39 protein-coding genes, 2 tRNA genes and 2 pseudogenes are annotated in these 41,639 nt (G+C 55.1%); 22 read left to right on the forward strand and 21 right to left on the reverse strand.

What is annotated here, in order from left to right; genetic code table 11:
• Positions 1–87: 87 nt before the first annotated feature.
• The 8 genes from J7395_RS20565 to J7395_RS20600 all read right to left on the reverse strand — a co-directional run bounded on the left by J7395_RS20565 (position 88) and on the right by J7395_RS20600 (position 5,906).
• Positions 88–333 carry a RebB family R body protein gene (locus tag J7395_RS20565; protein ID WP_062952010.1) on the reverse strand — a complete coding sequence of 82 codons (246 nt, stop codon included), beginning with the start codon at positions 331–333 and terminating at the stop codon, positions 88–90.
• A gap of 11 nt (positions 334–344) precedes the next feature.
• Positions 345–644, reverse strand: a complete 300-nt coding sequence (locus tag J7395_RS20570) for a RebB family R body protein (RefSeq protein WP_062952011.1) — start codon at positions 642–644, stop codon at positions 345–347.
• Between the two features lie 126 nt (positions 645–770).
• On the reverse strand, positions 771–1,106 hold the full coding sequence (locus J7395_RS20575) for a RebB family R body protein (RefSeq protein ID WP_062952012.1): 336 nt from the start codon (positions 1,104–1,106) through the stop codon (positions 771–773).
• Between the two features lie 202 nt (positions 1,107–1,308).
• Positions 1,309–1,632, reverse strand: a complete 324-nt coding sequence (locus J7395_RS20580; RefSeq protein ID WP_062952013.1) for a RebB family R body protein — start codon at positions 1,630–1,632, stop codon at positions 1,309–1,311.
• 229 nt (positions 1,633–1,861) lie between these two features.
• A complete protein-coding gene (locus tag J7395_RS21125; protein WP_062952014.1) occupies positions 1,862–3,010 on the reverse strand; it encodes an RNA polymerase sigma factor in 1,149 nt (382 codons plus the stop codon).
• Between the two features lie 260 nt (positions 3,011–3,270).
• Positions 3,271–3,837 carry a hypothetical protein gene (locus tag J7395_RS20590; RefSeq protein WP_062952015.1) on the reverse strand — a complete coding sequence of 189 codons (567 nt, stop codon included), beginning with the start codon at positions 3,835–3,837 and terminating at the stop codon, positions 3,271–3,273.
• Positions 3,837–5,633: a hypothetical protein gene (locus J7395_RS20595; RefSeq protein ID WP_209223567.1), complete on the reverse strand. Its 1,797-nt coding sequence runs from the start codon at positions 5,631–5,633 to the stop codon at positions 3,837–3,839. The genes J7395_RS20590 and J7395_RS20595 overlap by 1 nt, the downstream gene beginning before the upstream one ends.
• Before the next feature lie 197 nt (positions 5,634–5,830).
• Positions 5,831–5,906, reverse strand: a tRNA-Thr gene (locus tag J7395_RS20600).
• Positions 5,907–6,126: 220 nt separating this feature from the next.
• Here J7395_RS20600 and J7395_RS20605 point away from each other — a divergent pair.
• Entirely contained in the window at positions 6,127–6,921 is a 795-nt protein-coding gene (locus tag J7395_RS20605; RefSeq protein ID WP_062952017.1) for a class II glutamine amidotransferase, read from the forward strand.
• 2 nt (positions 6,922–6,923) lie between these two features.
• Here the strand turns inward: J7395_RS20605 and J7395_RS20610 are convergent, their stop codons facing one another.
• A complete protein-coding gene (locus J7395_RS20610) occupies positions 6,924–7,697 on the reverse strand; it encodes a DeoR/GlpR family DNA-binding transcription regulator (protein ID WP_062959553.1) in 774 nt (257 codons plus the stop codon).
• Between the two features lie 229 nt (positions 7,698–7,926).
• Between J7395_RS20610 and J7395_RS20615 the strand changes: the two genes are divergently transcribed.
• Genes J7395_RS20615 through J7395_RS20640 form a run of 6 tightly spaced genes read left to right on the forward strand, consistent with a single transcriptional unit; the run spans position 7,927 to position 13,903 of the window.
• On the forward strand, positions 7,927–8,910 hold the full coding sequence (locus J7395_RS20615; RefSeq protein WP_247742333.1) for an ABC transporter substrate-binding protein: 984 nt from the start codon (positions 7,927–7,929) through the stop codon (positions 8,908–8,910).
• The gene (locus tag J7395_RS20620; protein ID WP_209223569.1) at positions 8,910–10,646 is read left to right on the forward strand and encodes an iron ABC transporter permease; all 1,737 of its coding nucleotides are present in this window, start codon (positions 8,910–8,912) and stop codon (positions 10,644–10,646) included. The genes J7395_RS20615 and J7395_RS20620 overlap by 1 nt, the downstream gene beginning before the upstream one ends.
• Positions 10,634–11,716 carry an ABC transporter ATP-binding protein gene (locus tag J7395_RS20625; protein ID WP_209223571.1) on the forward strand — a complete coding sequence of 361 codons (1,083 nt, stop codon included), beginning with the start codon at positions 10,634–10,636 and terminating at the stop codon, positions 11,714–11,716. The genes J7395_RS20620 and J7395_RS20625 overlap by 13 nt, the downstream gene beginning before the upstream one ends.
• Entirely contained in the window at positions 11,716–12,804 is a 1,089-nt protein-coding gene (locus J7395_RS20630; RefSeq protein ID WP_209223573.1) for an MBL fold metallo-hydrolase, read from the forward strand. The genes J7395_RS20625 and J7395_RS20630 overlap by 1 nt, the downstream gene beginning before the upstream one ends.
• Before the next feature lie 17 nt (positions 12,805–12,821).
• A complete protein-coding gene (locus J7395_RS20635) occupies positions 12,822–13,412 on the forward strand; it encodes a histidine phosphatase family protein (protein WP_209223575.1) in 591 nt (196 codons plus the stop codon).
• The gene (locus tag J7395_RS20640) at positions 13,409–13,903 is read left to right on the forward strand and encodes an HAD family acid phosphatase (protein ID WP_209223577.1); all 495 of its coding nucleotides are present in this window, start codon (positions 13,409–13,411) and stop codon (positions 13,901–13,903) included. Before J7395_RS20635 ends, J7395_RS20640 begins: the two co-directional genes overlap by 4 nt.
• A 43-nt stretch (positions 13,904–13,946) precedes the next feature.
• Here the strand turns inward: J7395_RS20640 and msrB are convergent, their stop codons facing one another.
• The 5 genes from msrB to J7395_RS20665 form a co-directional block, all read right to left on the reverse strand.
• Positions 13,947–14,387 (reverse strand): peptide-methionine (R)-S-oxide reductase MsrB, encoded by a 441-nt coding sequence (msrB, locus tag J7395_RS20645; protein ID WP_062959547.1) that lies wholly within the window; start codon positions 14,385–14,387, stop codon positions 13,947–13,949.
• A gap of 102 nt (positions 14,388–14,489) precedes the next feature.
• Positions 14,490–14,954 (reverse strand): thermonuclease family protein, encoded by a 465-nt coding sequence (locus J7395_RS20650; protein ID WP_209223578.1) that lies wholly within the window; start codon positions 14,952–14,954, stop codon positions 14,490–14,492.
• A gap of 31 nt (positions 14,955–14,985) precedes the next feature.
• Positions 14,986–15,540, reverse strand: a complete 555-nt coding sequence (locus tag J7395_RS20655; RefSeq protein WP_062952025.1) for an AAA family ATPase — start codon at positions 15,538–15,540, stop codon at positions 14,986–14,988.
• Positions 15,541–15,698: 158 nt separating this feature from the next.
• The gene (locus J7395_RS20660; protein WP_209223580.1) at positions 15,699–16,745 is read right to left on the reverse strand and encodes a hypothetical protein; all 1,047 of its coding nucleotides are present in this window, start codon (positions 16,743–16,745) and stop codon (positions 15,699–15,701) included.
• 102 nt (positions 16,746–16,847) lie between these two features.
• Positions 16,848–17,834: a LysR family transcriptional regulator gene (locus J7395_RS20665; RefSeq protein ID WP_062952027.1), complete on the reverse strand. Its 987-nt coding sequence runs from the start codon at positions 17,832–17,834 to the stop codon at positions 16,848–16,850.
• 224 nt (positions 17,835–18,058) lie between these two features.
• On the opposite strand from J7395_RS20665, the gene chvE reads away from it, so the two are divergent.
• The 4 genes from chvE to araD all read left to right on the forward strand — a co-directional run bounded on the left by chvE (position 18,059) and on the right by araD (position 23,912).
• Positions 18,059–19,138 carry a multiple monosaccharide ABC transporter substrate-binding protein gene (gene chvE, locus J7395_RS20670; protein ID WP_062952028.1) on the forward strand — a complete coding sequence of 360 codons (1,080 nt, stop codon included), beginning with the start codon at positions 18,059–18,061 and terminating at the stop codon, positions 19,136–19,138.
• A 149-nt stretch (positions 19,139–19,287) separates the two neighbouring features.
• Positions 19,288–20,811: a multiple monosaccharide ABC transporter ATP-binding protein gene (gene mmsA, locus J7395_RS20675; protein WP_062952029.1), complete on the forward strand. Its 1,524-nt coding sequence runs from the start codon at positions 19,288–19,290 to the stop codon at positions 20,809–20,811.
• Between the two features lie 11 nt (positions 20,812–20,822).
• On the forward strand, positions 20,823–22,010 hold the full coding sequence (gene mmsB, locus J7395_RS20680) for a multiple monosaccharide ABC transporter permease (RefSeq protein ID WP_114110729.1): 1,188 nt from the start codon (positions 20,823–20,825) through the stop codon (positions 22,008–22,010).
• A gap of 153 nt (positions 22,011–22,163) precedes the next feature.
• Positions 22,164–23,912, forward strand: coding sequence for an L-arabinonate dehydratase (gene araD / locus J7395_RS20685; protein WP_097052415.1), 1,749 nt, complete (start codon positions 22,164–22,166; stop codon positions 23,910–23,912).
• A gap of 161 nt (positions 23,913–24,073) precedes the next feature.
• On the opposite strand, the gene J7395_RS20690 is transcribed toward araD, so the two are convergent.
• Together J7395_RS20690 and J7395_RS20695 are read right to left on the reverse strand one after the other, a co-directional pair.
• Positions 24,074–24,150 (reverse strand) — tRNA-Val (locus J7395_RS20690).
• 79 nt (positions 24,151–24,229) lie between these two features.
• Positions 24,230–24,913, reverse strand: a complete 684-nt coding sequence (locus J7395_RS20695) for an HAD hydrolase-like protein (RefSeq protein ID WP_209223582.1) — start codon at positions 24,911–24,913, stop codon at positions 24,230–24,232.
• A 245-nt stretch (positions 24,914–25,158) separates the two neighbouring features.
• On the opposite strand from J7395_RS20695, the gene glmU reads away from it, so the two are divergent.
• Positions 25,159–26,502, forward strand: coding sequence for a bifunctional UDP-N-acetylglucosamine diphosphorylase/glucosamine-1-phosphate N-acetyltransferase GlmU (gene glmU / locus J7395_RS20700; protein ID WP_209223584.1), 1,344 nt, complete (start codon positions 25,159–25,161; stop codon positions 26,500–26,502).
• Between the two features lie 61 nt (positions 26,503–26,563).
• On the forward strand, positions 26,564–28,387 hold the full coding sequence (gene glmS, locus J7395_RS20705; RefSeq protein WP_209223586.1) for a glutamine--fructose-6-phosphate transaminase (isomerizing): 1,824 nt from the start codon (positions 26,564–26,566) through the stop codon (positions 28,385–28,387).
• A 124-nt stretch (positions 28,388–28,511) separates the two neighbouring features.
• On the opposite strand, the gene J7395_RS20710 is transcribed toward glmS, so the two are convergent.
• Positions 28,512–29,426, reverse strand: a complete 915-nt coding sequence (locus J7395_RS20710; protein ID WP_348541254.1) for a bile acid:sodium symporter family protein — start codon at positions 29,424–29,426, stop codon at positions 28,512–28,514.
• Positions 29,427–29,798: 372 nt separating this feature from the next.
• On the opposite strand from J7395_RS20710, the gene J7395_RS20715 reads away from it, so the two are divergent.
• From J7395_RS20715 to groL, 3 genes are all read left to right on the forward strand, one after another.
• The gene (locus J7395_RS20715) at positions 29,799–30,914 is read left to right on the forward strand and encodes a PQQ-dependent sugar dehydrogenase (protein WP_209223588.1); all 1,116 of its coding nucleotides are present in this window, start codon (positions 29,799–29,801) and stop codon (positions 30,912–30,914) included.
• Positions 30,915–31,211: 297 nt separating this feature from the next.
• Positions 31,212–31,499, forward strand: coding sequence for a co-chaperone GroES (gene groES / locus J7395_RS20720; RefSeq protein ID WP_007090384.1), 288 nt, complete (start codon positions 31,212–31,214; stop codon positions 31,497–31,499).
• Between the two features lie 59 nt (positions 31,500–31,558).
• Positions 31,559–33,214, forward strand: coding sequence for a chaperonin GroEL (gene groL / locus J7395_RS20725; RefSeq protein WP_062952040.1), 1,656 nt, complete (start codon positions 31,559–31,561; stop codon positions 33,212–33,214).
• A 121-nt stretch (positions 33,215–33,335) separates the two neighbouring features.
• Here the strand turns inward: groL and J7395_RS20730 are convergent, their stop codons facing one another.
• Positions 33,336–34,430: an NADH:flavin oxidoreductase/NADH oxidase gene (locus J7395_RS20730; RefSeq protein ID WP_209223590.1), complete on the reverse strand. Its 1,095-nt coding sequence runs from the start codon at positions 34,428–34,430 to the stop codon at positions 33,336–33,338.
• A 311-nt stretch (positions 34,431–34,741) separates the two neighbouring features.
• Between J7395_RS20730 and J7395_RS20735 the strand changes: the two genes are divergently transcribed.
• Positions 34,742–35,245 (forward strand): Hsp20/alpha crystallin family protein, encoded by a 504-nt coding sequence (locus tag J7395_RS20735; RefSeq protein WP_209223592.1) that lies wholly within the window; start codon positions 34,742–34,744, stop codon positions 35,243–35,245.
• An 81-nt stretch (positions 35,246–35,326) separates the two neighbouring features.
• Here J7395_RS20735 and J7395_RS20740 read toward each other — a convergent pair whose 3' ends face one another.
• Positions 35,327–36,430, reverse strand: a complete 1,104-nt coding sequence (locus J7395_RS20740; RefSeq protein WP_209223594.1) for a PLP-dependent cysteine synthase family protein — start codon at positions 36,428–36,430, stop codon at positions 35,327–35,329.
• Between the two features lie 184 nt (positions 36,431–36,614).
• On the opposite strand from J7395_RS20740, the gene fliN reads away from it, so the two are divergent.
• Positions 36,615–36,917 (forward strand): flagellar motor switch protein FliN, encoded by a 303-nt coding sequence (gene fliN / locus J7395_RS20745; RefSeq protein ID WP_062952044.1) that lies wholly within the window; start codon positions 36,615–36,617, stop codon positions 36,915–36,917.
• A gap of 205 nt (positions 36,918–37,122) precedes the next feature.
• The gene (locus tag J7395_RS20750) at positions 37,123–38,550 is read left to right on the forward strand and encodes a PQQ-binding-like beta-propeller repeat protein (protein WP_247742334.1); all 1,428 of its coding nucleotides are present in this window, start codon (positions 37,123–37,125) and stop codon (positions 38,548–38,550) included.
• Positions 38,551–38,861: 311 nt separating this feature from the next.
• Here J7395_RS20750 and cadR read toward each other — a convergent pair whose 3' ends face one another.
• Positions 38,862–39,269: a Cd(II)/Pb(II)-responsive transcriptional regulator gene (gene cadR, locus J7395_RS20755; protein WP_004364961.1), complete on the reverse strand. Its 408-nt coding sequence runs from the start codon at positions 39,267–39,269 to the stop codon at positions 38,862–38,864.
• 95 nt (positions 39,270–39,364) lie between these two features.
• Between cadR and J7395_RS20760 the strand changes: the two genes are divergently transcribed.
• From J7395_RS20760 to J7395_RS20770, 3 genes and pseudogenes are all read left to right on the forward strand, one after another.
• Positions 39,365–40,261 (forward strand): cation transporter, encoded by an 897-nt coding sequence (locus J7395_RS20760; protein WP_004574643.1) that lies wholly within the window; start codon positions 39,365–39,367, stop codon positions 40,259–40,261.
• Positions 40,262–40,264: 3 nt separating this feature from the next.
• Entirely contained in the window at positions 40,265–40,777 is a 513-nt protein-coding gene (gene lspA, locus J7395_RS20765; protein ID WP_004863699.1) for a signal peptidase II, read from the forward strand.
• Between the two features lie 21 nt (positions 40,778–40,798).
• Positions 40,799–41,518: pseudogene (locus J7395_RS20770) on the forward strand (ISL3-like element ISPpu12 family transposase); the annotation flags it as partial.
• Here the strand turns inward: J7395_RS20770 and J7395_RS20775 are convergent.
• A pseudogene (locus tag J7395_RS20775) lies at positions 41,513–41,639 on the reverse strand (IS481 family transposase); the annotation flags it as partial. The pseudogenes J7395_RS20770 and J7395_RS20775 overlap by 6 nt on opposite strands.

Raw genomic sequence — 41,639 nt, forward strand, 5'->3', positions numbered from 1 at the left:
TTTCTGCCTGTCTCGTGGGCTCGGAGATGTGTATAAGAGACAGCTTGAGGGTGGGGGGGCGCTTTGCTGTCCCGCTGTCATCCCCCCTTAGGACTTTGGGCCCTTGTCTCCGATGGCCAGCGTATTGCGGGCGCATTCCATGGTGGTTGCCAGGCTGGCCACAGCAAGCTGTTGCTGTTCGTTGACCATGTTGGCAAACAGTACGCCCTGCGCCTGTGCCTGCGACAGGTAGGTCTGCATGGTTCCCATGGCCGGCGCGGTGCCAATGACGGTAGTGTTGGTCTGGGTCACGCCGTCGGTGATCTGTTCGTCGACTTCGCGCGGAGAGCTCATCGTTTTGATCCTTATCGGTTAGGACGCGACATCATCTGTTCGATGCTTTTGGTCAGGGTCGCCATGCCGGTCATCGAGAGCTGCCGTTGACCGGAAACCATATTGGCCATCAGAACACCCTGCGCCTGTGACTGGGCCAGCATGGCCTGCAGGGTGGCGTAAGCCGGGCCGATGCCGATGGTGCCAACATTGACCAGACTGACAGCATCACTAATCTGGTGGGATACCTCATCCTGAAGGTTGATCATCGCGTCGGCGATTTTGGTTGCGTCGGGATTGGTGTCGGACGGGTCGGTTTTTGCCGGTGCCATCACGGTCTCCTTGGCTGGCGCGTGGATTACACCGCAATGACGGTGAAGGACGAAATTTGTGACGCAAAAAAAGCCCGGCAAGCTTTTGCATGCCGGGCCGGTTCGGGCGGCGAAACCAATGAAGGATTACGACACTGCGGTGCCGGTGGTTGCCTTCAGGGCGGACAGCAATGCAAGCATGTTGTCCGGAACATCGCTGGTGGCGATTTTCTGCGTTGCGACGGCACCAGCCATGGTGTCGACGGAATAGACCTGAATGACGCCCTGGTTGGTTGCAGCCTGCGACGAGATGCCGACCTGCTGCTGGGTGCTGACGGCATTTTCATAGAGAATGCCGTGGGAATGTGCCAGCGACTGAAACAGCGAGCCCATGGCCATGGCCGGTGCATCGCCCAGTACTTTGACATTGGCCTGGGTCACTGCATCGGTAATCATGCCATTGACCGGGGTATTATCAGCCATAATCTGTCTCCTGGTTGCCTGGAAAAATATGCCGGAAACCGGCCCGTTCCGCGTGGTGCGCGGCGATCAGTCATTTGACGGGGACGATCGGCCTTTGTGACGCCAAACCGCCAAAAACTGCGGGCAAAATTACCGGGAAACGATATTGGGCGGCCGGTCGGAAAACGGGCCGCCCAATCGGGGAGGTCTTCGAGGAAGCGGCTTAGCTTTTGACGGCCTGAAGCGTGGTCAGAAGCGAAAGCATGTTGTCGGGGACATCGCTTTGCGCGATTTTCGAGGTCGCGACGGCATCGGCCATGGTGTCGACCGAATAGATCTGGATGACGCCCTGGTTGGTGGCGGCCTGGGATGCAATACCAAGCTGCTGTTGGGCGCTGACGGCATTTTCATAGAGAATGCCCGTGGAATGTGCCAGAGACTGGAAGATAGAGCCCATGGCCATAGCAGGGGCATCACCGAGCACCTTGACGTTTGCCTGGGTGACGGCATCGGTGATTTGACCGTTTACCGGGGTCGGAATCGCCATTTCAAAACTCCTTCGTATGCTGCTTGCGGTGGAAATCCTGACGGGGTTTCTCCGTCCCGAATTCATCCTATCGACGCTGGCAATTCGGGCTTGTGACGGGACGGATGAATTTTTTTGCCAGCAAAAGGCTTTGATAAGTTTTTTGGAGGCCTGACATTATTTTCAGGCCGGTCTTAAAACGGGCAGAACGGCATTTGCCCTTCTGCCCGGGCTGCGGATCAGGGCGCGGTTACTGAATACCGGCACCGCGCAGATGATCGCGGGCAAGCTGGACGCGTTTACGAACGGCGCAGTTGCTTAGTCCGAGATTGTCCGCGATATCGTCATAGCTGCGGTCTTCGACACATCGCATCAGAAGTGGCTTGCGCAATTTTTCGGGAAGGGCGCGCAAGGCGCGTTCAAGGTGGTCGAACATTTCGGTCGCGAGGAAGGATTCCTCGGGGCTGGGTTCGTTGCGACCGGAAATCGGCGGGAGGGCGGCATCCGCGGTGCCGTGGTTTTCTTCCTTGTATTCCGCCTTGCGTCGGTTCTGGCGGTGCAGATCGATGCAGGCATTATGTACGATCCGGGAAAGCCAGGCGCGGTGATTGCGGATTTCGTCCATGGAATCTTCGAACTTGACCGATGCCTTGAGCATGGCTTCAGACAACGCATCCTGCGCGTCGTCCATATTGCCCGACATCAGTTTCAGACATTGTTTCAGAAGGCTGTCCTGCTGATCCATCCAGAGCGGCCAGAAATTCGGGGCAGCCGGTTCTATGCCGGAGGCGTCTGCGTTTTCGAATGGATCGGATTGCCATGATCTTGCATGGGCGGGGGAAGATTGCGGTGTGCCAAGTGGTTGGCAGGGGGCGGGTTGTTCGAAACCGAGATCGCCCAGCAGCGACATTGCATCCTGCAAGGATCGCTGCATCTGGTTCATCGGGTTTCCGGGGGCAGCCAGACCGTTTAATCCGGCAAATCCATTCATGCCGGGCATGCCGCCAAAGTTGCCGAGACTGCCTGCAATGATATCGGTCGGGCTCGGTCCGTTGGATGATGGCTCCAGCCCTGGTAATCCGGCCAAAGGATTGAAATTTGCCGGATATCCGCGGGGAATGGCGGGGAGCTCTGTGGCGGCCTGCGGTTCCTGCGGGGTAGGATCTGGTTGGGTCGTATTCTCGAAATTGCAACTTTTACGTGAGTTATTGTCAAGGGCGGCCAGGTAGTCCGCAGCCAGTCTGGCGCGTTGCTCGTCTTTGAGATGCGACCAGATGGATGTTACATTGTCTCCTGTCCCTAATGCCCTTTCCAAGGCATCGTCTAGTGATTTGGCGAACGTGATTTCGTTCTCCGATAATTCCGATCGTCCCGGTTCGCTATTTTTTTCGTACTGCACTTCGGACCCCTCCTCAGAAAGATTACAACCAAAGGCTGTTTAGGTCTCTCGCGACTATTATGACGGTGTGCAGTTTGAATTGTGAATAAAAAGAAAAATGCAATTTAAAGTTGTCATATTCTCGAGGCGGAAAACCGCATTATTTTTCTTTCAAGTTATTGTTTTTTATTCGTTTTATCTGCATTCCCGTTGGGGTAGTGTGCCCCTTCTTCTGATGGCGTGTCGGAGAGGTGTTTTGCAACTTCTGGCAAAATGTCGAATCATTCCTTTTCCGGTGGTTGGGGATCCGGGGAGCTTTCGGGCAATGCTGGTTCCGTTTGAGCCGGGGGTGTGGCTGAGGTATCAGGCTTCGCCGAGGTGTCTGCGGCGGTGCCGGTCGGGGCCTGATCATCGGTTTTGATCGGCGACGATGTCGCATCCTCTGGCGCGGCGGAAAGCGAGCTTGCAATTGCCTCTTCGACCTGTTTGGCGAGATGGTTCATGCGCATGTCGATTTCCGCGACGATGATTCGACGCAGTTCATTGGCGATTTCGATCATAACCATCGCGCCGGGATCGGACGGGGGCATGCTGCCTGTTGCGCCGCCTGATTGGGCGGGGCTTTGACCGGATGATGGTGATTGCGCGACTGCAGCCTTGGCATCCTGTGTTGACCTGGAATGGCTGGCCGCGGCAAGCTTCTGATCAAGAATTTGGGTGCGGGCGCGATCAGCGGCATTTGCCATTGCCTTCATGGTAGCCTGATATTCCTGATTGAAGGCCTTTTTCACCGCATCCTTTTTGCTGCTTGCCGTTTCGACGCCGGGAAAGTTCGGGCCGCTTGTCATCAGGAGGCTCCCTTGTCCGGTTTTCCAGTGTTGTTGTCGGTGGTGCCGCTGGTGTCACTGGAACCTGCAGCATCGTCAGCATTCTTGGCACCGTCTGTGTCGTCTGTGGCGTTGGTGGTGTCTGGGGACGCGGCCTTGCTCTTGCCTTTTGCCGGGGGTGTTTTGGCCGGGGATGTTGGCGCCGGATCATCCGTCTTGGCCGGTTTTGCCGTCTGGGTGGTGTTGTTGGTGTCGTCTTCACCCGACGGTGTGGGCAGAACGAAGCCATAGGCGGCGAGCTCGTCATCATCGGGGGCATCGGTGATGCTGATCAGGCTGGTTTGCAGGCTGGAGGTCGCATTGGCGATCATGCTTTCGGCACGGCATTCGGTATCCTGCCCCGGATCAACGCAACCGAGCATCGCGGTCGGGGTTGAGATTTTCTGATCACCGCGCAATTGTGCCGTGACTGAAAAGCCCGACGCAGCCCCGCGCAGGATCAGTGCAACAAGGGTTGCACCCGATTTGCCATCGGTCGGTGCGATGACCTGCATACGAAGCGACAGGCTGGTTTCCGTCGTGAGGGGCACATCGCCCTGCAGGATCGGGCTTGGCAGGGTGCCGGTATATTGCAGTTGGACCGGGATCGACGCCGGGGTGCTGGTGATCGCTGATGTGATGCGCAGGGTGGCGATGTAGGGTTCCTGCGTGCTGTCAGGGCTGCCAAGCTGCTGATCCATGCCAAGGCTTGCCGGGGCGACGGGTTCGGTGCTTTCTTGGATCGGGGTGCCGGTGTCCGTGCTTTCAGCGCCAGCGGCAAGTGTTGCAGCGACCATGTGCCATTCGCTGGACGGTAATCCGCCAATGATGCTGGCACGCGTCAGTGACGGCAGGGTGGCGGGGATATCGAGTGCCAGCCGCGCGGTATTGATATTTTGTGGCCCGACCGACAAAGACCATTGCCGGATGTCGGCCGGAATTTCGGCGGCATCAAGCCGGGCTGTGACAATGGCATCCGTGTCGCTGCCGCTGGGGCCGGGATTGGGTAATTGATCAAGCGTGATCGACCAGTCGGATATGTCGGCATTCTGTGTATTGCCGGAAAGTTCGGGCAAAAGCGGACGATACAGATCCCCATAAGTTACAATGCCTTCAAGCCGCGTTGTGCGGCCGTCTTCGCGGATCAGATCGACGCGATAGGATTGCGGGCCGGAGGTGCTCGACATGCCGCGGGTCGGGGAGGCAGGTGAGACAGTCGTATCTTCGGGGGCCACAAAACCACGTGGTAATTCTTCATTCGCCAGATCATTGATGCTGCCATCTGTGTCCGTTGGAGCTTCGTCCGTTGGTGTGGCAGTTGATGTGTTCGGTGCCGTGTTTTCTGTCGCGGGGGGCGTCGTAGGCGCAGATGCCGGTGAAGCCGACCCCACAGTCGTGGTCAGGTTGCCATATTCGTCATAGCCATAGGATGAGAGAGGCGGGACTGCCTGCATCGGCTGCCCCAAGGCCTGTTCAATTTTCTGCATGGCGTACTCAATCAGGTTCTGCCCCGCCAATGGCGTATGGCCTGACAGCCCGTCAAGTGGACCGGGATTGTCGCCGCCAGCCGCAATGTTGGATGGATCAGGGGTTGGGGATGCCGGAGACGGGCGGGGAATAACGGCATCAAGCCCCCATTCCTTTGCCGTGTCGAAAGCCAGCACATGCGCCCACGGCCAGTTATCGACGGCGGGGCTTTTTGGGGGGGTACTATTGCCGGTATCGGTGCTGGTGGTGCCATTTGCAGTGCTGTTGGGCTGTTGGTCTTTGTCGGTCATGCTGACAATCCCCTGGTTGCACTTGCGAAACGCTGCGGAAGGTGCATGCCTGCGCCGAACCGGATTTCACAAGGATTGCGACGGTTCACATGCCAGAAGGACGGGGAGCACCGGAGGTTGTGACAAAAAACGTCAAATCGCGTGCAGGGAAAGACAACAAAAAACCCCGCAGGGCTGTTCGCCCGACGGGGTTATAGTGGTGCTGATGATAGGATTTGAACCTACGACCTACGCATTACGAATGCGCCGCTCTACCAGCTGAGCTACATCAGCACGATTCATTTTGTGGCGCGGAAAATACGGATAATCCCCCCGGTTGGCAAGTGCTTTATTGTTCTTTTTATCATCCATCCCCAACTGTATCCGGAAGATTGTGCAGGGTGTCAGGAAGATCGACCAAAACCGTAAATATCACATTGACCGTAATGTAGTTCCCCGGCATAGATAACGCGTCGCGCTGCTTCATGCCGTAACGTCAATCAAGGGAAGTCACATGTGCCGCTGGCTAAGCTATATCGGAGATCCGGTTTATCTAGAAAAACTGGTGTTCGAGCCACGCCATTCCCTTGTTGAGCAAAGCCTGCATGCCGAACAGGCCAAGACGCCGACCAATGGCGATGGGTTTGGCATCGGCTGGTATGACGAACGCAAAACCCCCGGCCTTTATCGTGAAATCCTGCCAGCCTGGAACGATCCGAACCTCCGGTCGCTTGCGCATCATATCCGATCGGGCATGTTTTTCGCCCATGTCCGGGCATCGACGGGAACTGAAACCAGCCGCACGAACTGCCACCCGTTTGCGCATGAAAATTACCTTTTCATGCATAACGGCCAGATCGGCGATTATCCGATGGTGCGGCGTGTGCTCGAAGCGATGATTGATGACGAATTTTACGCAACCCGCCATGGAACGACCGATAGCGAGCTTATTTTCTGTCTGATGCTGACATTCGGTTTGCGCACTGATCCGCATCGCGCGATCCGCAAAACCATTGAGGTTGTCGAACGTGAAATGAAAGACCGCGGGGCAACCGCCCCCTTCCGCTTTACCGCTTGCCTGTCAAATGGTGAAAGCGTTTGTGCCATCCGTCATGCCAGCGATGACAAGCCGCCATCGCTTTACTGGCGCAAGCGCGGGGATCATGTGATTGTCGTGTCCGAGCCGCTTGATACCGAAAGTGATAGCTGGATCGCGGTGGCACCGAACCATACCCTGCATGTTTGCCGCGATCTGAATGTCTGCGAAGAGCCGACATTGTCGGCGACGGGGTGTTTGGGCGCTGCGTAACCCTAGTTCGCGACGATCACCTGTGATCGACCTCGAACCAGTTGCTGTTGCAAGATATCGCCCGGGGCAGTGTTGAGCAGCACGGTTTTGAAATCCGATGCATGGCCATCCCGGCAAAGGGCCTTGCGACCGACTTTTTTTTCATCGACCAGAAGGATCGGGTGATCGCAGCAGGCGACAAGGGCGCGCCGCGCGCGGACTTCGTCCATGTTGAAGTCCATAAGGTCGCCGGTTTCCGACATTCCCCCGACACTGACAATCCCGAAATCTGCGCGGTAAGAGCCAAAGAATTCCGCGCTGTCGGCCCCGATAATATCAAGATCGCGGGTGCGAATGGTCCCGCCTGCCAGGCGCAGCGTGACGTTGGGTGCGTTCTGCAATGTCAGCACGACATGGATATTATTGGTCAGCACCGTCAGATTGCGGTGTGAAGCCAGGCTTTGGGCCGCCAGTTCGGCGGTGGTGCCGGTGCCAATGGCGATTGTGCATCCCTCGGGGATGATGTCGGCGATTTTTGTGGCAAGGGCGCGTTTGCCGCTGCGGTTCCAGACTTCACGCTTTTCATAGGCCGAGTTATCTGGATCGGGGGCGGGCCCAGCGAGCCCGTGACGGCGGAAAATCCGGCCCTGTTCCTGCAAGTCGCGCAGATCGGTCCGGATTGTCTGGACCGAGACGTTAAAGCGACGTGCCAGTTCCTCGACCGCCATGAAGCCGCAGGATTTGACAAGGGCGACAATCCGGTCGCGACGGCGGTCAAGAGGCACGGGATCAGACATTGGCTTCCTTTGATATTCTTTCGTTCGAAAGTATGTGTTTCGCGATATCAGGAAGTATAAACAGGGTTATCTATGCCTGAAAAGCCCGGCAAGCTTGTTGAAACATTTAATTCTTTGCTTTGTCACACAACTGAAATCGAAATCCATATAGCGTCCCCGTCGGATTGTTTTCGAACGAAACCTTCGGGGTGGCCGCAAACGGTACGCCCCACGCAATCAAGGGATGTGGATGATGCGTAACGTTCTTCTTGCTGCCGTGGCAACTGCTGCGATGATGCTGCCGGTTGTTGGTCAGGCTGCCGAGAAACTGGTTCTTTATACCAGCCAGCCAAATCAGGATGCCCAGACAACCGTCGATGCCTTCAAGGCCGCCTATCCGGATGTTGAAGTCGAATGGGTGCGTGACGGCACCACCAAGCTGATGGCAAAACTGCGCGCCGAGATCGCCGCTGGCGATCCGCGCCCGGATGTTTTGCTGATTGCCGATACTGTGACACTGGAAGGCATGAAAGGCGAAGGTCTTCTGCAGGCGTATAAATCGCCCGAAGCCTCGGCCTATGAAGCCGCACTTTATGATGCGGATGGCTATTACTATTCCACCAAGCTGATCACGACCGGTATCGTTTATAATACCGGTGTTGAAAAAGCCCCGAAAAGCTGGAAGGACCTTTCCGATCCGGCGATGAAAAATCAGGTCGTGATGCCAAGCCCGCTTTATTCCGGTGCAGCGCTTATTCACCTGTCGACCCTGACGGAAAACAAGGAACTGGGTTGGGATTATTACCAGGCACTGGCCGCCAACGAAGCACGGGCACAGGGCGGTAATGGCGGCGTGTTCAAGGCTGTGGCGTCGGGCGAAAAGCCGTATGGCGTGGTTGTCGATTTCCTTGCGATCCGTGGCAAGGCTGAGGGTTCGCCGGTTGATTTCGTCTTCCCGACCGAGGGGGTTACCTATGTGACCGAGCCGGTTGCGATCATGAAAGACGCCAAGAACGTCGATGCGGCGCACAAGTTTGTTGATTTTGTTCTGTCGAGCAAGGGGCAGGAACTGGTTCTGGATATGGGTTATGTCCCGGCACGCGGCGATATGGCGCTTCCGGAAGGTTTCCCGGCACGCAGTGACATCAAGCTGATGGATTTCAATCCGGCAGTGGCACTCGAACAGGCAGAAGCGAACAAGAAAAAGTTCGCAGACATTTTCGGGGCTGAATAATGCAGGCTGCAAGTCGCCTTCGCGGCTTCATGCCCGGCTTTGCAAGCCCGACGGTTGGCAACCGGTCTTCGGACCGGTTGCTGCCATGGCTTTTATTGCCGGTGTTCGTGATTTCGATTTTGCCGATTGCACGCCTTGCGATTGAAGGCGTGTTTGTCGGTGGTGTGCCCAGCACGGATTATATCCGTGATGTTCTGGGCAGTTCGACAACGTGGCGGGCAACTGCCAACAGTCTTTATACCGCAGGGCTTGGCACGGTTATCTCGCTTCTGATCGGGGGGGCGTTTGCCTTTCTGGTCGCATTGACAGATATCCGCGCCAAGGCGGTTCTGGTTTTCTGTTTCATGATCCCGATGATGATCCCGCCGCAGATTACGGCATTGGCATGGGTGCAACTGACCGGGCCGAGCAGTGCTCTTTTGAATGCGCTGGGCATGGCACCGGCGATGGGATCGCCCCAGCCGTTCTATTCGGCAGAGGGGATTGCACTGTTGCTGGGTATTCAGCATGCGTCGATCGTGTTTCTGACCCTTCGGGCCAATTTGCGCCTGCTGCCGCGCGAACAGATCGAAGCCGCCCGTCTGGCGGGGGCGCGTGGTGGTCGGTTGTGGTGGCAGATCATCCTGCCGCTGACCAGCCCCGGTTTGATTGCCGGAACGGCGATGGCATTTGTCACAGCCCTTGGCAATTTCGGGATACCAGCGATGCTGGGGATTCCTGCGAATTATTCGACATTGCCGACCCTGATTTATCAGAAACTGGCCGGGTTTGGCCCGTCGGTTCTGGGCGAGGTATCGGTCTTGGCGATGCTGATTGGGGCGATTGCAATTTGCGGTGTGGCGTTGCATCACCGGTTACTGGGCAAGCGCGATTATCGTCTGATGGGGATGGTTGGGCGACCGCTTGACATCCGGCTGGGCCAACGGCGGACATTGGTTGAAGCGGTGCTTTGGGCGGTTTTGATGGCCATTCTGGTGATCCCGTTGATGGCACTGATTGCGACTGCACTGGTTCCGGCATTCGGGGTGAAGCTGAGCCTTGCCAATTACAGTTTCGACGCGTTTTACGAAGTTCTGTTTGTTCAGCCATCGACCATCCGCGCGTTCCATAACAGTTTCATGTTGTCGGTTGGGGCGGCGGTGACGCTGGTCGCGGTCTGTTTGCCGCTGGCTTATGTGATTGTCCGGCGACCAACCCGGTTGACCCATATGGTCAATCTTCTGGTCGAGGTGCCGTATGCCTTGCCCGGTGTGGTTTTGGCGATTGCCTGCATTCTTCTGTTCATCCGCATTCCGGTGATTGATGTCAGTCTCTATGGCACGCTTGCGATCATTTTTGTCGCCTATCTGGCGCGGTTTCTGGTGATTGCACTGCGCCCGGTGATGAACAGTTTTTCCCAGCTTGACCCGGCATTGGAAGAAGCCGCACAGGCATGTGGTGCCGGGCTTGGCCGCCGGTTGCGCGATATCCTGCTGCCATTGGCGGCGCCGTCGGCGGCAGCCGGCGCGTTACTTGTGTTTTTGACAGCGTTTAACGAATTGACGGTTTCGGCCCTTTTGTGGTCGGCCGGGAACGAGACGCTGGGTGTTTTGATCTTTAATCTCGATGACAGTGGAGACACCGTTCTGGCCTCGGCCGTGGCGGTTTTGGTTGTGCTGGTCGTTATTGCGTTGATGTCCTGTTTTCAACTGGCATCCCGCCGTTTGCCCAAGGGAGTTGTGCCATGGCAGACATAAATCTTTCGCGGATTACCAAATCGTTTGGCGATTACCGTGCGGTCAATCAGGTGTCGCTTAATATCAAGGATGGCGAATTTGTTGCCCTTTTGGGACCATCAGGATGCGGCAAGACGACATTGCTGCGTCTTCTGGCCGGGTTCGAGGAGCCGGATGACGGCGTCATATCGTTGGGCGGGCAGGCGGTTGCCGATCCGGCCAACGGGGTGATGGTCAATCCCGAAGCACGCAACCTTGGCATCGTGTTTCAGTCTTATGCGCTTTGGCCGCATATGTCGGTCGCGCGAAATGTCGGTTACCCGCTGGAGGTCCGCGGGCTTGGCCGGGCGGAACGCGATGCGAAAATTGCCGAGGCATTGTCGATTGTCGCTCTTGAACCCTATGCCGATCGCAGCCCGACGGAACTTTCGGGTGGGCAACGACAGCGGGTGGCACTGGCGCGCTGTCTGGTAATGGAGCCGCGTGCGGTGTTGCTTGATGAGCCGCTTGCGAACCTTGACGTTCACTTGCGCGAAACCATGCAGCAGGCGTTTCTGGATTTTCATCGCCGGACCGGGGCGACGATGATTTACGTCACCCACGATCAGGCCGAAGCCATGGCAATGGCCGACAGAATTGCCGTGATGGACAAGGGTCGCATTCGTCAGGTGGCCGCCCCGGAGACCCTTTACCGGGAACCGGCCGATCATATGGTCGCGGGCTTTGTCGGGGCCGGGGCAGTGTTGCCGATTGGCGATGTTTCCATGCGGGGAACCGGGCGGTGTTCTGTTCGGTTGGGCGAGGCAGCGATCCATGCGCGGATTTGCCAGAAGGCGGCAAGTAATAGTGACGGGCAGGACCTTGGTCTTTGCCTGCGGCCCGAAGATGTCTGGGTCGATGAAGCCGGAACATTGCGCGGTTCGGTCGAGGATTGCGTTTATCTGGGCGGTCGGTTCCGGCTTCAGGTGAGAGTCGGTGCCGATCAGATCCTGCCGGTTTACACAACCAGACGGGCACGGATTGGTGAGACGGTCGGGCTTGTGATTTCCGACGGCTGGGTTTTTGACCGTTCAGAAGGTGAGGCCGCCTGATGTCTGCCCGGATGCGTGTTTTATCGGGACTTGGTGAAAAGGGCCCGGCCTGTCTGCGGCTGGAGTTTTTCAACCGGCGTTGGCTGCTTGATTGCGGGGTCGGTCCGGAAAATGACAGCGGTTTTGACCCGGCATGGCTCAATAAAGTTAACGCCGTTTTCATTACCCATGATCATGTCGATCATATCGGAGCTGCGGCCGAAGTTATTGCGGCAGGCCTGCCGATTTATTGTACCGAAGTCACGGCACGGTCATTACCCGCCGGTGCGAATGTGATCATCCTGCCACCTTATGGGGAAATCCAGATTGACGGTGTGACGGTTACGACCGGGAGGACCGGGCATGCCTTTGGCGGAGTATGGCTGCATTTCGAACTGGGTGGCGGGGTTCTTTACACCGGCGATTTCTGCAAGGAGTCTGATTACTTCCTGTATGACACGCCGCCCGACGCGGCGACGGTTTTGATGGACGCGTCCTATGGTATGGAGCGCCTGACACAGCAGGTGCGGATCGACGGGCTTTTGACCAAGATGTCCAAACTTGATGGCCAGATCCTGTTTCCTGTACCGCCGAGCGGGCGGGCGGCTGAAATGGCGTTGCTGTTTGAAAAACACGGCATGGCCGACTGGTCGATGGATGCGCGGTGCTATGGGCGCGTTAAACAGGTTCTGGGCGACGGGGGATCGGACTATGTGTCGTTTGATGCGATCCGTAAATTGCGCGGTCTTAAGGACAAGGCGCGCGATTTTAACCCGGATGCCAGATTGCTTTTGTGTCACGCCCCATGCGGGACATATGGCACGGCGGGCGAACTGATTGAAAAATGGGGACAGGAAGGTCGGCTTGGCCGTGATGCGCATGTGATCTTTACCGGCTTCATGCCGGTCGAGGCGCGCAGGATGGTTGAAAAGGGCCATGCGCATTTCCGGCGCTGGAACGTGCATCCGCTATTTGACGATGTGGTTGCGATGGCCAATGACTGCCACGCGATGCAGATCGTGCCGCTGTTTTATGGCCGTCCGGAGGACTTTGCCCTTGTCGATGGCTTTGACGGGCGGTTACAGCTTTCGGATCGGTTTTATCTGTAAATGGGCGAAAACCAGACATGATTTATCCTGCAAAGACGTTCGATTTTCCGAAAGTGCCGTTTGTGTTTATCCGGCACGGGGAAACCGATGCCAACAAGGCCGAAATCATCGCCGGGTCAAGCGAGCCGCCATTGAACAATGCGGGCCGCGAACAGGCGCGTGCGATTGCACCATTGATGGCGATGGGAAAATGGCAGGCGGTCTATGTCAGCCCGCAGGACAGGGCGCGCAAAACAGCCGAACTGGTTTTGCCCGATTATGAATTGCACATTCTTGACGGGTTGCGCGAGCGCCATTGGGGGGACCTTGAAGGGCGCCCGATTTCCGAAGTGTGTTCGCGGTTCGATACCCCGCCCAATGGCGAGGGATTTGATGCCATGTGCCAGCGCGTATCGTTTGCCATGCAGACCGCGCTGGCCGGGGTCAGTGATCGCCTGACCGTGGTGGTAGCCCATTCTGGTGTCGGGCGCTGCATTCTTTATATGACCGGCTTTGATGCCGAAGGCCCGCGCATTTCCAATGCAACGCCGATCCTGTTTCGTCCGACCGGTGCGGGATGGGAATATGAAAATTTGACCGAAAATTTGATCAGGGAGATTTCCGCGTGAGCCAGCCCACAACCAGTACTTCAGGGGTAAACATATCGTCCGTTCGTGATGCGGTGGTGTTTGATATGGATGGCACATTGGCCCATTTCGATGCCGATGAATTGGGGCATCTGGTGCATGGGGTGGAAAAGCATTGGGATGCGTTTTTCGATGAAATGGACAAGGCCGCCCCGATTGCAAATATCGAGCGGCTTTTGCGGGTTCTGCATCAATCCGGGCAGGCGATTGTGATCTGCTCGGGCCGCCCGGCTGGGTGGCAGCACCGCTCCGAAGCATGGCTTCGTGCGCATGGCATTCCGTTTGACGGCATGTATCTGCGCCCCGAAGATGCAGATCACCGCACGGACGAGGAAGTCAAGGAAGACCTTCTGGCACAAATCCGGGCGGATGGTTTTAACCCATGGCTGGTGGTCGATGATCGCAAGCGGGTGGTGGACAAATGGCGTGATATGGGGCTGACCTGTCTGCAATGTGCTCCGGGGGATTTTTAGGCCCGTAAAGAAAAAGACCGGCAATTTGCCGGTCTTAGTCGCTTTAATCGAAAAGCGGTTTGTAGTCGCCGTATCCCTCGGCCTCAAGGTTACCGACCGGGATGAAGCGAAGCGATGCGGAATTGATGCAGTAACGCAGGCCACCGGCTTCTTTGGGGCCGTCGGGGAATACATGGCCCAGATGGCTGTCGCCATGTTTGGAGCGGACTTCAATCCGACGCATGCCGTGCGTATTGTCTTCGCGGGCGACGACATGATCGGTTTCGACCGGGCGGGTGAAGCTTGGCCAGCCGCAGCCGGAATCAAACTTATCGCGGGATGTGAATAATGGCTCGCCCGAGACGATATCGACATAAAGCCCATCTTCCTTGTGATCCCAGAATTCATTGCGAAACGGCGGTTCGGTGCCGCTGTTTTGCGTGATGTGATACTGGTTGGCGTCAAGGGCTTTGATTGCGTCCGGGTTCTTGGTGTATTTCGTCATGGTTACTCCGGCAGGCGTGATTTGGTCATGCTTCCGAAGATGGTCGGATTGGCCGCAATGTCCAGTGCCTTCACGGCAAAGTTATGGATTTTGGTGGCTTGTTCACCCTTGGCACCACGGCTGGCGCTTTGTTTTGCCATCATAAGGGCGGGCGAAACCCTGATTGATCAGTTCCTGATCAAGTGCCTTGCCGTCAATGCGCACCGATGCAACGACACGCCCACCATAACGCCCCCATTCAGGTTCGCAGAATTCAACGCGTTTGGCCGATCTCAGGCTTTGACGCGCGAAATCGCGGGCTTTGCCGGCAAGGGATTTTTCGGTTTCGCATTTGCCACGGATTTCGGGCGTATCCACCCCACGCACACGTACCGACATTTCGGCAATTTCGCCGGGAAGGCCGGGGATATTCACATAGATGGTGTCGCCGTCATAGGCATATTCGCCCTGACGCTCACGAAGCGGCCAGTCATAGCAGGCGGCGTTGGCAGCGATAGGGGCGAATGGCGAGAGGAGAGTAACGAGGAGCGAAATCATGATCGTATGATGGACGGACCGGCGGGGCATGGGCGTGTTCTTTTGACTTGTCTAAGGCGGATTAAAGTTTCAGGCGGGCAAGAATCTGGGCGGCGCGTTGTTCGACGGGACCTTTACGGATTTCAACCGGCTCATAACCGCATTGCAGATAGGTGCGATACAGAACGACATATGTTCTGACGGCCTCAGAGAAGCTTTGTGTTCGCGCATTGTCGTTTTTGTAGATTTCCGACCATGGCGGCAGGATAAAAACCGTTCTGCGATAGCGATAGGTTTCAATGGCGCGTTTAAGCCCGGGATCATCGGGCAGGCCGGAAAGTTCACGGTGGGCGAGCGTATCGGGCAGGCCGCGATCAAAGAAAACCGTTTGCGGGTCCTGACCCATGCCATGTTGCCAGGCGCGGATCGAACCGCGCGTCATCAACCCGGCATAGGCTTCGTTATCGCCCCAGGGCAGGGCATTGCCGCCGCGTTCCTGCTGTTCCTCGATCACGGCACGCGCGACTTCGCGGCTGATTTCATAGCCGCGTTCATGAAGATAATTGATCAATGTGGTTTTGCCTGCACCGGGCCCGCCGGTGATGACAACAAGATTGGATGGATAAGGCGATTGCATTCGTATTCCCTGCACAAGGCGCACGATATGAAAGCGCTTTGCGGCAAGCTGATGGCGTAAAAATGATTGTTTGGACCTTTGGGGCAGGACGCCCGCAAGGCAGGGAGACGCAGGGCATTAATCCGCTGGCGACAGGCTGTCAATACAGAGATGGACGCCTAGTAGCAGCTTTCGGAGCGGGCGATAGAGCCGGTCCCGGCATGGATGGCGGTTACGGTGCCGTCCCGCCCGGTTTCAAAGCGGATGCCCGATGTTTTGGCATCATTTGCCCACCATGTCAGATAACGGCCATCGGGGCCGTCATATTCGTGTTCTTCCTCGATCAGGCCATCGCCATAGGCGGCGCGCACGTCATCAATGGTATCGCCGACTTGAATGGCGCGGCCAGTTCGGATCAGGCTGGTGGCGATGTCATATTCGTCGGCATAGACCGAAATGCGGGCCAGTTTGCTATCGACCATCATAAAGCCAAGCCCGGTCGGGCCGCCAGCCGATTGCAGGTGATAGCATTCGGCATCCTCGGTCCCTTCGCGGGTTGATGTCATCGGTTCGATCATGGCAGCACGAACTTCATCCTCGGTCATGCCAGTTTTGGCGTCACCATATCCTTCGGGTGTCAATGTCGAAAGCGGGGTGTTTATGGCATCAAGGACAAGGATATCGATGGTGGCGATATCGTCGCGGACCGTAACCGCCCCAGGTTCGATCCGCTGCGACAGATAGGTTTGCGCACCCGATTGTCTGTTTTGCCAGCTTTCGGGCAACAGAAGTCGTTCACGTGGTTCAAGACACAGGTACTTTGCCCCCTTTAACCGGTCGGCATGGTCAAAGGTAACATTGGCCGGAATATCCATGCAGATCGTCTGTGGAAGGTCGCTATACCAGTCGACCGGGGTGCCACGATCATCACAAATCGTCGGATCAAACCGCAATTCGCAATAGGGCGGGACCGTATCGCGCAGGACCATATCAAAAATCATCTGACCCTGATCGGCTTCGGTGATCAGGGTTCTTACAACATCCTCGTCGGGGTTGAGGATCTGGTAATGCGTCAGGTTCCAGACAAAATCGTCGCGCAGGTCAAACAGGACGTAGGGATCGGCCGCTAGCATCTCGGCAGCATTTTCCTGCGCAAAGCCTGTGGCGGAAAAATGTGTCAGTCCGGTTGTCAAAACTGTCAAAACTGCAAGTGTTACAGGTCGCATTACGTGTCCGGTGAAATGTTTTGTATTTGTGTCAGAATCTTATGCGAAACATATGCCATTGCGCCACTCGCATTTGGTAGGGGCCGGGGCAGCGGCACAAAATTATGGATCGGGCTTTTCGATACGGGCCAGAATATGGTCCGAAACAAGTTGTGCCGATGGCGACAGACGATGCCCGCGCGCGGTAATCAGGCTGTAAGGCTTGATTTCAATCGCATCGTCAAATGGCAGTTCGGCAATCATGCCCCCGATACTCAGAAGCGATGTGACTTCTTCGGCCATCGGGGCAATGGCATCGGTGCCCGACAGGGTGGAAAGAGTGACCAGAAGTGACGCGGAATTCAGGCTGGAATGCGGCAAAGGCAAATGGCGCGAGATGAAAACATCTTCGATCGTACGGCGCATCAGGTTGCCCGGCGGCGGTAAAATCCATTCGAACTTGGCAAGACGGGCAAGGGATACCGCTTTGTTTTCGGCAAGCAATGGGTGCCCGGCGCGGACCATCAGACGGATTTTCTCGCTTCGGATTTCGCGGATATTGAACTGGCGCGGGTCCATGTCCTCGGGCACGCGGCCAATGACAAAATCATGATCGCCCGCCAGCAGATCCTTGATCAGCAAATGCGACGGCCCGACCGATACGTGCGCCTCGAGGAGGGCGTTGATTGACTGCACCGTGCGGATGGCAGGCACGACAAGGTCCACTGCCGCGGCAGTCACCGCACCGATAAAAACCGTGCCGCCGCCATGTTTGATATCCTCGATCTCGCGTTCGGCCTCGCGGATTTCAATCAGCATGCTGCGCGCACGTCGGGCAAGGGCGCGACCGGCATTGGTCATTTCAATACCGCGTGATCCGCGCACGCACAGTCGGGCTTCAAGGATGGTTTCCATTTCCGATAACAGACGCGATGCCGCGGGCTGCGATGTTTGCAACATGTCTGCGGCCTGGCTGATCTGGCCGGTTTCTTCCATCGCGACGATCATGCGCAGATGGCTAAGCTTCAGTCCACGTTGAAACAGATTTCCGGATCGAAACAGCAGGGATTTCGCGGAACTGAGCGGCAGCGTCTTGGCAGGTTCGGTCATGATGGTTCTCCTTGCCGTGCAAGTTTAATATATCATTTTTGATATGCAAGTTTCGAAATTCCTTATTTGATTGTTATGTCTGGCCCCGGAATAATGGCGCCGCATCCTGCGGGAAAACGGGATGCATCACCAAGCGAAAAACAAAGACGCGGCGCATACAGGCAGCTTTGCCTGGAAAGTCGGGCAAAAGGCTGTAAAGGCCGTGTCTTTTAGGGAGGAAAGATATGAAACGTCTCAGTGCCGTAATGGCAGGGGTCGCCTTTGGCGCGGCCGCAATGATGAGCCCGATGATTTCTGGCAGCTATGCACATGCCGATGAAAAAGGATATGTCGGGATCGCGATGCCCACCAAATCCTCGGCACGCTGGATTTCGGACGGCGAGTCCATGGTTAAGCAGTTCGAAGACGCCGGTTACAAAACCGATCTGCAATATGCAGAAGACGATATTCCCAACCAGCTTTCCCAGATTGAAAACATGATCGTCAAGGGCGTCGATGTCCTTGTGATTGCTGCAATCGACGGCACCACGCTTTCGAATGCACTTGAAAATGCCAAGGCCGCCGGGATCAAGGTTTTTGCCTATGACCGCCTGATCCGCGAAAGTGCCAATGTCGATTATTATTCGACCTTTGATAACTTCCAGGTCGGCGTGCAGCAGGCAACCTCGCTTGTTGACGGTCTTCTGGCGCAGGGCGAACCGCCGTTCAACGTTGAACTCTTCGGTGGATCGCCGGACGATAACAACGCTTACTTCTTCTATAACGGCGCAATGTCGGTTCTGCAGCCGTTGATCGATGAGGGCACGGTTGTGATCAAATCCGGCCAGATGGGCATGGACAAGGTCGGTACCCTTCGCTGGGACGGTGCGGTTGCACAGGCCCGTATGGATAACCTGCTGTCGGCTTATTACACTGACGATCAGGTTGATGGTGTCCTGTCGCCCTATGACGGTCTTTCGATCGGTATCCTGTCGTCGCTTAAGGGCGTTGGCTATGGTTCTGGCGACATGAAAATGCCGGTTGTAACCGGTCAGGATGCGGAACTGCCGTCGGTCAAGTCGATCCTTGCCGGTGAACAGTATTCCACGATCTTCAAGGACACCCGTGAACTTGCACGTGTCACCGTTTCGATGGTTGATGCCGTTCTTGCCGGTAAAGAGCCGACCATCAACGACACCAAAACCTATGACAACGGTGTCAAGGTTGTGCCGTCCTATCTGCTGGAACCGGTCATGGTCGACAAATCCAACTGGGAAGAAATCCTGGTCGGTTCTGGCTACTACGAAAAGGATCAGGTTCAGTAATTTGCTGATCTGAACGCGACAAAGGGCGGGCTCGCTCTTGAATGCTGGCCCGCCTTTTTCCTGTGCTGCCGAAAATGGACAGTTGCAGGTAAACAAGACTGCGACCGAGAATATGGCCGTTGTAATAGCATCGGCAGTGGGAGGACCGGATGGATACCATCCTGGAAATGCGCAACATCACCAAAACCTTTCCGGGGGTGAAGGCGCTGGACGATGTCAGCCTTAAAGTGGAACGTGGTGAAATCCACGCCCTTTGCGGCGAAAACGGGGCCGGTAAATCGACCCTGATGAAGGTACTGAGCGGCGTTTACCCGATCGGTAGCTATGAAGGTGACATCCTTTATGACGGGGATGTGCAGGAATTCAAGGATATCCGCGACAGCGAAGAGCGCGGCATCATCATCATTCACCAGGAACTGGCACTTGTACCGTTGCTGTCGATTGCCGAAAACATCTTTCTGGGCAACGAGATTTGTGAAAATGGTGTGATCAACTGGCCCGCGACCTTTGCGCGCACCGGCGAGCTTTTGAAAAAGGTCGGCCTTCGCGAAACACCCAGCGAACTGATTACGAATATTGGTGTCGGCAAGCAGCAGCTTGTTGAAATTGCCAAGGCGCTTTCGAAAAAGGTCAAACTTCTGATCCTTGACGAGCCCACGGCAAGCTTGCAGGAAAATGATAGCCAGAAGCTTCTGGACCTGTTGCTGGAATTCAAGGCGCAGGGCATTACGTCGATCCTGATTTCGCACAAACTGAACGAGATCAATCGCGTTGCGGACCGCATCACGATCATTCGCGATGGCAAGGCGATTTCGACCCTAGATGCGCGCGGCGGCAAAATTACCGAGGACGATATCGTCAAGGATATGGTCGGGCGCGATATGGCGCACCGCTATCCGGATCGTACGCCAAATATCGGTACGGCCAAGCTGATGGAAGTCCGCAACTGGAATGTGACCCATCCACTGCATCCTGAACGCAAGGTCGTCAAAAACGTCAATATCGATGTTGCCGCGGGCGAGGTTGTTGGCATTGCCGGTCTGATGGGGGCCGGGCGGACCGAACTTGCCATGAGCATCTTTGGCCGTGCCTATGGCGCGGACATCAGCGGCGAAGTCCTGATCAATGGCAAGCCTGCGGATGTAACGACCGTCGAAAAGGCGATTGCGTCGGGTCTTGCCTATGTCACCGAGGATCGCAAGGAAATGGGGCTGGTGCTTGAAGAAAGCATCACGACCAATATTACGCTCGCCAATCTTGATGGTGTTGCCGAACGTGGTGTCATCAATGAAGGTGCCGAACGTCAGGTGGCCGAGGAATACCGCAGCAAAATCAATATCCGCACCCCGAATGTCGCGCAAAAGGCGGTCAATCTTTCGGGCGGGAACCAGCAGAAAGTCGTTCTGGCAAAATGGCTGTTTGCCGGGCCGGAGGTCCTTATTCTGGACGAGCCAACACGTGGTATCGATGTGGGTGCGAAATACGAGATTTATACGATTATCAACCAGCTGGCAGCCGACGGTAAGGGGGTCATCATGATCTCGTCGGAGATGCCGGAGCTTCTGGGCATGTGCGATCGCATCTACGTGATGAACGAGGGTGAGATCAAAGGGCAACTGGCGGCAAACGATGCCAGCCAGGAAAAAATCATGCGCATGATCCTGAAAGCGTGAGGAAGCAGACAATGACGGATACTTCTAGCAGCAAATCAATGGGTTATTACCTGCGCACGCATATGCGCGAATACGGCATGGTGATCGCGCTGATCGCGATTCTGGCCTTCTTCCAGGTGATGACCGATGGCGTGATGCTCAAACCGGTCAACCTGACCAACCTGTTCCTTCAGAACAGCTATATCATCATCATGGCAGTGGGCATGCTGCTGGTGATTGTCGGTGGCCATATCGATCTTTCGGTCGGCTCGGTCGTTGGCTTTATCGGCGCGCTTGCTGCGGTGATGATTGTCCATTGGGACTTGCCGACGGTTATTGTGATCCCGGCCTGTCTGATCGTCGGTGCGGTGATCGGTGCCGCACAGGGATACTGGGTGGCCTATTGGCGTATTCCGTCCTTTATCGTGACCCTTGCGGGCATGCTGGTGTTCAAGGGGCTGACGCTGGCCCTTCTGGGTGGGGCATCTGTCGGGCCGTTCCCGGACAGCTTCCAGGCCATGTCGTCTGGCTTCCTGCCGGATTTCTTTGCCGGTTTGATCGAAGGCCGCTTTAACATCTTTTCGATGGTTCTTGGCGTTGCGATTGCCGTGATTCTGCCGGTTCTTGGTCTGCGGGCACGCGCCAAGCAGGCGAAGTTTGCCGAAGTCGAAGAGCCGATTGCGTTCTTTGCCGCCAAACATGCGATTGCGGGTCTTGCGATCCTTTATGTCACCTATCTTCTGTCGACCTATCGCGGTTTGCCGAACGTTCTGATCGTGATGGCGCTTCTGATTGCGATATTCACCTTCATCACCAACAGCACGACGCTTGGGCGCCGTATCTATGCGCTGGGCGGGAATGAAAAGGCGGCCAAGCTTTCGGGCATCAATACCAAGCGCCTGACCTTCCTGACCTTTGCCAATATGGGCATGCTTGCCGCACTCGCCGGGCTGGTGTTTGCCGCGCGCTTGAACACAGCAACACCGAAAGCCGGTCTTGCGTTCGAGCTTGATGTGATTGCGGCCGTGTTTATCGGTGGCGCATCGATGTCGGGCGGGGTTGGCAAGGTGATCGGTGCGGTGGTTGGCGCGTTGATCATGGGTGTCATGAATAACGGCATGTCGATCATTGGTGTCGGTATCGACTGGCAGCAGGTCATCAAGGGTCTGGTGCTGCTCGCTGCGGTGATCTTTGACGTCTATAACAAGAACAAAGCGTAACAACATGCAGACGAGGAACGGCACGGTTCTGACAGGATCAGTTGCTTGGATAAAGCAATTGCAAAGCCATGCCGTTCAAAGTCCCCCATATGGAATGCCACATCCATATGGAATCGGACCCGCCTCGATAAAAACTCATAAAGGAGAACGGGCATGACGAAGTTCAAACCGGCAGCATGGCCCCGCGTTTTGCGTTCGCAGGAAGGTTGGTTCGGCGGAACCAGCAAGGACAATATCTATCACCGTAGCTGGATGAAGAACCAGGGCCTGCCATCGGACCTGTTTGACGGTCGTCCGGTGATCGGGATTTGCAATACCTGGTCGCAATTGACGCCCTGCAACGCGCATTTGCGCGATCTGGCGGAACGCGTCAAACACGGTATTTACGAAGCTGGTGGCTTGCCGCTTGAATTCCCGGTTTTCTCGGCCGGTGAAAGCACATTGCGCCCGACCGCCATGATGTTCCGCAACCTTGCGGCCATGGATGTTGAAGAAGCGCTGCGCGGAACGCCGCTTGATGGTGTGGTTCTGATGGTGGGCTGTGATAAAACCACCCCGGCACTTCTGATGGGGGCTGCCAGCGTTGATATCCCGGCGATCGTGGTTACCGGCGGGCCGATGCTGAACGGTAAATGGCGCGGGCAGGATATCGGTTCGGGCACGTCGCTTTGGCAGCTTTCCGAAGACCGCAAGGCTGGCAAGATAAGCACCGAGGATTTCCTTGAAGCCGAAATCGCCATGTCGCGTTCGCCTGGTTCGTGCAACACGATGGGCACCGCATCCACCATGGCCAGCATGGCCGAGGCATTGGGCATGGCGCTTTCGGGAAATGCGGCGATTCCGGCCGTGGATAGCCGCCGCCGCGTGATGGCGCATGTGACCGGCCGCCGGATCGTGCAGATGGTCAAGGATGATCTGAAACCATCGGACGTCATGACCAAGGAAGCGTTTGAAAATGCGATCCGGGTCAATGGGGCGATTGGTGGTTCGACCAATGCGGTGATCCATTTGCTCGCCATTGCCGGGCGTGTTGGCATCGACCTGACACTTGATGACTGGGATCGTCTGGGCCGTGATATTCCGACGATTGTGAATCTGCAGCCATCGGGAAAATACCTGATGGAGGAATTCTTCTATGCTGGTGGTTTGCCCGTCGTGATCAAGGCGCTGGGCGAGGCGGGCAAGCTGCATAATGATGCACTGACCGTATCGGGCGACACCATGTGGGATCAGGTCAAGGATGTTCAGAACTGGAATGACGATGTCATTCGTCCGTTCGAAAAGGCCCTGACCCAAAGCGGCGGCATCGCGGTTGTCAAAGGCAACCTTGCGCCCAATGGTGCGGTTTTGAAACCGTCGGCGGCAACACCGGCGCTCCTGACCCATCGCGGTCGTGCGGTGGTGTTTGAAGACATCGATGATTACAAGGCCAAGATCTATGACGAGAACCTTGATATCGATGAAAACTGCATCATGGTCCTGAAAAACTGCGGCCCCAAAGGCTATCCGGGTATGGCGGAAGTCGGTAATATGGGCCTGCCTCCCAAGGTTCTGCGCAAAGGTATTACCGACATGGTGCGTATTTCCGATGCCCGCATGAGCGGCACTGCGTATGGTACAGTGGTTCTGCATACATCCCCCGAAGCGGCTGCTGGCGGTCCGCTCGCGGTGGTGCAGAATGGCGACATGATCGAACTGGATGTGCCAAACCGCAAACTGCACCTTGATATCAGTGACGAGGAGCTTAAAAAGCGCCTTGATAACTGGAAATCAACGGTGCCGGTACCCGAAAGTGGCTATGCGTCGCTGTATTACAAAAGCGTTATTGGCGCGGACAAGGGGGCCGATTTCGACTTCCTCGTCGGTCATCGCGGTAAGGAAATTCCGAAAGACAGCCATTAGACCAAATCTCCCGCAAGACGCGATAGCGTTGATTGCGCACTCCGACCGGTCGGCAGGAAACTGCTGACCGGTTTTTTGTTCTTCACCATAATAAAGACGGTCAGTTTCCCTGCGGGGGATCGCGCGGGCAATAATGTGAAAGGATCGATTTTTTTGGGAAATGGTGGGCGTAACAAGATTCGAACTTGTGACCTCTCCCGTGTGAAGGGAACGCTCTAACCAACTGAGCTATACGCCCGAATTCGGAAATCGCGGCCCGGTTGGGTAGCTTGTTTTCCGTCGGTAGCGCGGGGTTATAAGGGGGTGATCCGGGGGTGTCAAGCAGCCTGTTTGACGATTTTTCCGATCACGTCCGGCAGAGTTTCAAATGCAGTAACAACCTCGTTCGCGCCCAGATTTTTTGCATGTGTATCATCGACTTCAAAGGCAACCGCAATGGCGGGAATGCCAAAATCGTGCGCAGCATTCACATCATTGGCGTGATCGCCAACCATGATGGCAATATCACCCCGTGCCCGATCATATCCGGCTTGATCAAGGGCGAATGTCAAATGGCCGCCATCGGGCTTTTTAACGTCCGTTGCATCACCCCCCGCAATCACGGCAAACAGATCGGACACACCCAGCCTTTCAAGAATGCGTTTGCAGGGGGCTGTGGGCTTGTTTGATGCCAGACCGATGATCCAGCCATCGGACGCCAGATTGCGAAGGGTTGCCTCGGCATTTTCAAACAGCCGGGTATGGGCATAGTCGGTGCTGATATAACGCGTGGTGAAATCGGCTTCGTAGTCATCAAGTTGTTGACCATTAATCATGAGCCCACGTGCATCAAACGCCCGTTTGGTCAGCATTTTGGTGCCATCGCCCAGCATGGCTTCGAGCTCGGGACGGGCGAGTGGCGCAAGGTCGTGGGCGGCAAGGGTTTCGTTCATCGCAAACAGCAGATCATCCACCCCGTCAATCAGGGTGCCGTCAAGATCGAACAGGATGAATTTTGCCATTTTGCGATGCTGCCTTTGAAAACAAATACCAGTTTATCGGACCTTAACCGAAATGGTGCCATTAACAAACGGTAACATCTGCTAACACGAAGTAACAAAACGTGATTCTTTCGGGGCTTTTGCCTTTGGGGATTATAGGTTAGGAGTTGCTTCAAATCGGTTGTGGCAGGTTTGGACGAGCATATTGTGGTCGGATCGAAACAAAAGGGGACGCCGTGCAACGCATGGCACTACAGGGTTAAAGCATGTCGCGTGAATTAAGTGTGGTGGTTCTGGCTGCGGGTATGGGAACGCGAATGAAAAGCGCGCTTCCGAAGGTCATGCACAAGGTTGCAGGCAAGCCGATGGTCAATCATGTAATTGATACGGCGGCAAACCTGAATGCAACCAAAACCATGGTTGTTGTCGGCCCCGATATGCCCAAGCTGATTGAAGCCGTTTCCCCGCATCCGACATTCGAACAAACGGATCGGCTTGGAACCGCGCATGCGGTGCTTGCCGCCAAAGAGGCCCTTCGTGGCCTTATGGGCAATATTCTTGTGCTTTATGCCGATAGCCCGCTTTTTACCGCTAAAACTTTGTCGCGCCTTGTTGCCGCGCGTGAGGATGGCGATCACGCGGTTGCGGTTCTGGGCTTTCGCCCGGAAGATCCAACGGGCTACGGGCGCCTTGTGACCGACCCGGGAAATGGCGAGTTGCTGGCGATTGTTGAAGACAAGGAATGTGACGAAACGCAACGTGCGATCAATTTTTGCAATTCCGGTGTGATGTGCTTTAGGGCGGAAAGCATGATTGAAACCCTTGAAGCAATTGGAAATGCTAATGCCAAGGACGAATATTACCTGACCGACGCGGTCGAGGTGGCGCGTGCCAACGGAAACAGTTGCGTTGCAGTCGAGGTCGCCGAGGAAGAAACACTTGGTGTGAATTCCAGAAGCCAGCTTGCCGTGGCCGAGGCGCTGATGCAGGAACGCCTGCGCGAGGCGGCGATGGCCAATGGTGCGACGCTGATTGATCCGGGATCGGTTTATCTGGCGTGCGACACCAAACTGGGCCGTGATGTGATTATCGAACCAAATGTGGTTTTTGGCCCGGGTGTTACGGTTGGCGATGACGTGATGATCAAGGCCTTTAGCCATCTTGAAAGCTGTGTCGTGGGTGACAAGGCCGATATCGGTCCCTATGCCCGGTTGCGGCCGGGGGCGGAAATTGGTGCCGGTGCCCGGGTTGGCAACTTTGTCGAGATCAAAAAGGCTGTTGTTGAAGACGGCGCGAAGGTCAATCACCTGAGCTATATCGGTGACGCCCGGGTCGGGGCAAAGGCCAATATCGGGGCCGGGACCATCACGTGCAATTACGACGGATATCGCAAACAGCATACCGATATCGGGGCTGGTGCATTTATCGGTTCCAATTCGGCATTGGTTGCCCCCGTAACAATAGGTGAGGGTGCCATTATTGGTGCGGGCAGCACGATTACCGGCACGGTAGAGGCCGATGCCTTGGTGATCGAGCGCGCACAACGGCTTGATAAGCCGGGGTGGGCCAAGCTATTTCGCGAAAAGATGAAGGCCCTTCTGGGCAAGTAACGGTAATTGACGAGCCGCATTTGCGCGCGACGGGCAAAATTTCGACGGGGAAGACAGTAATATGTGCGGCATTATCGGCATTATCGGCAAGAACAGCGTCAGCGACCGTATTCTTGAGGGGCTCAAGCGGCTTGAATATCGTGGCTATGACAGTGCCGGGATTGCAACGCTTGTGAATGGTCATATCGACCGTCGCCGTGCCGAGGGCAAGCTGATCAATCTTGCCAACCGTCTTGTTGAACAACCGTTGTCGGGCGATGTCGGGATTGGTCACACCCGTTGGGCAACGCATGGTGTGCCGACTGAAAACAATGCCCATCCGCACACTGACGGCAAGGTCGCAGTGGTGCATAACGGCATCATCGAAAATTATCAGGAAATCAAGGCGGAGCTTTCCAGCAAGGGCCGGGTTTTTGCCACGGATACCGATACCGAGGTTATCGTTCATCTTGTGTCTGAATTCCTTGATCAGGGCAAATCGCCGCGTGATGCGGTTGCCGCCACCTTGCATCGCATCGAGGGTGCCTTTGCACTGGTGATCATGATTGCCGGGCAGCATGACGTGATTTTCGGTGCGCGCCGTGGTACGCCGCTTGCGGTTGGTCTGGGCGAGGGCGAGATGTATCTTGGATCGGACGCCATGGCACTGTCGCACCTGACGAACAAGCTGATTTACCTTGAAGAAGGTGATTGGGTCGAAGTGACCCGCGATGGTGTTCAGGTCCGTGACGAGCATGACAATGACGTTACCCGCGAAACCAAGCTGTCGGCTGTTTCCGGGGCCATGATGGGCAAGGGTAACTATAACCATTTCATGCAGAAGGAAATTTTTGAACAGCCAGCAGTGATCGGCGATACTCTGCATGCGTTCATCAATCCGGCGACGCGCACGATCAAACTGCCTGATATGCCGTTTTCGTTTAATGATGTCAGCCGATTGACGATTGTCGCGTGTGGCACGTCCTACTATGCCGGTATGGTGGCAAAGCACTGGATCGAACGTTACGCCGGACTGGGCGTTGATATCGATATTGCGTCTGAATTCCGCTATCGCTGCCCGCCGCTTCCCAAAGGGGGCGTCGCGCTCTTCCTTTCGCAGTCGGGCGAGACGCTTGATACCCTGGCGGCCCTTCGTTATGCCAAGTCCAAGGGGCAGAAAATCGTTTCCATCGTCAATGTGGCGGAAAGCACGATTGCACGCGAAAGTGATGTGGTCTTGCTAACTTATGCCGGTCCGGAAATCGGGGTGGCTTCGACCAAGGCATTCACGACGCAGTTAACCGTTCTCGCCTGCCTTGCGGTGACGATCGGACGTGATAACGGCACCCTTGCCAAGGACGAAGAGGCCGCCATTGTCAATGCGTTGACCGAAGTGCCAAAACATGCGGCGGAAGTTCTTCATCATGACAATGAGATCCGCGAGCTTGCGATCAATATTGCAGATGCACGCGATGTGCTTTATCTGGGGCGTGGTCTTGGCTATCCGATTGCGATGGAAGGGGCACTCAAGCTTAAGGAAATTTCCTATATCCACGCCGAAGGATATGCTGCAGGCGAGATGAAGCACGGCCCGATTGCCCTGATTGATCAGTCGGTACCGATCATCGTGATTGCGCCGTCTGACGAGCTGTTTGAAAAAACTGCATCGAACATGCAGGAAGCGGCCGCACGCGGCGGGCGGGTGATTTTCCTTTCCGATGCAGAGGGGCTTGCGAAGCTTGGCGATATGGCATCCTCCACGGTCGAACTGCCAAAGGTTGCCGATTTCGTCGCACCGATCCTTTATACGATTCCGGTTCAGATGCTGGCGTATCATCTGGCTGTTCACAAGGGGACGGATGTCGATCAGCCGCGTAACTTGGCCAAGTCGGTTACGGTGGAATAGGCGGACCGGCAAATAACTAAATAAAAGAAACGGGCGGTGACATAAACTGTCACCGCCCGTTTCTTTTAAGGATGTTCCTTCACGGAGAATGTGTCACGCTGATTTCGAATGGTCTTCAGCAGAACTATTTTGCATCGTCTGCAATTGGTTTGCGGCTCCAGTATCCGGCAAGAAGGGAGCCCGAAATATTGTGCCAGACGCTGAAAAGCGTACCGGGAAGGGCAGCTGTCGGGGTGAAAAATTTCAGTGCCAGAGCCGTGGCAAGGCCGGAATTCTGCAGGCCGACTTCAAAGGCAATGGTGCGGCAAATCTTGCGGTCAAATCCAAGCAGGGCTGTGATGCCGTAACCAAGAGCAAGACCGATGGCATTGTGCAGGATAACGGCAAAAGCGACAATCAGACCGACCGTAGCGATCTTGCCGGCATTGAGAGCAACAACAATTGCAATGATCAGAAGGATCGCGAACATCGAGACATAGGGGAAAAGCCCTTCGATTTTGCGGATCCATTTCGAAGCGAATTCATTCAGCGCCACTCCGATCGCAACAGGGACAAGAACCACCTGAAGAAGCGTCATCAGCATCGGTTGAACCGGTACATCAATGCTTTGCCCGGCAAAGAAGGATGCCAGAACCGGGGTCAGGAAAACACCGATAATGGTTGAAGCCGCGGTCATCGAAATCGACAGCGCCGTATCCCCTTTGGCCAGATAGCACATGACGTTTGACGATGTTCCACCTGCAACGCTACCGACCAGCAGCATGCCGATCATCAGTTCAGGTCCGAAACCAAATAGGGTTGCTACAGTCCATGCCGCGGCAGGCATGATTAGAAATTGCAGCACTACTCCAACCGCCATTGCTTTGCGGCTTTTTGCAACATTTGCAAAATCGCGCGTGGTCAGTGTCAGGCCCATTGCCAGCATAATGACCGTTAGAAGCGGGATGATCGCCCCACTCATGGATGTAAAAGCCCCCGGTACAAAATAGGCCAGCAACGACAGAAGTGCGGCCCATAGAGGGAAAAGTTGAAGAAGCACGGATGTTCCTCCTGCCCGTTTGTGTTTGTGTTGTGTAATTGGAGTATTCAACGGTCTGGGTGTGTTCAAACCTGTATCGCAGATACCCGTTATCTAAGCGTTTGATCTGTATACAACATTTTGCGTTACAGCAAGCGACGTATGGTCCTTTCCAATACTGAGATTTGCTTCACACTCACAAGGTTGTGTTGGGGAACGTCCTTGCCTCGGCCACGTTTGGATAACAATCATCAATATTCAGGCAAGGATCGGGGACACGGGGCTGAAGATCTTATGCGCTGAGCATGTTCCCTGTCTGACATAGAAGGAGAGGCCGCAATGATATATGTTGCAGCAGACCACAGAAAGGCAGTCTTTGCGGGTGCTGTGATAATGACAGTATTTGCAATTGTCCCATTTGCCTGTGCTCAAGGTGCTGAAATCCACCGTGAACAGACCGGGTATGGCACAATCATTGTCGAAGAAGTCGCAACCGGTCTTAATCATCCTTGGGCGATGGCTTTTCTGCCGGATGGATCGGCCCTGATTACCGAACGGGAAGGTGAACTTCGCCTGATGAAACCGGATGGAAGCTTGTCCGCGGGGCTAAGTGGCGTGCCCGAGGTTTATGCTTCGGGGCAGGGCGGGTTGCTTGATGTTGCGCTTGATCCCGATTTTGAAAGCAACCGACAGATTTATCTGAGTTACGCCGAACCGCGCAGTCAGGGAGAAAATGCGACGGCGGTGGCGCGTGCGGTTCTTGATGCCAGCAACAAGTGGCTATCGAACGTCGAAGTCATCTTTCAACAGCAACCATCCTATAGCGGCAACAAGCATTTTGGATCGCGGCTGGTATTTGCGCCGGACGGCAATCTGTTTGTGACGTTGGGTGAACGGTCTTCATTGCGAGACGAGGCACAAAACCTGAGCAATCATCTTGGAGCGGTCGTGCGTATTGCACCGGACGGTTCCGTGCCGGATGACAATCCATTTGTCGAGCAGGACGGGGTAATGCCAGAAATCTGGACTTATGGCCATCGTAATCCGCAAGGCGCGGCATTGAACCCTGAAAGCGGGGAGTTATGGCTTCATGAACACGGCCCCCGCGGCGGAGACGAGGTGAACATAGCCGAAGCCGGCAAGAATTATGGCTGGCCGGTTATAACCCACGGGCAGGAGTATTTTGGTGGCGAGATAGGTGTCGGCACAGAAAAAGAAGGCATGGAACAGCCAATCCATTATTGGGTCCCCTCTATCGCACCATCGGGCATGGCATTTTATACCGGTGATGAGGTAGATGAATGGCAGGGGGATATCTTTGTCGGGGCGCTCGCCGGTCGTTTGCTGGCACGACTGGACCGGGATGGCGACCGGATTACCGGCGAGGAAAGAATGCTAGAGGATTTGGGGGAACGTATCCGTGATGTTCGTATGGGGCCGGATGGCATGATATATTTACTGACGGATTCCCCGTCGGGACGGGTTCTGCGTATCCGTGCCGGTGAATAAGGCGGCATATCGTCTTGGCCTATGGGGGCATCCGTGATAGCAGTTGGGTAGCATTGCGGTTCGCCAGCAAAAGATGATATTTCTTCATCTGATCTACGGTGGTAACCGATGGTTTCGCAAGCGCGAGAAAATCCCTGAAATCATGACATTTTTGCGTCCTTTTGCTCTCTTCTGTTGACAAATTCCGATAGCTTCAATACATGCTGTTAGCACTCGCCGGGGGTGAGTGCTAATACGGGCTCATCCCGGTTAGTTTTGTACTTAATCGAGCCATACTTAAACACGGAGTTGTCTAACATGAAGTTCCGTCCGTTACATGATCGTGTGCTGGTGCGTCGTGTCGAATCCGACACCAAGACTGCCGGTGGCATCATTATCCCGGATACCGCGAAAGAAAAACCGCAGGAAGGCGAGATCATCGCTGTCGGTTCCGGTGTTCGCAAAGAAGACGGCTCGCTTGTCGCGCTTGACGTCAAGGCTGGTGACAAGGTTCTGTTCGGCAAATGGTCGGGCACCGAAGTCAAGGTCGATGGCGAAGAGCTGCTGATCATGAAAGAGTCCGACATTATGGGCATCATGGAATAAGTCAGCCTTCTGGTGACTTAAATCCACGTTCATCCGTCTCATAGAGAGGAAAGAATATTATGGCTGCTAAAGAAGTAAAATTCTCCACCGACGCACGCGCGAAAATGCTGCGTGGTGTCGACATCCTTGCTGATGCCGTTAAAGTGACGCTTGGCCCGAAAGGCCGTAACGTTGTCATCGAAAAGTCCTTCGGCGCACCGCGCGTGACCAAGGACGGTGTTTCGGTCGCCAAGGAAATCGAACTTTCTGACAAGTTCGAAAACATGGGCGCACAGATGCTGCGCGAAGTGGCTTCCAAAACCGCCGATCTGGCTGGTGACGGCACCACCACTGCAACCGTTCTCGCACAGGCAATCGTTCGTGAAGGCAACAAATCCGTTGCTGCCGGCATGAACCCGATGGACCTGAAACGCGGTATTGATCTTGCGACCACCAAAGTAATCGAAGCCATCCAGGGCCGTGCACGTAAGGTGTCGGGCAAGGATGAGATTGCTCAGGTCGGTAACATTTCGGCTAACGGTGACCGTGAAGTCGGCGACATGATCGCTGAAGCCATGGAAAAGGTTGGCAACGAAGGCGTTATCACCGTCGAGGAAGCCAAAGGCCTGCACACTGAACTCGACGTTGTCGAAGGCATGCAGTTCGACCGTGGTTACCTGTCGCCGTACTTCGTAACCAATCCGGAAAAGATGGTCGCGGAACTCGACAACCCGTATGTTCTTCTGTTCGACAAAAAAGTTTCCTCGCTGCAGCCGCTGCTGCCGCTTCTGGAAGCTGCCGTTCAGTCGGGCAAGCCGCTTCTTATCATTGCTGAAGACGTCGAAGGCGAAGCTCTTGCAACGCTGGTCGTCAACAAGCTGCGTGGTGGTCTGAAAATCGCTGCTGTCAAAGCACCGGGCTTCGGCGACCGTCGCAAAGCAATGCTCGAAGACATCGCCATCCTTACCGGTGGTCAGGTTGTCTCCGAAGATCTCGGCATCAAGCTTGAGAGCGTTACGCTCGATATGCTTGGTACCGCGAAGTCGATCACCATCACCAAAGAAGAAACCACCATTGTTGATGGTGCCGGTGAGAAAGCCCAGATCGAAGCCCGCGTTGGCCAGATCCGTGCACAGATCGAAGAAACCTCTTCGGATTACGACCGTGAAAAACTGCAGGAACGTCTGGCGAAACTCGCTGGCGGTGTTGCCGTGATCAAAATCGGTGGTGCTTCGGAAATCGAAGTGAAAGAACGCAAAGACCGCGTTGATGATGCCCTGCACGCAACCCGCGCTGCTGTCGAAGAAGGCATTGTTGCTGGTGGTGGTACGGCCCTACTGTACGCAACCCGTGCTCTTGACGGTCTTGAAGGTGCAAACCACGACCAGACCATCGGTGTCGACATCGTTCGTCGCGCACTGCAGGCTCCGGTCCGTCAGATCGCTCAGAACGCAGGTGTTGATGGCGCGGTTGTCGCTGGCAAGCTGCTTGAGCAGGATGATGTTGAATTCGGCTTCGATGCCCAGAAAGGTGAATACACCAATTTGGTCAAAGCTGGCATCATCGATCCGGCCAAAGTTGTTCGTACTGCCCTGCAGGACGCAGCATCGGTCGCAGGTCTGCTGATCACCACCGAATGCATGATCGCTGAAAAGCCGGAAGACAAATCCTCCGGTGGCGCGCCTGACATGGGCGGCATGGGTGGTATGGGCGGCATGGGCGGCATGGGCTTCTAAGCTTTACCACCAACCGACCTTCTCACTACGGAAAGGGCCTCGCACTGCGAGGCCCTTTTTGTTTCGGTATCGATTGAGATAAAATCCCCGCAAGCAGATAGGATGGCAGGGGTTTTCCGGATTAACCGAACAGTTTTTTCAGCGTTCTTGGCTGACAGCGCAGATACTGATTGGCAGCCTTGACCTCGGCACCAAGTGCTGCAGCAGCATGCCAGGGCCAGCGTGGGTCATAGAGTATGCCGCGCGCAAGCGCTATGGCATCGGCCTGACCGGTGAAGACGATGGCTTCTGCCTGTTCTGGTTCCGTGATCAGGCCAACCGCGATGGTGGTCATGCCGGTTTCCGATTTGATGCGTTCCGCAAAGGGAACCTGATAGTTCGGACCAAGGGGGATTTTCTGGTCAATGTGAAGACCGCCGGATGATACATCGATAAAATCGCAGCCGCGTTCCTTGAGGACGCGTGCCAGTTGGACGCTCTGGTCAATATCCCAGCCGCCCTCGACCCAGTCGGATGCCGAAATGCGAATGCCGACCGGTTTGGAAGGATCGAACGCGGCGCGAACTGCATCATAAACCTCGATCACTATCCGCATGCGGTTTTCAAGCGATCCGCCATAGTCATCCTGACGTTTGTTGGAATGCGGCGACAGGAATTGATGCAGCAAATAGCCATGTGCCGCATGAACCTCGATCGCGTCAATACCAAGGCGATCCGCACGCTTTGTAGCGTCCGCGAAGCTCTGAACGATTTCTCGAATACGTGACGTGCTTAGGGCTTCGGGTTCTGGGTCACCTGCACGGAACGGAACTTTAGACGGTGCAACAACCTGCCAGCCATTTTTGTGATCTGGCACGATGGCACCACCACCATCCCAGGGCTTTTCGCAGGATGCTTTGCGTCCGGCATGGGCAAGCTGAATGGCAATCGGCATATCGGAATGGCTGCGTACAGCGGTAACGGTTTTGCCAAGAGCTGCTTCGGTTTCATCATCCCACAATCCAACATCACCATAGGTAATGCGACCTTCCGGTTCGATTGCGGTGGCTTCTATAATCAGAAGACCGGCGCCTGATTGGGCCAAATTGCCCAGATGCATGTCATGCCATGCGGTAAACTTTCCGTTCTCGGCGGAATACTGGCACATCGGTGCGATGACAATGCGGTTTTCCAGTTCAAGCTTGCCAATGGAGAGCGGCGTAAAAAGGTGGCTCATAGGAGGTGTCCTGTATCAGTGGGGGCAGGGGTTCCTGTCGACAATGACATGAAGCTAGTTGGAAATTGCTGATCGCGCCATAGGGACCCAAGGGTTTTCCGCCTTGTGGAATGATCGGGCAGATAAGGGCAGGGAGGATGGTGAAGTAAGGTGCAAAATTTTTTTTCAAAAAAATGCGCGGGCCTACTTGCGGAAAAATCGCCCTGATCTATTTGTTGAATTGAAGGGCCACGGTGGCCTTGTACGCGTCAGGGTTGCAGCATGACTGGACCTGCGACGCAAGAACTACCTGTCTGTTTAGGAGGGTAATTATGACTGGTCTTCAGACTGTAAATGGTACTGCTCGTCGTTTGGCTTCGCGTCCGGCATATGGTGATCCGTTTGGTGTTTTCGGACGTGATTTTGATTGTATGATCGGCTCGATCTTTGGACGTGACGGGCTTGTGAATTCTGCCGATACAAATGGCAATGAAGCGCCGCAAAAGCTTTTGACCCCGCGTATCGATGTCCATGAGACAGATGACAATATCGAACTTTCCGCCGAACTCCCGGGTGTTGAACAGGGCGATGTTGATGTCTCGGTGCTTGAAGGTGTCCTGACGATTACGGGTGAAAAGAAATCAACCCGTGAAAGCAATGATGGTGCCCGCGTTGTCGAACGCACCTATGGCAGCTTCAAACGTTCATTCCGTCTGCCCGATACCGTCGATGCAGACAAGATTGCGGCATCGTTCAAGAACGGTGTCCTGACGCTCACTCTCCCTAAAGTAGCGGAAGTGAAGCCGGAGCCGCGCAAGATCGCGATTTCGGGCTAAGTTTTGCCTCAACCTTGATGAAGCACCTGAACGGGCGGAGAAATCCGCCCGTCTTTTTTGTTTCCAGTCACATGGCGATGGTCAGTGAGCCGTGCAGCAATCCATCGGCATTTCAAACACACCGGTTTTATCAAAGGCTTCGAGGGCCGCATACCAAGGTGCAAGGTCGATACCCTGTCTGGCGATCCAGTCCGGGTTGTAATAGGTGTCGCGATAGCGGTCACCGCCATCACACAGCAGGGTCACGACTGATCCGGTCTCACCGGCCTTTTTCATCTGACTGATCAGTGACAGGGTGGCGATCAGGTTAGTGCCGGTCGACCCGCCACAACGACGGCCCATGTGTCTTTCGAGATATTGCAGGGCGGCAAAACTGCCGGCATCAGGCACCCGGATCATGTGATCAACCACAGTCGGGTTGAAACTGGGTTCGACCCGGGGGCGGCCGATGCCTTCGACGCGCGATGCTTTTTCCCCGGTGATATCGCATTTACCGGTTTCGTAGGCATCATAGAAAACCGAGTTTTCCGGGTCGGCGACGCAAAGTTCGCATCCCATGCCAAGGATCTGTCCGTAACGGATATAGCGGCCGATGGTCGAAGATGTCCCGCCCGTACCGGCACCGACCACGATCCAGCGCGGAACCGGATGGGGTTCGCGTTTGAGCTGATCAAAGATACTTTCGGCGATATTGTTGTTGCCTCGCCAATCGGTTGCGCGTTCGGCATAGGTGAACTGATCCATGTAATGGCCGCCCAGCTCGCGCGCGAGGCGCTGTGATTCGGCATAAATCTGACCGCTGTGATCGACCAGATGGCTTTCGCCGCCATAAAAGGCTATCTGATCGATTTTCTGCTGCGACGTTGATTTAGGCATCACGGCAATGAAGCGCAGCCCCAGAAGGCGGGCAAAATAGGCTTCGGACACGGCAGTGGAGCCGCTTGATGCCTCGATGATCGGGGTGTCTTTGGATATCCAGCCATTGCAAAGGCCATACAGGAACAACGAGCGCGCCAGACGGTGTTTCAGGCTGCCGGAAGGATGGGTCGATTCATCCTTCAGGTAAAGCCCAATGCCATCAAGTGACGGCAGATCAAGACGGATCAGATGGGTGTCGGCAGACCGGTTGAAGTCCGCTTCGATGATGTTGATGGCATCAGCCACCCATTGGCGATCGTAGCTCATGAAAAGTCCTGTATTTCTGTTTGGCGCTGGTGACGCGGATCGTTGAAGGTTTCTTGATGTAGGCGATTATTATACAGAAAACTACCGTAAATTTTACGAATAAGCTTGCTAACACTTTTTTCAAAGCTAACCTCTAGAATAGAGTTTAACGATTCTTCCACTTTATCCGGGTGATCTGGTTACCATGGCCAATAACGACGACGATCCCTTTGCCAAACGTCATGCCGCATCTGAAATCGGGGCGGCGTATGATGTGCCGGTACGCGTATCGACGGTGATCGGCAAAAGCCAGATTCAGGTCGCGCAATTGATGCGCCTGACCCGTGGTGCTGTACTTGAACTGGATCGCAAGGTCGGGGAACCGGTTGATATTTACGTCAACAACCGGCTGGTGGCGCGCGGCGAACTTGTCGTTGTTGATGAAAACCTTGGCGTAACGATCACCGAAGTTGTCAAGTCCGGCACTATTATTGAGACCCATCACTAGGCCATTTCCGGATAAATTCCAAATGGCTGCTGACCACCGGATTTATTCAAACCGGTGGTTTTTTATTTTTTTTTCAAACGCTTGTTGGAACCGGGATACGCGTTTGCACGTTTCCGAATGAATGCCAATATTGCCTTTAGCCTGCCATCTTGTGGCCAAAGGCTGTGTTGGTATGTCCCGCTTTTTGTGCAACGAGGACAATCTCATGATCAATATTCTGACATCCGGGTTGATGGCTTTGATCGGATTGGCGCTTGGTGCAGGTGGCGTCTGGCTGATTTTGCTGGGCGGTAGCTGGTATTATGCGCTGGCCGGATTGGCGTTTCTGATTGCCGCAGCCCTATCATTTGCAAAGCGCCCTGTCGTTTTACCGTTTTACGCCCTTTTCATGCTTGCAAGCCTTGGTTGGGCTGTTTGGGAAGTCGGGTTTGACTGGTGGCAATTGGGGCCGCGTGGTGGTTTGACCGTCCTGATCGGTGTGTGGCTGGCAATGCCGGTCTATCGCAAGACACTTTCGGTCGGACAGCCGGTGCCGGAAGTCAAGCCGGCACGATCATTCGTTCTGGAAGGCAGTGTTGTCCTGGCGATTGTCGTTGCTGTGTATTCAATGATGAATAATCCCAACGCGATCGAAGGCCAGCTTAATAACACCCCGGTCGTCAGCAACCCGAATCTGGGCGGCGATGTTCCGGCAGGCGATTGGCATCAATATGGACGTACGCCTTATGGGCAACGTTATTCGCCACTTGATCAGATCAATGCCGATAACGTTTCGACCCTTGAGCAGGCCTGGGTCTTTCAGACCGGCGATGTAAGGCGGTCCGAGGATGTGCCTGAAACAACCTATCAGGTGACGCCACTTAAGATCAAAGACACGCTTTATCTTTGCACACCGCATAGCTGGGCAATAGCGATTGATGCCAAAACCGGGCAGGAAAAATGGCGGTTCAATCCAGAGGTCCCCGACAATACGGACCGACAGCATCAAACATGTCGAGGAGTAACTTATTATCAGGATAGCGCGATGGCTGCGGATGCGCCCTGTGCATCACGGGTGTATCTGCCGACATCGGATGCGCGTCTGATTGCCCTTGATGCCAATAACGGCGAGGTTTGCCCGGACTTTGGTGATCAGGGGACCGTGCATCTGGAAGAAGGCATGCCTTATAATCCGGCCGGATACTATTATTCGACCTCGCCGCCGGTTATTGCCGATGGCAAGATCATTATTGGCGGGGCGGTGAATGACAATTATTCGACCAAATCGCAGTCTGGCGTCATTCGTGCTTATGACGTTGATAGTGGGGAATTGATCTGGAATTGGGATTCCGGCAATCCGGAACAGACTGAACCAATTCCCGAAGGTCAGACCTATACCGCCAATTCGCCCAATAGCTGGTCGGTGTCGAGTGCTGACGAGGAACTCGGCATGATCTATGTGCCGCTTGGCAACAAAGTGCCCGATCAACTGGGCATGGGGCGCAGCGAAGAAGTAGAAACCTATTCATCCTCGATCGTTGCGCTTAGCCTTGAAACCGGGCAGGTTCAGTGGGTACGCCAGACGGTGCATCATGACCTTTGGGATATGGATGTTCCGGCCCAGCCCGCATTGTTTATATTACATTTAATATAGTTCGTTATTATTCAGATCTCTGATTTAAAAGAGTAAATACAAGTATATTATTATTTTTGTTCATACAAAAACTGTTCAGTCAAATTGTATAGGCGGTTAGAAGATAAATGCATCAACACTGACTCGATGAAAATAGATTGGCCAATTGATGATGATCGCATGTATGTAACCCTACAATGTAAATATACAGGATTGCATCTATCAGTGCGTAAACTCGAAATTATGGGTAAGCGGATTAAATGGTTGATCTTACCTTTGCATGAGAGTGAGACAGACCGGCATCTCATCGGATTATCTGGTTGATGCTTCACCTACTGCTGGTGCATGTTTCCTTCGCTAATTCCAGCAAGAACCCCACACGCCTCAACTTCCCGGTCATCGTTGCAACTCGCTCTCAGTGAAACGAGTTGTTTCTCAAGCGCTTGCAGAGCGGTTATCTGCGACCGCACATGAGAGATGTGATCATCGAGCAAGGCGTTGACGGCGGTACAAGGCTGATGAGGGTCGTCCTGATAGCTCTGTAGTTCGTGAATCTCAGCCAGTGACAGGCCCAGGATTCTGCAGCGACGGATGAAGGCCAGCCCCTCACCATGCTTCTCGGTATAGACACGGTAACCGTTGTCCTGCCGATCAGGCGGCGGCAACAAGCCCTGCTGTTCATAGAAGCGGATCGTCTGTGTTTCGACCCCTACCAACTGCGCCAACTGACCAATGCGCATCAGCCTCCTCCCCAACGGATTCTTTACTCTATTGACCTTATAGTAGCTTTATAGTTTTAAATGGTACCACAACATTGTTCAAGTGGAGTCGTATCATGAGCAAATCCTGTGGTGGCGCCTGTGGCGGTGATGCAACGTCCGCAGCGGATACCGATATACAGGCCTCCTCCGAGGCGCCAGGGAGATGGGTCAGTGTTTATGCCGTGCCGAAGATGGACTGTCCATCAGAAGAACGAATGATTCGCCTAGCCCTGAACGGCTTTGAGGAGATTCGGGCGCTGTCCTTCGACTTGTCGAACCGCCGGCTGAAGGTCGTGCATGACGGCGAGGTCGAGCCCGTCACCTCGAAACTGAAGACCTTGGGGCTAGGCGCCTCGCTTCAGGAAACCGTCGCTGCAAATCCGGAGACCATCAAGGCCGCCGAGTTTTCGGCAGCTTCTGCTAAGCAAGAATCCGGGACCCTGCGCTGGTTGCTCGGCATCAATGCACTTCTGTTCGTGGTGGAAATGACTGCCGGTCTGATCGCCCAGTCCACCGGCCTGATTGGAGAATCCCTGGACAATTTTGCCGATGCGGCGGTGTACGGGCTTGCCCTTTATGCGGTTGGACATAGCGTGAAAATGCAGGTACGTGCCGCGCATCTTGCTGGTGTACTGCAACTGATCTTGGCTGTGGGCGTGCTCGTAGAGGTGGTGAGACGCTTTGTATTCGGTAGTGAGCCTGAATCGCTGGTGATGATGGCTATCGCATTCGTCGCATTGATTGCCAATACCAGTTGTCTGCTGCTCATATCCAAACATCGGGAAGGCGGGGCGCACATGAAGGCAAGCTGGATATTCTCGGCCAACGACGTGGTGATCAACCTGGGGGTCATCACCGCCGGCGCCCTGGTCGCGTGGACCGGTTCCAATTATCCGGATCTGATTATCGGCACCATCGCGGGGGGCATTGTACTTAACGGTGCCAGACGCATTTTGGCGTTGAAGGGTTAAATAATGCTCATTATTGGCAAAAAGCTCTCGCCGTATGCCCTATTGTCCATATCGGGCCTGCTGGCAGCGTCTGATCAGGCTGTAAAGTGGCTGGTGCAGCAATCAATGGCCTATGGCGAGTATGTTTCGGTGACCCCGTTCTTTAACTGGGTGCACCTATGGAACACCGGTGCCGCATTCAGTCTTTTTGCGAATGGTGGAGGCTGGCAGCGCTACTTTTTTATCGGAATCGCGGTAGTGGTCTCGATTTTTCTGATCAAGCTGATCCTTGAAAATCGTCATAAAGGAGAAGCCATCGCTTACAGTCTTATCCTCGGTGGCGCCATGGGCAACCTGATTGACCGGGTCTTTCGCGGCTATGTTGTGGATTCCTTTGATTTCTATTGGCGAGACTGGCATTGGCCGGCCTTCAACCTGGCTGATATTGCAATTGTCCTCGGTGCCTTACTTTTCGTTTCCAGCAGCTTGTTGGGTAAAAAAGCAAACACCAATGCCGAGCCGGATGGATCTGACTGACACCTACGCCTATACAACACCATGACCGAACTTCCCGACAACATCCTTCACCTGCCGCAATACCAAGTACTGGGCTGCAAATCAACCGACGACGAAATGCACTTCCAGGTGGACGTGCCCGATCCCATCGCCTGCGAGGAATGCGGCGTGCAGGGTGAGTTCGTACGGTTCGGCAAGCGTGACGTTCCCTATCGTGATCTGCCCATCCACGGCAAGCGGGTCACTCTCTGGGTGGTCCGCCGCCGATACACCTGCCGGGCCTGCAAGACAACATTCAGGCCCCAGCTACCGGAGATGGTGGACGGATTCCGTATGACACTGCGGCTGCATGAGTACGTGGAGAAGGAATCCTTCAACCACCCCTACACCTTTGTGGCGGCACAGACCGGCCTGGACGAGAAGACGGTGCGCGACATCTTCAACGCCCGCGCCGAGTTCCTGGGGCGCTGGCACCGCTTCGAGACGCCCCGCATCCTGGGCATTGACGAGCTATACCTGAACAAGCGCTACCGCTGCATTCTGACCAACATTGAGGAGCGAACCCTGCTCGACCTGCTGGCCACCCGCCGCCAGGACGTGGTGACCAACTACCTGATGAAGCTGAAAGACCGGCAGAAGGTCGAGATCGTCAGCATGGACATGTGGAACCCCTACCGGGCAGCGGTCAAGGCTGTGCTGCCCCAGGCCCGTATCGTGGTCGATAAGTTCCATGTGGTGCGCATGGCCAACGATGCCCTAGATGTGGAACCTCAATAGGTTGTCCCGGTTTAGGCCGAGACGACTGATAGGAGTCTTGTCTTTTATCCCGCCGTGCGGTCTGTGCCAATTGTAGAGATGGACCCAGAGGGGCAGGTTTTTTGCG

This window comes from Thalassospira sp. A3_1, from assembly GCF_017744215.1.
GTDB lineage: Bacteria > Pseudomonadota > Alphaproteobacteria > Rhodospirillales > Thalassospiraceae > Thalassospira > Thalassospira lucentensis_A.

Bases quoted from the DNA above. Each gene is read 5' to 3' on its own strand.
- J7395_RS20610 (WP_062959553.1), bottom strand. From the start codon at position 7,697: ATGTCTGATCCCGTGCCTCTTGACCGCCGTCGCGACCGGATTGTCGCC.
- J7395_RS20650 (WP_209223578.1), bottom strand. From the start codon at position 14,954: ATGCCCCGCCGGTCCGTCCATCATACGATCATGATTTCGCTCCTCGTT.
- groES (WP_007090384.1), top strand. From the start codon at position 31,212: ATGAAGTTCCGTCCGTTACATGATCGTGTGCTGGTGCGTCGTGTCGAA.
- J7395_RS20695 (WP_209223582.1), bottom strand. From the start codon at position 24,913: ATGGCAAAATTCATCCTGTTCGATCTTGACGGCACCCTGATTGACGGG.
- glmS (WP_209223586.1), top strand. From the start codon at position 26,564: ATGTGCGGCATTATCGGCATTATCGGCAAGAACAGCGTCAGCGACCGT.
- msrB (WP_062959547.1), bottom strand. From the start codon at position 14,387: ATGACGAAATACACCAAGAACCCGGACGCAATCAAAGCCCTTGACGCC.
- J7395_RS20565 (WP_062952010.1), bottom strand. From the start codon at position 333: ATGAGCTCTCCGCGCGAAGTCGACGAACAGATCACCGACGGCGTGACC.
- J7395_RS20750 (WP_247742334.1), top strand. From the start codon at position 37,123: ATGATCAATATTCTGACATCCGGGTTGATGGCTTTGATCGGATTGGCG.
- J7395_RS20730 (WP_209223590.1), bottom strand. From the start codon at position 34,430: ATGAGCCACCTTTTTACGCCGCTCTCCATTGGCAAGCTTGAACTGGAA.
- J7395_RS20625 (WP_209223571.1), top strand. From the start codon at position 10,634: ATGGCAGACATAAATCTTTCGCGGATTACCAAATCGTTTGGCGATTAC.
- araD (WP_097052415.1), top strand. From the start codon at position 22,164: ATGACGAAGTTCAAACCGGCAGCATGGCCCCGCGTTTTGCGTTCGCAG.
- J7395_RS20660 (WP_209223580.1), bottom strand. From the start codon at position 16,745: ATGCGACCTGTAACACTTGCAGTTTTGACAGTTTTGACAACCGGACTG.
- mmsB (WP_114110729.1), top strand. From the start codon at position 20,823: ATGACGGATACTTCTAGCAGCAAATCAATGGGTTATTACCTGCGCACG.
- J7395_RS20635 (WP_209223575.1), top strand. From the start codon at position 12,822: ATGATTTATCCTGCAAAGACGTTCGATTTTCCGAAAGTGCCGTTTGTG.
- cadR (WP_004364961.1), bottom strand. From the start codon at position 39,269: ATGCGCATTGGTCAGTTGGCGCAGTTGGTAGGGGTCGAAACACAGACG.
- chvE (WP_062952028.1), top strand. From the start codon at position 18,059: ATGAAACGTCTCAGTGCCGTAATGGCAGGGGTCGCCTTTGGCGCGGCC.
- J7395_RS20760 (WP_004574643.1), top strand. From the start codon at position 39,365: ATGAGCAAATCCTGTGGTGGCGCCTGTGGCGGTGATGCAACGTCCGCA.
- J7395_RS20590 (WP_062952015.1), bottom strand. From the start codon at position 3,837: ATGACAAGCGGCCCGAACTTTCCCGGCGTCGAAACGGCAAGCAGCAAA.
- J7395_RS20605 (WP_062952017.1), top strand. From the start codon at position 6,127: ATGTGCCGCTGGCTAAGCTATATCGGAGATCCGGTTTATCTAGAAAAA.
- lspA (WP_004863699.1), top strand. From the start codon at position 40,265: ATGCTCATTATTGGCAAAAAGCTCTCGCCGTATGCCCTATTGTCCATA.
- mmsA (WP_062952029.1), top strand. From the start codon at position 19,288: ATGGATACCATCCTGGAAATGCGCAACATCACCAAAACCTTTCCGGGG.
- J7395_RS20715 (WP_209223588.1), top strand. From the start codon at position 29,799: ATGACAGTATTTGCAATTGTCCCATTTGCCTGTGCTCAAGGTGCTGAA.
- J7395_RS20665 (WP_062952027.1), bottom strand. From the start codon at position 17,834: ATGACCGAACCTGCCAAGACGCTGCCGCTCAGTTCCGCGAAATCCCTG.
- J7395_RS20620 (WP_209223569.1), top strand. From the start codon at position 8,910: ATGCAGGCTGCAAGTCGCCTTCGCGGCTTCATGCCCGGCTTTGCAAGC.
- glmU (WP_209223584.1), top strand. From the start codon at position 25,159: ATGTCGCGTGAATTAAGTGTGGTGGTTCTGGCTGCGGGTATGGGAACG.
- J7395_RS20575 (WP_062952012.1), bottom strand. From the start codon at position 1,106: ATGGCTGATAATACCCCGGTCAATGGCATGATTACCGATGCAGTGACC.
- J7395_RS20570 (WP_062952011.1), bottom strand. From the start codon at position 644: ATGGCACCGGCAAAAACCGACCCGTCCGACACCAATCCCGACGCAACC.
- fliN (WP_062952044.1), top strand. From the start codon at position 36,615: ATGGCCAATAACGACGACGATCCCTTTGCCAAACGTCATGCCGCATCT.
- J7395_RS20740 (WP_209223594.1), bottom strand. From the start codon at position 36,430: ATGAGCTACGATCGCCAATGGGTGGCTGATGCCATCAACATCATCGAA.
- J7395_RS20580 (WP_062952013.1), bottom strand. From the start codon at position 1,632: ATGGCGATTCCGACCCCGGTAAACGGTCAAATCACCGATGCCGTCACC.
- J7395_RS20735 (WP_209223592.1), top strand. From the start codon at position 34,742: ATGACTGGTCTTCAGACTGTAAATGGTACTGCTCGTCGTTTGGCTTCG.
- J7395_RS20595 (WP_209223567.1), bottom strand. From the start codon at position 5,633: ATGACCGACAAAGACCAACAGCCCAACAGCACTGCAAATGGCACCACC.
- J7395_RS20630 (WP_209223573.1), top strand. From the start codon at position 11,716: ATGTCTGCCCGGATGCGTGTTTTATCGGGACTTGGTGAAAAGGGCCCG.
- J7395_RS20655 (WP_062952025.1), bottom strand. From the start codon at position 15,540: ATGCAATCGCCTTATCCATCCAATCTTGTTGTCATCACCGGCGGGCCC.
- groL (WP_062952040.1), top strand. From the start codon at position 31,559: ATGGCTGCTAAAGAAGTAAAATTCTCCACCGACGCACGCGCGAAAATG.
- J7395_RS20615 (WP_247742333.1), top strand. From the start codon at position 7,927: ATGATGCGTAACGTTCTTCTTGCTGCCGTGGCAACTGCTGCGATGATG.